This window comes from Massilia eurypsychrophila, from assembly GCF_002760655.1.
Taxonomy (GTDB): domain Bacteria; phylum Pseudomonadota; class Gammaproteobacteria; order Burkholderiales; family Burkholderiaceae_D; genus JAFCUW01.
Genome location: NZ_PDOC01000001.1, coordinates 1 through 57,409 on the forward strand (window position 1 = coordinate 1; position 57,409 = coordinate 57,409).

General features: G+C 62.8%; 53 protein-coding genes, 1 rRNA gene and 1 pseudogene (1 of these 55 cut by a window edge). 36 read left to right on the forward strand and 19 right to left on the reverse strand.

The features are described 5' to 3' along the window. Positions 1–100: ribosomal RNA gene (locus CR105_RS00005) — 16S ribosomal RNA — on the reverse strand; the annotation flags it as partial. Positions 101–578: 478 nt separating this feature from the next. Between CR105_RS00005 and CR105_RS00010 the strand changes: the two genes are divergently transcribed. The 11 genes from CR105_RS00010 to CR105_RS00060 all read left to right on the forward strand — a co-directional run bounded on the left by CR105_RS00010 (position 579) and on the right by CR105_RS00060 (position 10,511). Beyond that, a complete protein-coding gene (locus tag CR105_RS00010) occupies positions 579–2,048 on the forward strand; it encodes a B12-binding domain-containing radical SAM protein (RefSeq protein ID WP_099786387.1) in 1,470 nt (489 codons plus the stop codon). Between the two features lie 54 nt (positions 2,049–2,102). Further along, complete coding sequence (locus tag CR105_RS00015) at positions 2,103–3,239, forward strand: MlaE family ABC transporter permease (RefSeq protein WP_099786388.1); 1,137 nt, start codon at positions 2,103–2,105, stop codon at positions 3,237–3,239. 71 nt (positions 3,240–3,310) lie between these two features. Further along, on the forward strand, positions 3,311–4,144 hold the full coding sequence (locus tag CR105_RS00020; RefSeq protein ID WP_099786880.1) for an ABC transporter ATP-binding protein: 834 nt from the start codon (positions 3,311–3,313) through the stop codon (positions 4,142–4,144). A 2-nt stretch (positions 4,145–4,146) separates the two neighbouring features. Further along, positions 4,147–5,106, forward strand: coding sequence for an MlaD family protein (locus CR105_RS00025; RefSeq protein ID WP_099786389.1), 960 nt, complete (start codon positions 4,147–4,149; stop codon positions 5,104–5,106). Between the two features lie 9 nt (positions 5,107–5,115). Then, positions 5,116–5,766, forward strand: a complete 651-nt coding sequence (locus CR105_RS00030) for an ABC-type transport auxiliary lipoprotein family protein (RefSeq protein ID WP_099786390.1) — start codon at positions 5,116–5,118, stop codon at positions 5,764–5,766. Further along, on the forward strand, positions 5,763–6,893 hold the full coding sequence (locus CR105_RS00035; RefSeq protein WP_099786391.1) for a VanZ family protein: 1,131 nt from the start codon (positions 5,763–5,765) through the stop codon (positions 6,891–6,893). Before CR105_RS00030 ends, CR105_RS00035 begins: the two co-directional genes overlap by 4 nt. 43 nt (positions 6,894–6,936) lie before the next feature. Then, complete coding sequence (locus CR105_RS00040) at positions 6,937–7,254, forward strand: (2Fe-2S) ferredoxin domain-containing protein (protein ID WP_099786392.1); 318 nt, start codon at positions 6,937–6,939, stop codon at positions 7,252–7,254. 12 nt (positions 7,255–7,266) lie between these two features. Continuing rightward, positions 7,267–7,908, forward strand: a complete 642-nt coding sequence (locus CR105_RS00045) for an alpha/beta hydrolase (RefSeq protein ID WP_099786393.1) — start codon at positions 7,267–7,269, stop codon at positions 7,906–7,908. 74 nt (positions 7,909–7,982) lie between these two features. Further along, on the forward strand, positions 7,983–9,131 hold the full coding sequence (locus CR105_RS00050; protein ID WP_099786394.1) for a D-alanyl-D-alanine carboxypeptidase family protein: 1,149 nt from the start codon (positions 7,983–7,985) through the stop codon (positions 9,129–9,131). A gap of 135 nt (positions 9,132–9,266) precedes the next feature. Further along, positions 9,267–10,187 (forward strand): aldo/keto reductase, encoded by a 921-nt coding sequence (locus CR105_RS00055; RefSeq protein ID WP_099786395.1) that lies wholly within the window; start codon positions 9,267–9,269, stop codon positions 10,185–10,187. A 12-nt stretch (positions 10,188–10,199) separates the two neighbouring features. Next, positions 10,200–10,511, forward strand: coding sequence for a metal-sensitive transcriptional regulator (locus CR105_RS00060; RefSeq protein ID WP_099786396.1), 312 nt, complete (start codon positions 10,200–10,202; stop codon positions 10,509–10,511). Between the two features lie 21 nt (positions 10,512–10,532). Here the strand turns inward: CR105_RS00060 and pssA are convergent, their stop codons facing one another. Beyond that, complete coding sequence (pssA, locus tag CR105_RS00065) at positions 10,533–11,288, reverse strand: CDP-diacylglycerol--serine O-phosphatidyltransferase (protein ID WP_099786397.1); 756 nt, start codon at positions 11,286–11,288, stop codon at positions 10,533–10,535. 170 nt (positions 11,289–11,458) lie between these two features. On the opposite strand from pssA, the gene CR105_RS00070 reads away from it, so the two are divergent. Both CR105_RS00070 and CR105_RS00075 read left to right on the forward strand, forming a co-directional pair. Then, positions 11,459–12,454, forward strand: a complete 996-nt coding sequence (locus CR105_RS00070; protein ID WP_099786398.1) for a CAP domain-containing protein — start codon at positions 11,459–11,461, stop codon at positions 12,452–12,454. A gap of 24 nt (positions 12,455–12,478) precedes the next feature. Further along, on the forward strand, positions 12,479–13,108 hold the full coding sequence (locus CR105_RS00075; RefSeq protein WP_099786399.1) for an Hpt domain-containing protein: 630 nt from the start codon (positions 12,479–12,481) through the stop codon (positions 13,106–13,108). Positions 13,109–13,117: 9 nt separating this feature from the next. Here the strand turns inward: CR105_RS00075 and CR105_RS00080 are convergent, their stop codons facing one another. The 7 genes from CR105_RS00080 to rpmH form a co-directional block, all read right to left on the reverse strand. Then, positions 13,118–13,324, reverse strand: coding sequence for a hypothetical protein (locus CR105_RS00080; protein ID WP_099786400.1), 207 nt, complete (start codon positions 13,322–13,324; stop codon positions 13,118–13,120). A gap of 281 nt (positions 13,325–13,605) precedes the next feature. Continuing rightward, on the reverse strand, positions 13,606–14,109 hold the full coding sequence (locus CR105_RS00085) for a YceB family lipoprotein (protein ID WP_099786401.1): 504 nt from the start codon (positions 14,107–14,109) through the stop codon (positions 13,606–13,608). A 250-nt stretch (positions 14,110–14,359) separates the two neighbouring features. Next, positions 14,360–15,739 (reverse strand): tRNA uridine-5-carboxymethylaminomethyl(34) synthesis GTPase MnmE, encoded by a 1,380-nt coding sequence (gene mnmE, locus CR105_RS00090; protein ID WP_099786402.1) that lies wholly within the window; start codon positions 15,737–15,739, stop codon positions 14,360–14,362. A 152-nt stretch (positions 15,740–15,891) separates the two neighbouring features. Then, positions 15,892–17,610, reverse strand: a complete 1,719-nt coding sequence (gene yidC / locus CR105_RS00095) for a membrane protein insertase YidC (RefSeq protein ID WP_099786403.1) — start codon at positions 17,608–17,610, stop codon at positions 15,892–15,894. 24 nt (positions 17,611–17,634) lie between these two features. After that, positions 17,635–17,922, reverse strand: coding sequence for a membrane protein insertion efficiency factor YidD (gene yidD / locus CR105_RS00100; protein WP_099786404.1), 288 nt, complete (start codon positions 17,920–17,922; stop codon positions 17,635–17,637). Beyond that, entirely contained in the window at positions 17,919–18,314 is a 396-nt protein-coding gene (gene rnpA, locus CR105_RS00105; protein ID WP_099786405.1) for a ribonuclease P protein component, read from the reverse strand. Before rnpA ends, yidD begins: the two co-directional genes overlap by 4 nt. A gap of 8 nt (positions 18,315–18,322) precedes the next feature. Continuing rightward, positions 18,323–18,457, reverse strand: a complete 135-nt coding sequence (gene rpmH, locus CR105_RS00110; protein ID WP_010401996.1) for a 50S ribosomal protein L34 — start codon at positions 18,455–18,457, stop codon at positions 18,323–18,325. A gap of 457 nt (positions 18,458–18,914) precedes the next feature. On the opposite strand from rpmH, the gene dnaA reads away from it, so the two are divergent. From dnaA to CR105_RS00135, 5 genes are all read left to right on the forward strand, one after another. Continuing rightward, complete coding sequence (gene dnaA / locus CR105_RS00115; protein ID WP_099786406.1) at positions 18,915–20,306, forward strand: chromosomal replication initiator protein DnaA; 1,392 nt, start codon at positions 18,915–18,917, stop codon at positions 20,304–20,306. 155 nt (positions 20,307–20,461) lie between these two features. Continuing rightward, positions 20,462–21,568, forward strand: a complete 1,107-nt coding sequence (dnaN, locus tag CR105_RS00120; protein WP_099786407.1) for a DNA polymerase III subunit beta — start codon at positions 20,462–20,464, stop codon at positions 21,566–21,568. Positions 21,569–21,725: 157 nt separating this feature from the next. Next, positions 21,726–24,221: a DNA topoisomerase (ATP-hydrolyzing) subunit B gene (gyrB, locus tag CR105_RS00125; RefSeq protein ID WP_099786408.1), complete on the forward strand. Its 2,496-nt coding sequence runs from the start codon at positions 21,726–21,728 to the stop codon at positions 24,219–24,221. 432 nt (positions 24,222–24,653) lie between these two features. Further along, the gene (locus CR105_RS00130) at positions 24,654–26,321 is read left to right on the forward strand and encodes a hypothetical protein (protein ID WP_131021614.1); all 1,668 of its coding nucleotides are present in this window, start codon (positions 24,654–24,656) and stop codon (positions 26,319–26,321) included. A 388-nt stretch (positions 26,322–26,709) separates the two neighbouring features. Then, the gene (locus CR105_RS00135; protein WP_099786410.1) at positions 26,710–27,123 is read left to right on the forward strand and encodes a BLUF domain-containing protein; all 414 of its coding nucleotides are present in this window, start codon (positions 26,710–26,712) and stop codon (positions 27,121–27,123) included. 172 nt (positions 27,124–27,295) lie between these two features. Here CR105_RS00135 and CR105_RS00140 read toward each other — a convergent pair whose 3' ends face one another. After that, positions 27,296–27,622, reverse strand: coding sequence for a type II toxin-antitoxin system RelE/ParE family toxin (locus tag CR105_RS00140; protein WP_099786411.1), 327 nt, complete (start codon positions 27,620–27,622; stop codon positions 27,296–27,298). 94 nt (positions 27,623–27,716) lie between these two features. On the opposite strand from CR105_RS00140, the gene CR105_RS00145 reads away from it, so the two are divergent. The 5 genes from CR105_RS00145 (at position 27,717) to CR105_RS00165 (ending at position 34,367) form a co-directional block, all read left to right on the forward strand. After that, positions 27,717–28,811, forward strand: a complete 1,095-nt coding sequence (locus CR105_RS00145) for a hypothetical protein (RefSeq protein WP_099786412.1) — start codon at positions 27,717–27,719, stop codon at positions 28,809–28,811. An 81-nt stretch (positions 28,812–28,892) separates the two neighbouring features. Beyond that, positions 28,893–30,137, forward strand: a complete 1,245-nt coding sequence (locus CR105_RS00150) for an MksB family condensin complex protein (protein ID WP_099786413.1) — start codon at positions 28,893–28,895, stop codon at positions 30,135–30,137. Beyond that, positions 30,134–30,727 carry a condensin complex protein MksE gene (locus CR105_RS00155; protein ID WP_099786414.1) on the forward strand — a complete coding sequence of 198 codons (594 nt, stop codon included), beginning with the start codon at positions 30,134–30,136 and terminating at the stop codon, positions 30,725–30,727. The genes CR105_RS00150 and CR105_RS00155 overlap by 4 nt, the downstream gene beginning before the upstream one ends. After that, positions 30,724–33,501, forward strand: coding sequence for an Mks condensin complex protein MksF (locus CR105_RS00160; protein ID WP_229413514.1), 2,778 nt, complete (start codon positions 30,724–30,726; stop codon positions 33,499–33,501). The genes CR105_RS00155 and CR105_RS00160 overlap by 4 nt, the downstream gene beginning before the upstream one ends. Continuing rightward, entirely contained in the window at positions 33,498–34,367 is an 870-nt protein-coding gene (locus CR105_RS00165) for a hypothetical protein (protein WP_099786415.1), read from the forward strand. Before CR105_RS00160 ends, CR105_RS00165 begins: the two co-directional genes overlap by 4 nt. Before the next feature lie 23 nt (positions 34,368–34,390). On the opposite strand, the pseudogene CR105_RS00170 reads toward CR105_RS00165, so the two are convergent. Together CR105_RS00170 and CR105_RS00175 are read right to left on the reverse strand one after the other, a co-directional pair. Next, positions 34,391–34,513 (reverse strand): annotated as a pseudogene (locus CR105_RS00170) (nicotinate phosphoribosyltransferase); the annotation flags it as partial. Positions 34,514–34,619: 106 nt separating this feature from the next. After that, the gene (locus tag CR105_RS00175; RefSeq protein WP_099786416.1) at positions 34,620–35,768 is read right to left on the reverse strand and encodes a DUF3616 domain-containing protein; all 1,149 of its coding nucleotides are present in this window, start codon (positions 35,766–35,768) and stop codon (positions 34,620–34,622) included. A gap of 247 nt (positions 35,769–36,015) precedes the next feature. Between CR105_RS00175 and CR105_RS00185 the strand changes: the two genes are divergently transcribed. Then, on the forward strand, positions 36,016–37,788 hold the full coding sequence (locus tag CR105_RS00185; RefSeq protein ID WP_131021616.1) for a TonB C-terminal domain-containing protein: 1,773 nt from the start codon (positions 36,016–36,018) through the stop codon (positions 37,786–37,788). Positions 37,789–38,055: 267 nt separating this feature from the next. Then, complete coding sequence (locus CR105_RS00190) at positions 38,056–38,280, forward strand: hypothetical protein (RefSeq protein WP_099786419.1); 225 nt, start codon at positions 38,056–38,058, stop codon at positions 38,278–38,280. A gap of 66 nt (positions 38,281–38,346) precedes the next feature. On the opposite strand, the gene CR105_RS00195 is transcribed toward CR105_RS00190, so the two are convergent. Then, positions 38,347–38,880: a hypothetical protein gene (locus CR105_RS00195; protein WP_099786420.1), complete on the reverse strand. Its 534-nt coding sequence runs from the start codon at positions 38,878–38,880 to the stop codon at positions 38,347–38,349. 117 nt (positions 38,881–38,997) lie between these two features. Here CR105_RS00195 and CR105_RS00200 point away from each other — a divergent pair, with 117 nt between their 5' ends. The 4 genes from CR105_RS00200 to CR105_RS00215 all read left to right on the forward strand — a co-directional run bounded on the left by CR105_RS00200 (position 38,998) and on the right by CR105_RS00215 (position 44,549). Beyond that, on the forward strand, positions 38,998–40,074 hold the full coding sequence (locus CR105_RS00200) for an ankyrin repeat domain-containing protein (RefSeq protein WP_099786421.1): 1,077 nt from the start codon (positions 38,998–39,000) through the stop codon (positions 40,072–40,074). Positions 40,075–40,092: 18 nt separating this feature from the next. Next, on the forward strand, positions 40,093–40,587 hold the full coding sequence (locus tag CR105_RS00205; protein ID WP_099786422.1) for a hypothetical protein: 495 nt from the start codon (positions 40,093–40,095) through the stop codon (positions 40,585–40,587). Positions 40,588–40,616: 29 nt separating this feature from the next. Continuing rightward, on the forward strand, positions 40,617–41,012 hold the full coding sequence (locus tag CR105_RS00210; RefSeq protein ID WP_099786423.1) for a hypothetical protein: 396 nt from the start codon (positions 40,617–40,619) through the stop codon (positions 41,010–41,012). Positions 41,013–41,126: 114 nt separating this feature from the next. Next, the gene (locus tag CR105_RS00215) at positions 41,127–44,549 is read left to right on the forward strand and encodes a TM0106 family RecB-like putative nuclease (protein WP_099786424.1); all 3,423 of its coding nucleotides are present in this window, start codon (positions 41,127–41,129) and stop codon (positions 44,547–44,549) included. Here CR105_RS00215 and CR105_RS00220 read toward each other — a convergent pair. From CR105_RS00220 to CR105_RS00230, 3 genes are all read right to left on the reverse strand, one after another. After that, positions 44,536–45,147, reverse strand: coding sequence for a hypothetical protein (locus tag CR105_RS00220; protein ID WP_131021617.1), 612 nt, complete (start codon positions 45,145–45,147; stop codon positions 44,536–44,538). The two genes, CR105_RS00215 and CR105_RS00220, sit on opposite strands and share 14 nt — an antisense overlap. A 105-nt stretch (positions 45,148–45,252) precedes the next feature. Beyond that, positions 45,253–45,756 (reverse strand): tetratricopeptide repeat protein, encoded by a 504-nt coding sequence (locus CR105_RS00225; RefSeq protein WP_180288043.1) that lies wholly within the window; start codon positions 45,754–45,756, stop codon positions 45,253–45,255. Continuing rightward, on the reverse strand, positions 45,743–45,988 hold the full coding sequence (locus CR105_RS00230) for a hypothetical protein (RefSeq protein WP_099786427.1): 246 nt from the start codon (positions 45,986–45,988) through the stop codon (positions 45,743–45,745). The genes CR105_RS00225 and CR105_RS00230 overlap by 14 nt, the downstream gene beginning before the upstream one ends. A gap of 124 nt (positions 45,989–46,112) precedes the next feature. Between CR105_RS00230 and CR105_RS00235 the strand changes: the two genes are divergently transcribed. The 3 genes from CR105_RS00235 (at position 46,113) to CR105_RS00245 (ending at position 50,292) form a co-directional block, all read left to right on the forward strand. Further along, positions 46,113–47,129, forward strand: coding sequence for a helix-turn-helix transcriptional regulator (locus CR105_RS00235; RefSeq protein ID WP_099786428.1), 1,017 nt, complete (start codon positions 46,113–46,115; stop codon positions 47,127–47,129). 76 nt (positions 47,130–47,205) lie between these two features. Beyond that, entirely contained in the window at positions 47,206–48,075 is an 870-nt protein-coding gene (locus tag CR105_RS00240; RefSeq protein ID WP_131021618.1) for a hypothetical protein, read from the forward strand. Positions 48,076–48,126: 51 nt separating this feature from the next. After that, positions 48,127–50,292, forward strand: coding sequence for an AAA family ATPase (locus tag CR105_RS00245; protein ID WP_180288044.1), 2,166 nt, complete (start codon positions 48,127–48,129; stop codon positions 50,290–50,292). Here the strand turns inward: CR105_RS00245 and CR105_RS00250 are convergent. From CR105_RS00250 to CR105_RS00260, 3 genes are all read right to left on the reverse strand, one after another. Further along, entirely contained in the window at positions 50,287–51,807 is a 1,521-nt protein-coding gene (locus CR105_RS00250; RefSeq protein WP_099786431.1) for a L,D-transpeptidase family protein, read from the reverse strand. The two genes, CR105_RS00245 and CR105_RS00250, sit on opposite strands and share 6 nt — an antisense overlap. A gap of 339 nt (positions 51,808–52,146) precedes the next feature. Next, positions 52,147–52,629, reverse strand: a complete 483-nt coding sequence (locus CR105_RS00255) for a T6SS effector amidase Tae4 family protein (RefSeq protein ID WP_099786432.1) — start codon at positions 52,627–52,629, stop codon at positions 52,147–52,149. A 7-nt stretch (positions 52,630–52,636) separates the two neighbouring features. Beyond that, complete coding sequence (locus CR105_RS00260; RefSeq protein ID WP_131021619.1) at positions 52,637–53,023, reverse strand: Rap1a/Tai family immunity protein; 387 nt, start codon at positions 53,021–53,023, stop codon at positions 52,637–52,639. An 867-nt stretch (positions 53,024–53,890) separates the two neighbouring features. Between CR105_RS00260 and CR105_RS00265 the strand changes: the two genes are divergently transcribed. The 4 genes from CR105_RS00265 to CR105_RS00280 all read left to right on the forward strand — a co-directional run. Then, positions 53,891–55,180, forward strand: a complete 1,290-nt coding sequence (locus tag CR105_RS00265) for an ATP-dependent nuclease (RefSeq protein WP_099786434.1) — start codon at positions 53,891–53,893, stop codon at positions 55,178–55,180. Then, on the forward strand, positions 55,144–55,656 hold the full coding sequence (locus CR105_RS27655; protein ID WP_131021620.1) for a hypothetical protein: 513 nt from the start codon (positions 55,144–55,146) through the stop codon (positions 55,654–55,656). The genes CR105_RS00265 and CR105_RS27655 overlap by 37 nt, the downstream gene beginning before the upstream one ends. A gap of 421 nt (positions 55,657–56,077) precedes the next feature. Next, positions 56,078–56,302: a hypothetical protein gene (locus CR105_RS00275; RefSeq protein ID WP_218968639.1), complete on the forward strand. Its 225-nt coding sequence runs from the start codon at positions 56,078–56,080 to the stop codon at positions 56,300–56,302. 11 nt (positions 56,303–56,313) lie between these two features. After that, positions 56,314–57,409, forward strand: the 5' portion of a protein-coding gene (locus CR105_RS00280) for a hypothetical protein (RefSeq protein ID WP_131021621.1). 710 nt of this gene lie beyond the right edge of the window; only the first 1,096 of its 1,806 coding nucleotides appear in the window; the start codon lies at positions 56,314–56,316; its stop codon lies beyond the right edge, outside the window.

Consider the following 57,409-nt stretch of genomic DNA (forward strand, 5'->3'; position numbering starts at 1 on the left):
TCGCCACTCGCCGCCAGGTTGCCCCGCGCTGCCGTTCGACTTGCATGTGTAAGGCATGCCGCCAGCGTTCAATCTGAGCCAGGATCAAACTCTTCAGTTCAATCTTGTTTGTTGCCATTTCTGGCACCGCTATTGCTAGCGGGTCGCTCACTCAAAATACTGACAGGCCACTTCTTGCGAAGCGCCTATATTTCTTCTTTGTGAACATTTGATAATTTAAGTTTTCAGTGACCGAAGTCACTGGCACTTTCATCAAACGCCCACACTTATCGACTGTTAATTGTTAAAGAACTTGTTCGGTACTGCTTGCAGCTTGTTGACAAAGCGTTTTGTTTGTCAGCCGCGAAGAAGAAAGAGTATGAAGCGTTTAGCTCGATTCGTCAACTTCTTTTTTACTGCTTGCCGTTAAGGCAATTCCTATGAATCCGCCGCAACCTGTTGATTCGGTGCGTCTTTTTCGTCGGGAGGCAAACTATAGCAAACCGCCTCCAGCCTTGGCAAGAGGGTTTGTGACATTTCGCGAGAAATAGTCGCCGCGGGCGTAAAATGGCTGCTTTTTCGCGACAGCTACCGCCCCGATGACGATCATTCTCTCTACCCTCAACGCTCGTTACGCGCATGCGTCGCTAGGCCTGCGCTATCTGATGGCGAACATGGGGCCGCTGCAGCAGCAAACCCGCATCCAGGAGTTCGTGATCGGTGCGAAGACGACCGAGATCGTCGAGAAGCTGCTGGCCGGGCAGCCGCGGGTGATCGGTTTCGGTGTCTATATATGGAACGTCGAAGAAACCACGCGGGTGGTGGCGATGCTCAAGCGGGTGGCGCCGCAGGTGGCGATCGTGCTGGGAGGGCCGGAAGTGTCGCACGAGAGCGCCGAGCAGCAGATCGTTCAGCTGGCCGACTACCTCGTCACCGGCTGGGGCGACGTGACGTTTCCCAAGCTGTGCGGCGATATCCTGTTTGGGCCGAAGCCGCTGATGAAGCTCCACGCCGGCGTGCAACCGCCGATGGCGGAGATCGCGATGCCCTACTCGCTGTACTCGGATCACGACATCGCGCACCGCACCTTGTATGTAGAGGCGTCGCGTGGCTGCCCGTTCAAGTGCGAGTTCTGCCTGTCGGCGCTGGACAAGACGGCCTGGCCGTTCGCCCTCGACACCTTCCTGTCGGAGCTGGAAGCGCTGCATGCGCGCGGCGCCCGGCTCTTCAAGTTCGTCGACCGCACCTTCAACCTCAATATCAAGACCAGCCTGAAGATCATGCAGTTCTTCCTCGATAAGCTGGAAGCCAATCCGGACGACCCGGTCTACGCGCACTTCGAGCTGGTGCCGGACCACCTGCCGGACGCACTCAAGGAAGGCATCGCCAAGTTCCCGCCGGGCGCGCTGCAGTTCGAGATCGGCATCCAGAGCTTCAATCCCGAGGTGCAAGCGCTGGTGAGCCGGCGGCAGGACAATGCCAAGGCTGCGGAGAACATCCGCTGGCTGTGCGAGCACTCGCACGCGCACCTGCACGTCGACCTGATCGCCGGGCTGCCGGGCGAGGATGTGGCCAGCTTCGCGCGCGGCTTCAACCAACTAGTAGCGCTCAAGCCGCACGAGATCCAGTTCGGCATCCTGAAGCGGCTGCGCGGCACGCCGATCATCCGCCACACCGAGGGGTACGGCCTGGTGTTCGATCCCTACCCGCCCTACACGATCCTGGCGACCAAGGACATCGACTTCGGCACCATGCTGCGGCTGGTGCGCTTCGCCCGCTACTGGGACCTGGTGGCCAACTCGGGCCGCTTCGTCAATACGATCGAGACGATGCTGGGCGAGGCGCCGTTCGAGAACTTCATGGCGTTCTCCGACTGGATCTATAGTAAAACCGACGCCACCCACCGCATCGCGCTCGACCGCCTGGCCGCCCTGGTGACGCAGTGGCTGCAGGTGCGCGGCATGGGCAAGGACGCCGCGCAGGCGCTGGTCGGCAGCGACTATGCGGGCGAGCGGCCGAAGCAGGTAGCGGCCGCGCCGCAGCGCCAGGCCCGTCACCTGGCCGCTTGAGTACGCTAGCGAACAGCGGTAGCGGACAGGGCCAAACTCTTTTACACTGGCGCAATGCCACTTGAGAATGCGCCAACTTTAACCCTCCACCATGCCGACAGCAGCAATTCGGGCGCTGTCGTGGCCACTGGTATCTGGCAGGTGCACGCGCTGGCGGACCGCGACGCGATCAAGACCATCATCAAGACACTGGCGTCGCTGAAGGACAATCCGAAGCTGGCGTGGGACCTGTCGGGCATCGTCAGCCTCGATCACATCGGCGCGCAGATGTTCTGGAACTGCTGGGGCAAGCAGCGTCCCGCCCAGCTGACACTGGCGCCGAAGCAGGAGGAGCTGTTCAAGCGCATCGAGCAAGCCTGCGTGGCGCAGGTGGTCAAGCCGCGCCGCAGCCGCCTGACCGCGGTGATGATTCTCGGCTTCGGCATCATGTCGTTTTTCGAGCACCTGCGCGGCTTCATCGGGCTGATCGGCCAGGTGGTGCAGGACCTGCTGCGCTTCGCGCGCCATCCCATCACCGGGCCGTGGCGCGAGATCTCGGCCAACATCTTCCATGCCGGCTTCCAGGCGCTCGGCATCACTGCGCTGGTCGGCTTTCTGATCGGCGTGGTGCTGTCGTTCCTGTCGGCGCAGCAGCTGCGCACCTTCGGCGGCGACATGTACCTGGTGAACATCCTCGGCATGAGCATAATCCGCGAACTGGGGCCGCTGCTGGCAGCGATCCTGGTGGCGGGCCGCTCCGGCTCGTCGATCACCGCTCAGCTGGGCGTGATGCGGGTGACCGAGGAACTCGACGCGATGCTGGTGATGGGGATCTCGCACGGCTACCGCCTGATCATGCCGAAGGTGGTCGCGCTGGCGATCTCGATGCCACTGCTGGTGGTGTGGACCGACGCGATGGCGCTGATCGGCGGGATGGTGTCGGCGAAGATGGAACTGAACCTGTCGGCGCGCTACTTCCTGCAGAAGCTGCCGGATGCGGTGCCGCTGGCGAACTACGTCATCGGCCTGCTCAAGGGCGTCGTGTTCGGCACGCTGATCGCGCTGGTGTCGTGCCACTTCGGCCTGCGCATCAAACCCAATACCGAGAGCCTCGGGCATGGCACCACCACCGCGGTGGTCACCGCGATCACGGTGGTGATCCTGGCCGACGCCGTGTTCGCGATTATCTTTTCAGATGTGGGGTTCGACTGATGGAAGAGACCAAACCGGAAGACGATAAGCGGGAGGAGACCAAACCGAAACGCGCCGAGCCGCGCCTGACGATGAAGCCCGACGAGGATGTCGGGCCGCCGGTGGTGCAGATCGAACGCCTGTGGACCAAGTTCGGCCGCACCGTTGTGCACCAGGACCTGAACCTGGAAATCTACGCCGGCGAAATCCTGTCGATCGTCGGCGGCTCGGGCACCGGCAAGACGGTGCTGCTGCGCCAGATGCTGGGCCTGGAGACGCCGGCGCGCGGCAGCGTGCGGGTGTTCGGCGAAGACATCAGCGAGGCCGACGCCGACCAGCTGCAGCGCATGCGCAATCACTGGGGCATGCTGTTCCAGCAGGGTGCGCTGTATTCGGCGCTGACCGTGTTCGACAACATCGCCCAGCCGATGCGCGAACTGCGCGCGCTGCCCGAAGACGTCATTTATGATGCCGTGCTGGTCAAGATGAACATGGTCGGCCTCGGCGTCGAACATGCCAACAAGATGCCGTCCGACCTGTCGGGCGGGATGGTCAAGCGCGCCTCGCTGGCGCGCGCGCTGGCGCTCGAGCCGCGGCTGCTGTTCCTGGACGAACCGACCGCCGGGCTGGACCCCGACCTGTCGGACGCCTTTGTCGCCCTGATCCAGTCGCTGCACCGCGAACTGGGGCTGACGGTGGTGATGGTCACGCACGATCTGGACACGCTGTTCGCGCTGTCGACGCGGATCGCGGTGCTGGCCGAAAAACACGTGATCGCGATCGGCCCGACGCGCGACATCCTCGCGGTGGACCATCCGTTCATCAAACAATTTTTCCTGGGTGCGCGCGGCAAGCGCGCCCTCGAGGTGCTCGACGAGCACGAGGAGCAGGGCGATCGCGAGCACGCGAAAGAACCGGAGAACTGAATATGGAAAATAGATCACATGCCCTGATGACCGGCTTCTTCACCATCGCCCTGCTGATCGCGGCGGTGCTGGCGGGGATCTGGTTCAACCGCGACCGCGTCGAGCGGGTGCCCTACATGATCACCACCACCGAATCGATCCCGGGCCTGAACCCGCAGGCGGCGGTGCGCTACCGCGGCCTTGAAATCGGCCGCGTCGACGACATCAGCTTCAACCCCGCCGTCGCCGGCCAGATCGTCATTCGCCTGTCGGTCGACCCGGAAGCGCCGGTCACCAAGACCACCTTCGCCAAGCTGGGCTACCAGGGCGTGACCGGGATCGCCTTCATCCAGCTCGACGACGACAAAACCGGCTCGCCCCTGCTCGCCAGCGACAAGGAGCACGTCGCCGCAATCCCGCTGCGCCAGGGCTTCCTCGACCAGCTGGAGAAGCGCGGCGAAATCATCCTCAAACAAACCGAGCAGATTACCGCGCGCATCAATGAACTGGTGGCGCCGGAAAACCAGAAGATCATGCTGGGCGCCTTCGAGAGCATCGGCAAGACGGCCGACGCATACGCGGCCATTCCAAAGCAGCTCGAACCGACCTTGAAGCGGCTGCCGGAACTGACCGCCAAGGCCGAGCAGAGCATGGCGTCGTTTAACGAACTGGCCGCCAGCGCCAGCAAGACGGTGAAGAACTACGATAACCTGGCCACCACGCTGCAGGCGCCGGACGGACCGATCACGCGCCTGACCGCTACGGTCGACCGGGTCGGCGGCTCGCTCGAAGGCGTCACCAGCGAACTCGAACTGCAAACGCTGCCGCACCTGACGTCGATGACGGACCAGGCGCGCACCTCGCTGCGGGCCGTCAAGCGCACCGCCGATTCGATCTCGGACCGGCCGCAAGGCCTGCTGTTCGGGAACGCCGGCGCCACGCCGGGACCGGGCGAACCCGGTTTTGTCGCACCGACCAAATAAGGAAAACCGATGAACCAGTCCTTCGCCAACCACCTTCCCCGCCGCGCCCTGCTCGCGCTGGCCGCCTGCGCCGTGCTGGCCGGCTGCGCCAGCTCGAAGGGCCCGGCCACCAATGCCATCTACGATTTCGGCCCGGCCGCCGCGGCAGCGGTTGCACCGGCCGGGCGCGCCAACCTGGCCGCGGTGGTGATCACCGACGTCACCGGCAACGCCGCCTACGACAGCGAGCGCATGTTCTACCGGCTTAATTACGCCGATCCGCTGCAGGCGCGCTCGTATGCCCACAGCCGCTGGAATGCGACGCCGCTGCAGCTGCTGACGCAGCGCTTCAAGACGCGCGTGGCGCAGTCGGGCGTGAAGGTGCTGTCGACCACCGACGCCTCGACCGGGGTGCCGCTGCTGCGCATCGACCTGGACGACTTCACCCACAGTTTCGACAGCACCGCCAGCAGCTACGGCGAAGTGGCGGTGCGCGTTTCGCTGTTCGACAAGCACACGCTGGTGGACCAGCGCACCTTCCGCCACAAGGTTGGCGCGCAAAGCGCGGACGCACCGGGCGGCGCGCGCGCGCTGGCGCAGGCGGCCGACGCGGTGGCAAGCGAGATGATCGTATGGCTGGCGAGCGACCCGCGCACCGCGCTGACAACGCGCAAGCAATGATCGCTGGCGAGATCCGGCCGGAGCGGCGCAAAGGCTCGCCGATGGTGCGCGCCGCGCTGCTGGTGTACCTGCTGCTGATCGTCTACGCCAGCTGGTTCCCGTTCACCGGCTGGCGCAGCACCGGGCTGGAACCGTGGGCGTTCCTGAACCTGACGCCGCAGCGCTACTGGACCGCGTTCGACGTCATCGTCAACGTCATCGGCTACATCCCGCTCGGCATGCTGATGGTGCCGTCGCTGTACCCGCGCATCCGCGGCTTCTGGGCGCTGTTGCTCACGGCGGTGCTGGGCATGCTGGTGTCGGGCGGGATGGAAGCGGTGCAGACCTACCTGCCAAGCCGCGTGCCGTCGAACCTCGATTTCCTGACCAATTCGGTCGGCTGCTTCGTCGGCGCCCTGATCGGCGCGGCCGGCGCGCGCTCCTACCTCAACCAGAGCCGCCTGTACCAGGTGCGCCAGCGCTGGTTCGCCTCGCACGGCAGCCAGGGCCTGGTGCTGCTGGCGCTGTGGCCACTGGCGCAAATCTACCCGCAGGGCTACCTGTTCGGCCACGGCCAGGTGCTGCCGATCTTTTCGGAGTGGCTGTCGAAATGGTTCGCCACCAGCATCGACCTGGTGGCGATGCTGCGCCCCGGCGCGGCGATGAGCGTGGAGCAGTACTGGCTGTCGGAGACCATCATCACCGCCTGCGGCATGACCGGCGCGGTGCTGACGATGCTGTGCCTGACGCGCCGCGGCGCCCCGCGCACCCGCTTGATCATCGCCATGCTGGCGGTGGCGCTGGCGTTCAAGACGCTGGCGTCGTCGCTGCTGTTTACGCCCGACAACGCGTGGGTATGGATCACACCGGGCGCGCAGGGCGGTTTCCTGATTGGCCTGATCATGCTGTCCGGCCTGGCGTTCGCGCCGCAGGTGGCGCAGCGGCGCCTGGCCGTCGTGACATTATTGCTGAGCCTGGTGGTGGTCAACACGATCCCGGCCAATCCGTACTTCGTGTCCACACTGCAAGGGTGGGTGCAGGGCAAGTTCCTCAACTTCAATGGCGCAGCGCAATTTCTGTCGCTGGCGTGGCCCTTCTTCGCGATCTGGTTCCTGGTCATTCCCTCGCATAAACTGAACAGGCAGTGAGAGCGTATCATTGCGCTGTGATCCTATTTAGCGGAAGAATTCGATGAGCGACAAACCGTATTTTGAGAAACATGTGTTCTTTTGCGTCAACCAGCGCGACGACGGCCGCTCCTCGTGCGGCGAGCGCGGCGCGCTGGCGGCGCAAAAACACGCCAAGGGCCGCATCAAGCAGCTGGGCCTGAACGGCCATGAAAAGATCCGCATCAATCAGGCCGGCTGTCTCGACCGCTGCGAAGAAGGCCCGGTGCTGGTGGTCTACCCCGAAGGCGTGTGGTACACCTACGTCGACCACAGCGACATCGACGAGATCGTCGACAGCCACCTGGTCGGCGGCAAGGTCGTCGATCGCCTGAAGATCTGATCACCGCAGGCCATGAACAAACAGTCGGAAAAATTCACTCTCGCCGGCGGCGCCGGCAACATCGAATGCGTGCTCGACATGCCGGCGCAGTCGCCGCGCGGCGTCGCCCTGGTGGCGCACCCGCACCCGCTGTACGGCGGCACGATGGACAACAAGGTGGCGCAGACGCTGGCGCGCAGTTTCGTCGGCCTCGGCTACGTCGCGGTGCGCTTTAATTTCCGCGGCGTCGGCGCCTCGGAGGGCATGCATGACGAAGGCCGCGGCGAGGCCGACGACATGGCCATCGTGCTCGAGCAGATGCGCGCGCGCTTCCCGAGCCTGCCGGTGGCGCTGGCCGGCTTCTCGTTCGGCACCTTTGTCGCCAGCCAGTTGCAGCAGCGCCTGATCGCCGCCGGCGAGCCGGCCGAACGCCTGGTGCTGGTCGGCAGCGCGGCCGGCAAATGGGCGATGCCGGAGGTGCCGACCGATTCGATCCTGATCCACGGCGAGCTCGACGACACCATTCCGCTGGCGGCGGTGCTCGACTGGGCGCGGCCGCAGGACATCCCGGTGATCGTCATCCCGGGCGCCGACCACTTCTTCCACCGCAAGCTCGGCCATATCAAGAATCTTGTAACACAACTGTGGCGGCGGACCGATCAATCCTCGTTATAATTGGACCCTCTTCTTTATCGGCAATACTTTACGGCATTGTCGAAGCACCTCACCTTTTTAAGACCTTGATTCCCATGAAAAAAATGTTCGCGGCCCTCGCCGTCAGTGTCGCCTTGATGAGCGCCGCTGTCGCGCAAACCCTGCCGGCCCCCACCATCGCCGCCAAATCCTGGCTCCTGCTCGACGCCACCAGTGGCCAGGTGATCGCCGCGCAAGATCAGAACGCGCGCATCGAACCGGCTTCGCTGACCAAGATCATGACCGCCTACGTCACGTTCCAGGCGCTGAAAGACAAGAAGATCGACATCAACCAGATGGTCAACGTGTCGGTGCGCGCGTGGAAGGTCGATCCGAGCAGCTCGAAGATGTTCATCGACCCGGCCACGCCGGTGAAGATCGACGACCTGCTGCACGGCCTGATGGTGCAGTCGGGCAATGATGCCGCGGTGGCGCTGGCCGAGGCGGTGGCCGGCGACGAAGGCACGTTCGTTGCGCTGATGAACCGCGAAGCCGAACGGATGGGACTGAAGAACACCAAGTTCGGCAATCCGCACGGCCTGCCGAGCGCGGAAAACTATTCGACCGCGCAAGACCTGTCGACGCTGGCAGCGCGCGTGATCGTTGACTTCCCCGAGTTCTACAAGATCGACTCGGTGAAGAGTTTTACGTACAACAAGATCACCCAGCCGAACCGCAACCGCCTGCTGTGGCTCGATCCGACCGTCGACGGCATGAAGACCGGCCACACCGAGAACGCCGGCTACGGCATGATCGCGTCGGCGCGGCGCCCGAACGGCACGGCCGGCCAGCGCCGCCTGATCAGCGTGGTGCTGGGCACCACGTCCGACTCGTCGCGCACCCAGGAAAGCCAGAAGCTGCTGAACTGGGGCTTCCAGAATTTCGACACCATCAAGCTGTACAGCAAAGGCCAGGCGATTGCCACGCCGGAAGTGTGGAAGGGATCGCAAGCGTCGGTCAAGATCGGCTTTGCCAACGACGTCCTGGTGACGGTGCCGAAGGGCGTCGCTGCCAAGCTCAAGCCTGTGCTCGAGCGCAAGGACCCGCTGGTGGCGCCGCTCGCGCGCAACGGCCAGGTCGGCACCCTGAAGATGATGGTCGATGGCAAGCCGCTGCTGCAACTGCCGGTTGTCGCGCTGGAAGACGTTTCGCAGGCGAGCATCTTCGGCCGCGCGTGGGATTCGATGCGCCTCTGGCTGAAATAAGCCGCCACCAAAATTTCTTTAAAACCAGGGTCAGACCCGTTTGATCTTCGCTCGCCAGGCGACTTGGCCATCAAACAAACGGGTCTGACCCCATTTAATTTTACGAAGTTTTAGAAGAACAAATCTGGGCCGAGAATGCCGATACCTGCCGACCTCCACTGCCCGCGCGTTTCCACCAGCGCGACTGGCCCGCAACTGTCGCGCATCGTCGCCGGCATGTGGCGAATGACGGAGTGGGGCATGACGGTGGCGCAGCGGATCGACTTCATCGAGCAGTGCATCGCGCTCGGCGTGACCAGCTTCGACCACGCCGACATCTACGGCAGCTACGGCGTCGAGGGCCTGTTCGGCGAAGCGCTGCGAGCCCAGCCGTCGCTGCGCGACCGCATCGAACTGGTCAGCAAATGCGGCATCAAGCTGGTGGCGCCACAGCGCCCGGCCCATGCGATCCAGCATTACGACACCGGCGCGGCGCACATCGTCGCCTCGGCCGAAGAGTCCCTGCGCCAGCTGCACACGGACCGCCTCGACCTGCTGCTGATCCACCGCCCCGATCCGCTGATGGACTTCGACGAAATCGCCGAGGCCTTCGGCGCCCTGCGGGCGGCCGGCAAGGTGCTGCACTTCGGCGTGTCCAATTTCAGCCGCCACCAGTTCGAGGCGCTGAACCGCCGCATCGCCTTGTCGACCAACCAGGTCGAGTTTTCGCCAATGCACGTGGCGCCCATGTTCGACCAGACCTTCGACGGCCTGCAGGACGTGGGCGTGGCGCCGATGGTGTGGTCGCCGCTGGCCGGCGGGCGCCTGTTCAACGGCACCGACGGCCACGCCGAAAACCTGCGCCTGGTGATCAAGCAAATTGCCGACCGCATCGAGCAGCCGTTCGCCAGCGTCGTGTTCGCGTGGATTATGCAATTGCCAAGCCGGCCGATTCCGCTGACCGGCAGCGGCCGCATCGAGGCGATCCGGGTCGCCGTGGCCGGCACCGCCTTTGTGCTCAGCCGTACGGATTGGTTTACAATTCTACGTGCGGCCCGGTCCCACGAGGTGGCTTAACTTGGAGCTTGCATGTCTGACAGCGCGCTGAAGATAGTCGACGGCACGGCGCTGAGCGCGGTGCAAAAGAAGGACCTGCTGAACCGGTTGGCCCGCATCGAAGGCCAGTTGCGCGGCGTACAGAAATTGATTGCCCAGGCGGCGCAGCCGTCCGACTGCGATGCGGTGGCCCAGCAAATGACGGCCGCGCGCAAGGCGCTGGACCGTTCCTTCGTCCAGCTGCTGACGAACAGCATCGTCAACCAGAGCGAGAACGCGCAGGACTTGGCACAAGCGCAGGCCAGCGCCAGCAGGCTGGCGGCGATGCTCGACAAGTTTGCCTGAACAACGCGACGCTTGCAGAAGTTAGTCTTCGTACACGACCGGCGCCGGCACCCTGCGCCAGCCTTGCTGCCAAGCGATATTGAGCAGTAGCGTCACACTCACATACACAACAAAAAAGAACGCGAAGTAGCGCGTCTGCAGCCAGGCCAGCAATGCGAGATTGACGGCCAGCGCCACCCACAGCAAGGTGCTTTTCGGCTGCTTGGAACTGGGAAAGCGCACCGTCGACACCATCAGCGTGCCGACCGCAACCATCAGCGCCATCAGCAGGTAGGCCTGCAGGTTGGTCGTCAGCGGCGCCGGCCAGGCGATCACTACCGAGGCGACGCAGGCAGCGCCGGCGGTGATCGGCATGCCGACGAAGTAGCGCGGGTCGGTGCGGCCGACACTGACATTGAAGCGCGCCAAGCGCAGCGCGCCGCAGGCGAGGAAAATAAAACAGGCAACGCCACCCATGCGCAGCAGCGTGGGCTGGCCCTGGCCCAGCTGGACGAAGCCGTAGCAGTACAGCAGCAAGCCGGGCGCGCAGCCGAAATTCATGACGTCGGCGATCGAATCGAGCTGCATGCCGAACTCGGACGAGGTGCCGGTGGCGCGCGCGACAAAGCCGTCGAGGGCGTCGAAGATGCCGGCCAGCACCAGCAGGATCGCCGCCATCCGGAAGCCGGCCGGGTCGCCGATGTGGGCGTTATCGACCGACAGCACGATGCTGCCGAAGCCGCAGGCGATCGACAGCAAGGTTACCGAACTGGGCAGTGCGAACTTGGCGCGCGCCATGCGCTGTTGGCGGGTAGGTTTCAAATGCTCGCTCGCTGGAAGATGAATTGCCTATTTTACAGCGCAGCCCGGAAATGGCGGCGCGGCCTGCTTTCAAGCAAATCTCACCAATTCTCAATTTCACCTAGAATCTGACGATCACAAGGAATAACGTGCTAGCGAAACCCACCATGACTACTCCGAACCGTTCCACCACCCTCCTGGCCGCCCTGGCAACCGCATGGGCGCTGGCTGCCTGCGGCGGCGGCTCGAGCAGCACGCCGGCGCCAGCCGCGCCGGCACCGGTCGTCGCCTCGCCGGCGCCGATCGTGCTGCCGCCGACGGCGCCGACGCCGGCGCCGCCGCAAGCGGGCGCCCCCGCGTCGGTCGGCAACGTGGCGATCGACGGGCGCAACTGGATCAACTTCCGGCGTGGCCAGATCGGCATGCCGGCCATGACGCAGAACACGCTGATCGACCGCGCCGCCCAGGCGCACTCCGATTACCAGCGCCTGAACGACGAGATCACTCACGACGAGGTGGCCGGCAAGCTAGGCTTCACGGGCGTAAAGATCCTCGACCGCCTGACCACGGCCGAATACAGGTTCAACCCAGCCAACAGTTACGCGTATGGCGAGGTGATTTCGGCGACCACCAACAATTCGGGCTTCTACATGGTGGACGAACTGATCACGGCGATTTACCACCGCTTCGTCATCTTCGAGCCGTCGTTCAAGGAAGTCGGCACCGGTTCCGGCACCACCGCGCGCAACTACACCTACTTCACCGCCAACTTTACCGCCAACAACGGCTACGGCGCCGGCATTGGCAACGGCAAGCTGGTCACCTGGCCGTTCGCCGAGCAGACCGGCGTGACGACCAACTTCTTCAGTGACTACGAGCAGCCCGATCCGGTGCCGAGCAAGAACGAAGTGGGCTATCCGATCAGCGTGCACGCCGACATCACGGCCAAGGTGACGGTGACCAGTTTCACGGTGCGTCCGCGCGGCGGCGCCGTGCTTGCCACGCGCCTGCTGCAGAGCGACGTCGATGCGCAAACGGCCGCGTCCGCCGCCGCCATCGTGCCGCTCGACCCGCTCAAGGCGGCGACGACATACGACGTCAGCTTTATCGGCGCCGTCAATGGCAGCGCGGCGACGAAAAACTGGTCATTCACGACCAAGTAACAGTGATCTGCTATTGTTAGCGTCATGACAATAGCAGACTCGCTCCCGCCGCAACTCCACCATGACGCCAGCGTGCTCGACGTTGCCGACGGCCTCGCCCGCGTGATGGGCGACCGCGCGCTGTTCGCCCGCATGCTGCGCCGTTTCGCCGCCGACTACGGCGCCGGCGTGACGCCGATCGCCGGCGCCCTCGCCAGCGGCGACCTGCGCCTGGCGCATCGCCTGGCCCACACCCTGAAAGGCGCCGCCGGCATGATCAGCGCGCACGCGCTGCACCACCATGCGGGCCTGCTGGAACTGGCGCTGCGCAAGGGCGACCGCGCCGCTGCCGCCGAGCTCGATGCGGTCGGCGCCGCGCTGGCCGCATTGCTGCCGACGATCGACCGGCTGCTGGGCGGCAAAGCGGTGCAGGCCGTGCCCGCGGCGGCGGCGGCACTGCCGTCGGACCACTTGCTGGTGGCGCAACTGGCCGAACTGCTGGCCAACGGCGACGGCGCGGCGGTCGACTTGCTGGAGCAGTCAGGGACGGCACTGGCGGCGGCGCTCGGCCACGCGCGCTTTTGCGAGGTGGCGCTGGCGGCCAACGAGTTCGACTTCGAGGGCGCGCTGGAGACGCTCAGGCAGGGTAATGGCGCAGGGACGGCGGGAGGATAGGACGGCCGGTCAGCCGGTGAATGCGGCTTCTTCGTCGAAACCGTCGGCGCACTCCTTGCCGCAGAAACGGCGCACGCTGTCGAGCGGCTTCTCGCAGTACCAGCACGATCCCTTCGGCGGCAGGCTCTGGCGCGAGCGGACCGGCAACAGCGGCGGCGCTGCGGGCGCCTCGGCGCTCGCATCCTTTTCCGGCAAACTCTCTTGTACGGTTCCCAAGATTTCCCCTTAGCAAGCAGCAGGCCCTACGTGGTGTACAGCAAGATTACTTCAGTGGAATTTCACCAAGCATGAGATTGCTCAAGCAGGCGGTTCAACCGACCTTGACGCGGCAAGAGCTCCGTAAAAATACAAGTTACGCCGATTACACGGCCTCTGCAATGATGCGCTCCACCTGGTTTCATGCGCTGTCGCAATGCGCCAACAGCGACCAGGCCGGCTGCAAAATCGCTTTACAAACCGTAATGAATCCATCTCGCAAATCATAGCAGGATTGCGCATCAGCGCCGCGGCTCCAGCGTCACCACCAGCGCGCGCGGCGTGGTGGTGATCCGGGTCGGCACGAACTGCACGCCGGCGTAGCGCAGGTCTTCCAGCCGGAACGTGTAGACCGGCACGTCGCGCACCACTTTGCCAACCAGCACGCCGGCCACCCTGGCAAGCTGGCGCTGGCGCGCCTCGTCCATGCCGTCGATGACGAAGCGGTCCACGCGCGTCTCGTCCATCAGCACGGCGCCGCGCTGGGCGTCGAGAAACAGCCGGCCCGACAGCGCCAGGCTGCCGGGCCACGCCTGGCTGGTGAACGGCGGCGCGACATACGCCTCCACGCCGAGCGCGACGCGGTCGCCGCCAGGCAGCGACAGTTGCGGCCGGCTGAGCCGGATGTCGAGCAATTCGAGCACCCGGTTGTTCAGGGGGAAGCGCCGCTCAATGCCGTCCTGCAGCTTTTGCAGCGGGATTTCGACTTCGCGCGGGCCGATCAGGCTGGCGCACGAGGCCAGCATCAGGCACAGCGCCGATGCTGCAGCGCCGCCCCCATCCACCGTGTTGAAAGTCAGTCATCGTGTCGTCCTCGCTGCGCGCGTTTGTGTCGTGGAAAAATCGTAGCACATCAGTCCGCTTACGCGACGCCGCGCTCCATTCTGGTCACAAAGTTGTTTGCGTTAGCAGAAAAAATGATCGATTCCCTTGTTGACGCCTTGTGAGGTCGGCTCCAGCACCGCGGTGTACGCGGAGCGTAGTAAGGCGGCGCCATCACTTCCCGATACAAAACCGCCCGAAGATCACTCCAAGCAGGTCGTCCGACGAAAACGCGCCGGTGATGCTCGACAGCTGCGCCTGCGCCAGCCGCAGCTCCTCGGCGAACAGGTCGAGCGACTGGTCGCTCTGCGCCGCGTGCGCCGCCGCCATGTCCAGATGCTGGCGCGCCGCGCGCAACGCGATCAGGTGCCGTTCGCGCGCCAGATACAGCGATTCGCCGGTCTGCTGCCAGCCGGCGATGCGCAGCAGCTCGGCGCGCAGCAGGTCGATGCCGTCATGCTCGTGCGCCGACAAGTACACATTGACCGCGTCCGGCGCCTCGTCGACGGCCGGCTTGTGACCGGACAGGTCGATCTTGTTCCAGATCCGCAGCACCGGCACACCGTCCGGGAAGGCCGCCACGATATGCTCGTCGGCGCCGGTCGGCCCGTAGCTCGCGTCAAGCAGGTGCAAAATCACGTCGGCCTTGCCGACTTCACCCCAGGTGCGCTCGATGCCGATGCGCTCGACCTGGTCGACCGCGTCGTCGATGGTGCGGATGCCGGCCGTGTCGATGATATGCAGCGGGATGCCTTCGATCTGGATCGTCTCGCTGACCTTGTCGCGCGTGGTGCCGGCGATCGGCGTGACGATCGCCACGTCGGCGCCGGCCAGCGCGTTCAGCAGCGACGACTTGCCGACGTTCGGCTGCCCGACCAGCACCACGTTGAGGCCCTCGCGCAGCAGCGCGCCTTGCGCCGCCTGCCGGAACACCGTGTCGAGCGAATCGACGATGACGGCCAGCTGGCCGCGCGCGTCCGATTTTTCGAGGAAGTCGATTTCTTCTTCCGGGAAGTCGAGCGTGGCTTCGACCAGCATGCGCAGGTTGATGGTCTGGTCGACCAGCGTGTGGATGGTTTTCGAAAACGCGCCCGACAGCGACTGCGAAGCCGACTTCGCGGCCGCTTCGGTGGAGGCGTCGATCAGGTCGGCCACCGCTTCGGCCTGGGCCAGGTCGAGCTTGTCGTTGAGGTAGGCGCGACGAGTGAACTCACCCGGCTCGGCCAGGCGCACGCCGGCCGCGGCGCCGGCTTCGAGCACGCGCGCGAGCAGCATCTGCAGCACCACCGGGCCGCCATGGCCTTGCAGTTCGAGGACGTCTTCGCCGGTGTACGAGTGCGGGCCGTTGAAAAGTATCGCCAGCCCCTGGTCGATGACGGCGCCGTCGGCGGCCTTGAAGTCGATGTAGGTGGCGTGGCGCGGTTTGAGAGCTGTGTGCGGGAACAGCGCGGCGAGCAGCGGAGCGAGATCTTTGCCGGAGGCGCGCACCACGCCGATGCCGCCGCGGCCCGGTGCGGTGGCGATGGCGGCGATGGGGGAAGAGTCAAGGTTCATGGGTGGGATTGTAATTTAGATTGGCTAGTGGCGACGCCGGGCAAACACCGGGGTCTGAGCCCAGACGTGCCGACGATCAGTGACGCCCTCGCACAGCGGACGAAAAAAAGCCCGTGAACTCACGGGCTTTTTTTGCTTCGCAGCGGCGGCGCTTACTTCTTCGCCGCGTCCGCGTCAGCGAACTTCTTGGTGATGACCCACTGCTGGCCGATCGACAGGATGTTGTTGACCACCCAGTACAGCACCAGGCCGGACGGGAAGATGAAGAACATCACCGAGAATATCAGCGGCATCCACATCATCATCTTCGCCTGCATCGGGTCGGCCGGCGCCGGATTGAGCTTGGTGGTGATGTACATCGAGATCGCGTACAGCACCGGCAGGATCACCCAAGGGTCATGCTGCGACAAGTCCTGGATCCAACCAATCCACGGCGCGCCGCGGAATTCGACCGACGACTGCAGCACCCAGTACAGCGCAATAAACACCGGCATCTGCACCAGGATCGGCAGGCAGCCGCCGAGCGGGTTGATCTTCTCGGTCTTGTACAGCTCCATCGTGGCCTGGTTCATCTTGGCCGGGTCACCCTTGTAGCGCTCGCGGATGGCCTGCATCTTCGGCGTCACCAGCTTGACCTTGGCCATGCTCTTGTAGCCGGCCGCCGACAGCGGGAAGAACGCCAGCTTGATCAGGATCGTGAAGGCGACGATCGTCCAGCCCCAGTTGCCCAGCACATTGTGGATCTGCGTGATGACCCAGAAAATCGGCTTGGCGATGATCGTCAGGAAGCCGTAGTCCTTGACCAGGTCGAGGCCTGGCGCCACGCTCTCGAGCAGGCGCTCGTCCTGCGGACCCGAATACAGGCGCGCCGAGTTGCTGACCATCGAGCCAGGCGGAATCGTCGGCAGCGCGATCTTGGTGCCGATCGCGTAGCGGTTGGTGTCGACCTTGCTGGTGTAGATCTCGCGCGGCGTGTTCGGCTGCGGCACGAAGGCGGACACGAAGAAGTGCTGCGAAATGGCGACCCAGCCGTCGTTCGACTTGGTGGCGTGTTCGGCCTTGCCCTTCTTTTCGATGGTGGCAAAATCGAGCTTCTGGTACTTCTCTTCCGGCGTGTACAGCGTCGGGCCGGTGAAGCTGGCGTTGAAGAACGAGTCGCCTTCCGGCGTGTTGCCGTCGTGCTGAAGCTGCAGGTACAAGGTCGGCTTGACCGGCGCGGCGCCGATGTTGGCGACGTCGTGGCGCAGGTCGATGACGTACGAACCCTTGTGGAAGGTGTAGGTCTTGGTCAGCTTGACGCCGCCGGCTTCGGCTTCGAGCACCAGCTGGACGTCGCCGTTGGCCATCGTGGTGGCCGGCCGAGCGGTGTACACCGTATTGTGGTTCGGCAGATCGACGCCGTCGATCAGGCCAGTCTGCGCCAGGTAGGCGTGATTGATGCCTTCGTCGAACAGCACTTCGTTCTTGTTCTTGTCGACGCGCGGCTTGCACACTTCGAACAGGCCGAAGCAGCCGCCGAACCAGCCAGGATTGCCGGCCTGCTTGAACTTGAGCAGCTCGAGGCGGCGCAGCACGCCGCCGACGGTGTCGATGTCGGCCTTGACGACGTCGGTGGTGACGGTGACGACTTCGCGCTTGGCGGCCACTGCCGCGTTGGGCACGGCGCCAGGGACGGCGGCGCCCGCTGGCGTGGCGCTGGTGGCCGGCAGGCCGGTGGCGGCGCTGGTGCCGGAAGGAGCGGTGGCCACTTTGGCCGGCGGCGTCGGCGCGAACATCGACTGCTTGCCGTTCGAGACCATCCAGTCATTCCAGAGAATCACCAGCGATACGGCGAACACGATCCACAAGATGGTACGTTTATTGATATCCATTGAGGTATTGGGCAGGAGTTAAAGTCAGGAGTGGTTGCAACCGCGGGCGGTTGAAGACGAATTCGTCGGAGATGAATTCTTGTCGCGGGCGGGCGGCACCACGGGCGGCACCAGGTCGACGCCGCCGTCGTGCCACGGATGGCATTTGCAGACGCGGCGCGTGGACAGCCACGCGCCACGCGCGGCGCCGTGCGTGCGGATCGCTTCGATCGCATAGTTCGAGCACGTTGGGTAAAAGCGGCAGCTCTGCCCCAGCATCGGGGACAGCAGCAGCTGATACGCGCGCAACAACCAGACGAGCAGCTTGTTCATGGCGAAACCACCTTCGGCGCGCGCGGCGCCTGCGAGGCGAACAGGCGCGCAATTTCCACGCGCAGTTCCGCCTTCAGCGCCGCCGTGGTGGCCGGGCCGGTCTTGGCGTTGACGGGACGCGCCAGGCGCACGATGCAGTCCAGCGCCGGCAGCTGCGCGACGCGAAACAGCTCGCGCGTGACGCGCTTGATCGTGTTGCGCGTGACCGCGCGCGGCGCGAAGCGCTTCGCCACCACGACGCCGAGCCGCGCATGCGGCAATTCGTTGGAGCGGGTGTAGAGCACGAAATGCGCCGTTTTTTGCGCTGGTCGCAAACGAAAAACGGATGAAAATTCATCCGTTTTAACGATACGCCGAACGCGCGCGAAGTCGTGTGAACCTTCGCTAGTCATTCGTAGCCTTATACTGCCAGGCGTTTGCGGCCCTTGGCGCGGCGAGCGTTCAGGACATCGCGGCCGCCACGGGTAGCCATACGAGCGCGGAAGCCGTGCGTGCGCTTGCGACGAACGACGGAAGGTTGGTAAGTACGTTTCATGGTGGTCTCGCTTAAAGCAAAATAAAATGCAAAATCGGGTCTGACGTCGCGTCAGCGTTCGGCGCCAATGACATTTCGCAGATGGTTAAGCCAGCGACACGCCAACAGCAAATACTCTTTTTTGCCCGCTAGCGCACACAGCCAACATGCTGCGTATTGACTGTTCTGCACAAAATACGGGCGGGGAACCCTGAATTAGACTCCATTTCGGCTCGGCTTGTCAAGGTCGGCATTACTTTCGACCCTGCGCCGTGTCGCGCCGCAGCATTGCGCGCCGTGCTTTTATCGTGCCTGCGGCGCTGGCAGCCGGCAACGAAAATGACCGGCGTGCCTGTGGATAACTTAGCTCTTTACGGGTAGAATAGCGTGTTACGTGTGGCGAACCCACGGCGCGACGGACGCGCAGCGGGAAGCAATCGAACCGCCCCTCGACACCTTATTTATCACAAGACGATTCATGGAAAACTTTTGGCAGTCCTGTTCCGCGCAGTTGGAACTGGAACTGACGCCGCAACAATTTAGCGCGTGGATCAAGCCGCTCGTGGCCCTCGACTACGAGGATGGCCGCCTGCGCATCGCCGCGCCGAACCGCTTCAAGCTCGACTGGGTCAAGACGCAGTTCGCCAACCGCATCACCGCGCTGGCGCACCAGTACTGGGAAGCGCCGATCGAAGTGCAGTTCGTGCTCGACCCGAAAAACAACCTGCCGAAAAAAGAGGCGCCGCGGGTGCCGGCGCCGCAGGACGGCACGCCCGGCATGGCGCGCCAGGCCAACGAAGCGGCGCCTGCGCCGGAGATGTTCAACATCGGCAATTCGCCGCGCCGCGAACAGAGCCGCATCAACACCGATTTGACGTTCGACAGTTTCGTCACCGGCAAGGCCAACCAGCTGGCGCGCGCCGCCGCCATCCAGGTGGCCAACAATCCGGGCGTGTCGTACAACCCGCTGTTCTTCTACGGCGGCGTGGGCCTGGGCAAGACCCACCTGATCCACGCGATCGGCAACCAGGTGCTGGCCGACCAGCCTGGCGCCAAGATCCGCTACATCCATGCCGAGCAATATGTGCGCGACGTGGTCACGGCGTACCAGCGCAAGGGCTTCGACGACTTCAAGCATTACTATCATTCGCTCGACATGCTGCTGATCGACGATATCCAGTTTTTTGGCGGCAAGAGCCGCACGCAGGAAGAGTTTTTCTATGCGTTCGAGGCGCTGATCGCGGCGAAGAAACAGATCATCATCACCAGCGATACGTATCCGAAAGAGATTACTGGCATGGACGACCGCCTGATCTCGCGCTTCGATTCCGGCCTGACGGTGGCGATCGAGCCGCCGGAGCTGGAGATGCGGGTGGCGATTCTGCTCAAGAAGGCCAATTCGGAAGGCGTCAATTTCTCCGACGACGTGGCGTTTTTCGTCGCCAAGCATTTGCGCTCGAACGTGCGCGAGCTCGAAGGCGCGCTGCGCAAGATCCTGGCGTACTCGCGCTTTCACGGCAAGGACATCACGATCGACGTGGTCAAGGAAGCGCTGAAGGATTTGCTGTCGGTGCAGAACCGCCAGATTTCGGTGGAAAACATCCAGAAGACGGTGGCGGACTTCTTCAACATCAAGGTTGCCGACATGTACTCGAAGCGCCGGCCAGCGAACATTGCGCGGCCGCGCCAGATTGCGATGTACCTGGCCAAGGAACTGACACAGAAGAGTTTGCCGGAAATCGGCGAGCTGTTCGGCGGGCGCGACCATACTACGGTGCTGCATGCGGTGCGCAAGATCGCGCTGGACCGCACCAAGAATGCCGAGTGCAACCATGAGTTGCACGTGCTGGAGCAGACGCTGAAGGGCTAGCGGTCAGACCCCGGGTTTTCAGTCCGGGAGCTGCCCCCTTGGCCCTTAGTATGTTGCCGCAGCAATTTCTGGCAAAATAGCAGTGTTTGAAGCAACCGGCATCAGTATCAAAATAGCAACACCAGCTTTTACGATAAACCCTACCGAGGATTACTATGCAATTGGTCAAAACCACCCGAGATACCCTTCTCCGGCCTCTGCAGATCGTGAGCGGTATTGTCGAGCGTCGGCACACTATGCCGATTCTGGCCAATATCCTCATCCGCAAGGACGGCGAAAACGTCTCGTTCCTGTCGACCGACACCGAAGTGCAGATCACCACGCACGCGGCCATCGGCTCGGGCGCCGACGTCATCGGCACCACCGTCGCGGCGCGCAAGCTGCTCGACATCTTGCGCGCGCTGCCTGAGTCGGGCGACGTCACGATGACGTTGCTGAACAAGCGCCTCACCGTGCAGACCGGCAAGTCGCGCTTCGCCTTGCAGACCTTGGCCGCCGAAGAGTTCCCGACCGTCAACGTCGCCGACACCTTCAGCGCCACCGTCACCTTGCCGCAAAAGACCTTGAAGCACCTGTTCCAGATGGTGCACTTCTCGATGGCGCAGCAAGATATCCGCTACTATCTGAACGGCCTGCTGCTGGTGCTCGACGGGCGCAACGTCATCGCCGTGGCCACCGACGGCCACCGCCTGGCGTTCTGCCAGGTCGAGACGGAGCAGGAATTTACCCGCCAGGAAGTGATCATTCCGCGCAAGACCATCATCGAACTGCAGCGCCTGCTCGAAGAAAGCGACGAGACGGTTCAGCTCGACATCGCCGCCAGCCAGGTCAAGCTGACGTTTGCCGACATCGAGCTGGTGTCGAAGCTGGTCGAGGGCAAATTCCCCGACTACACGCGGGTGATCCCGAAGGGCTACAAGAACGACTTCACGATCGGCCGCGACGAATTGCTGCGTTCGCTGCAGCGCGCCGCGATCATGACGAGCGACAAGTTCAAGGGCGTGCGCTGCATCATCACGCCGGGCAGCATGAAGATCAGCTCGACCAATGCCGACCAGGAAGAAGCGGTCGAAGAACTCGAGATCGACTACGGCGGCGATTCGGTCGACATCGGCTTCAACGTCACCTACCTGCTCGACGTGCTGAACAACTTGAAATGCGACCAGATCAACATCGCGCTGGGCGACTCGAATTCGTCGGCGCTCATTTCGATTCCGGACAACGCCGACTTCAAGTACGTCGTCATGCCAATGCGGATTTAGTAACGCATAGTTTCATTCGTCATCCTCGCGCAGCGGGGACCCATGCACAACATGCACTCGCCGCACCGCTCGCCGGTGCAGCAGCGTGGCATGGGTTCCCGCTTCGCGAGGATGAAGAAATACGCAGATTCAGTATCGTTTTTTGAGAAAGCAGTCCATGTCCGAGAACACACCACCAATCATCCCCGCAAAGGTCGAAGAGTACGGCGCCGCACAGATCCAGATTCTGGAAGGCCTGGAAGCGGTGCGCAAGCGCCCGGGCATGTACATCGGCGACACCTCGGACGGCACCGGCCTGCACCACCTGGTGTTCGAGGTGCTGGACAACTCGATCGACGAATCGCTGGCCGGGCACTGCACCGAAATCCACGTCACGATCCACTCCGATAACTCGATCTCGATCACCGACAACGGCCGCGGCGTGCCGACCGGCCTGAAGATGGACGACAAGCACGAGCCGAAGCGCTCGGCCGCCGAAATCGTCATGACCGAGCTGCACGCCGGCGGCAAGTTCGACCAGAACTCGTACAAGGTCTCCGGCGGCCTGCACGGCGTCGGCGTCTCGTGCGTCAACGGCCTGTCGAAGCTGCTCAAGCTGACCATCCGCCGCGACGGCAAAGTGCACTACATGGAGTTCGTCCGCGGCGTGCCGCAGAACCGCGAAATCGAGATGGTCAACGGCTTCGCCGTGTCCCCGATCAAGGTCATCGGCGACACCGACAAGCGCGGCACCGACGTCCACTTCTGGGCCGACGAAGAGATCTTCACGCACGTCGAATTCCACTACGAAATCCTGGCCAAGCGCATCCGCGAGCTGTCGTTCCTGAATAACGGCGTGAAGATCAAGCTGACCGACCAGCGCACCGGCAAGGAAGAGCTGTTCGCGTTCGAAGGCGGCACCCGCGGCTTCGTTGAATACATCAACACCTCCAAGACGGTGCTGCACCCGACTGTGTTCCAGGCCACCGGCGAGCGCATGTCGGACCAGCACACCAACATCACCGTGGACGTGTCGATGCAGTGGAACGACACCTACAACGAGCAGGTACTGTGCTTTACCAACAATATCCCGCAGCGCGACGGCGGCACCCACCTGACCGGCCTGCGCGCGGCGATGACGCGTGTGATCAACAAGTACATCGATGAACACGAGTACGCCAAAAAAGCGAAAGTTGAAATCACCGGCGACGACATGCGCGAAGGCCTGACCTGCGTGTTGTCCGTCAAGGTACCGGAGCCGAAGTTCAGCTCCCAGACCAAGGACAAGCTGGTATCCTCCGAAGTGCGCGGCCCGGTCGAAGAAATCGTCGCCAAGACGCTGACCGACTACCTGGCCGAAAAGCCGAACGACGCCAAGATCATCTGCGCCAAGATCGTCGAAGCTGCGCGTGCGCGCGAAGCGTCGCGCAAGGCGCGCGACCTGACGCGCCGCAAAGGCATCATGGACGGCCTGGGCCTGTCGGCCAAGCTGGCCGACTGCCAGGAAAAGGATCCGGCGCTGTGCGAACTGTACATCGTCGAGGGTGATTCGGCGGGCGGCTCGGCCAAGCAAGGGCGCGACCGCAAGTTCCAGGCGATCCTGCCGCTGCGCGGCAAGGTGCTCAACGTGGAAAAGGCGCGCTTCGAGAAGATGCTCTCGTCCGAGCAGATCACGACCCTCATCGCCACGCTCGGCACCTCGATCGGGCCGGACGAATTCAACGTCGACAAGCTGCGCTACCACCGCATCATCATCATGACCGACGCCGACGTCGACGGCGCCCACATCCGCACGCTGCTGCTCACGCTGTTCTACCGCCAGATGCCGCAGCTGGTCGAGCGCGGCCACATCTACATCGCGCAGCCGCCGCTGTACAAGGTCAAGGCCGGCCGCGACGAGCGTTACCTGAAGGACGACGTCGAAGAAGCGAGCTACATGATGACGGTGGCGCTCAACACCGCCGCCCTGATTCCGCGCGACGGCGCCGATGCCATCACCGGCGATCCGCTGGCCGAGCTGGTACGCCAGTTCAACTTGGCCAACGCCATCATGATGCGCCTGACGCGCGTGATCGACCGCGCCGCGCTGACCGCCATCATGACCGGCGTGACGCTCGACATGACGTCGGCCGACAGCGCCGACGCCTCGGCCAAGGCGCTCGAAGCTGCCATCAACGAGCGCGCCGTGAAGGTCTCGGTGCGCATCGATGAACTGAGCGAGAAGCCGTCGCTGCGCATCGAGCGCATGCATCACGGTAACGTGAAGGTCAGCTCGATCGACGCCGACTTTGCCGACGGCGCCGACTACCGCGTGCTGGAAGCGGCGGCGGCCACGTTCAAGGGCCTGATCGGCGACGGCGCCTTCATCCGCCGCGGCGAAGGCGAGCGCGTGAAGGAATCGGCGGTGCACGACTTCCACCAGGCGATGCAGTGGCTGCGCGACGAAGCCGAGCGCACCGTCTCGAAGCAGCGCTACAAGGGGCTGGGCGAGATGAACCCGGAGCAGCTGTGGGAAACGACGATGGACCCGGCCGTGCGCCGCCTGCTGAAGGTGCAGATCGAAGACGCGATTGCCGCCGACCAGATCTTCACCACGCTGATGGGCGACGACGTCGAGCCGCGCCGCGCCTTCATTGAGTCGAACGCGCTGCGCGCCGATAACATCGACGTGTAAAGCGCTGTAGCTGGACCCACATGCCGGCAAGCTGGGAAGCATAAACTGGCAGAGGGATGAATTTCCTTCTGCCACAGCACATACCCAGGCCGCCAGATGAAAAATAGCCCAAGCATGCTTGGGCTTTTTCATTTCCGCACCGCCGAGCCGCGACTTGTGCAGCACGGACCCCGACGAGGCTTGTCGTTTTCTGCAGCGGCTCGCAGCCGATCGGGTTAGCAGTTCCGCCGCCAGCTCATCGTTGGATCCTGCGGCACCAGTTCGCCGCGAAATGCCTTTGCCGGCGATGCTGCAGTGAGGCGCGCGCCGGCCTTTGAGGATAGACGGCGGTGACGGGCTGTGCTTTAATCTACAACCCCCTATCCGGCACCTCCTATTTTGCACTCCGCGATAACTCCCCTGATTCAATTCATTTTTCGGACTCTGCTTTCGTTGTTACTCATCGCGCTGATTCTGGCCGGTGGGCAGTTCCTGCTGCAACAGGGGCGGATGCTCATATCCTCGCAGGGCGAGTTAGACGCACTGACAAGTGTAAGCGCGAACATCTCAGCTTATAAACGGCAACTTATCTCTCAGCTGCAGGCCAGCGCACTCCAAGCTGAGAACGATTCACTGCATGCGATTGATGACCGCATTATCGTCGTCAGGCTGACGCTGCAGGAAAATACGACTGAGGGACGGACTTCGCTGGTTCCTTTCCCACTGGCTTCGCCAAAGGAATATGTCGGGCACCTGGTCGACAACTACAAAAGAAAGCTGGCAACGGAACTCGGGAGGCAGGAGCTAACTTACCTCCAGAAACTACGTGCCTATCTCATTGCTGCGGCTGGTCGGGCGGCGGCCGACCGCGAACTGGCACGACTTGCGATCGCTAGTAATCTAGCCAGGACCACATTGCTGCAGCTTCGAGCTGCCAGAGACAAGCTCAACACAGTTGATGCCTTCCGCATGGAACACTCGCTGATTTTGGACAAGAAATTACGGCTACTACAAAAGCAACTAAGGGACGCCGATTCCACATACACAACGGCGCGAACGGCTTACGACGGCCAGGCGAAGGCCGTCGCGCAATTCGGTGCTATCGATCAACGTCCGAGAATCTCATTGGATCAGGCTGCAATCGAACGTGTCACCCAAGACATGGTCGAGCGTTTGGATCAGAACCGCGCCGCAGTCACTGGTAACTTGGTCGCGCGATTTGCCGGTCCGGTGGTTGCAGTGATGCCCATGGCTTTCATGGTGCTGCTTTTATCGTTCGCCGGGCATTTCATGGTGAAGGCGTTTTTCTATTACTTCCTCGCACCCCTTGCGGCGCGTTGCAGACCCATTCAGCTTGAAGCGCCACCCCATCCTCATCGGACGACGCGTCAGGGCGTGATCGGCGATAGCGCGCGTCCTGGCGTTTCATCGGTGTCCCTCGATGTGCGCCTCGGACCGGACGAAGAACTGCTGATCCTGCCCGAATTTCTCCAGAGCTCGCCGACCAGCTCTGTGAAGGACACGAAATTCCTGCTCGACCGTTCCTGTATTTGGACCAGCTTGGTCTCCGGTATGTATATGCTGACCCGTGTTCGGGCGAAGAGCGGTGATGATCGAATCGTGATCTCCTCCGACGCCGATCCGATGAGCGAAATCGCCTTGGTGACCATTCCCTCGGGTTCATCAATGGTGTTCCAGCCTCGCGGCATGGTGGGCGTCATTTACCAGTCATCGGAACCGCTGAAAATAGCGCGCCGCTGGCGCATTTTCAGCGCGCATGCCTGGCTTACTCTGCAGCTGCGTTACCTGATCTTTCGTGGTCCGGTGACATTGATTGTACGAGGGTCGCGCGGCGTGCGCGTTGAGCCGGCAGGGCAGGCACGGACGATAAGCCAATACGCGACCTTGGGTTTTTCTTCCCACCTGGAATACGCAACCGTTCGCAGCGAAACCTTCTGGCCCTATTTTCAAAACAGGGCCGCGCTACTGCAAGACAAATTTGACGGCGAGAATGGCTACTACGTCTATGACGAAACGCCTCGGTTTGGAAAAAGCGGAGGCTTCTTCACCCGATGCCTCGAGGGCATCACGGATACCGTACTGAGAGTGTTTGGTATTTGAGTGCAGACTGAAACGACAGACTGTTGGCGCGGACGCCAAATTGACCCATAGCGCCGATTGTTTCTGACCTTGGCTTTGCCGCCGGGAGCCTTATAGCGCCTGCGCCTGCGCGAATAAGACTGGGTCAACGAATTTCGACCGGCTTGGGCCGCGCGACGACGCCAAAGGCACCGAAGCAGCGCCACATCGTCGTGCGCCATCGCCTCCGGATGGCAATTTGGCGTCGGCGCTAACACGAGTTGCCACAAACACCATTGTCGCTCGTCGACGCAATTGTCAAATGTTTCTTTGCATCATGTCTTGCCTTGCTGTACTATTTGTCCAGGACAACATCACGACAACCTGACTCCTATCAAATCAGTTTTCACGCAAAAATGAGGATGATGCAATGCCAATTAATCAACTTGTGTACATAAGCCAAGCAGTCCGTAAGATGTCTCCAGCCGATCTTTCCGCGATCCAAGAAAAGGCAAAGACCAACAATGGACCACTCGACGTAACCGGTAGCTTGTTTTACAACGGCGGTTGGTTCTTGCAAGTATTGGAAGGTCCAGCGTCGACTCTCGACAAGCTCTACAAGAAAATCGAACTCGATCCGCGGCACAAAAATTCGCGGATACTCTACAACGAGCCGGCAAACTTCCGGACGTTTCCGCGGTGGAGCATGAATATGACTAACTTGAACGATCGACAAGCCGATAAGTACGATGAACTTGTTGAAGTCCTCGAGGCGGCCCAAACAAACCGAAGGATCGGATCTGCCTCCCCGGCAGTGGCGTTACTGAAGATTTTCGCCAACTGATACCATGACCTCTGCTGAGACCCCACTCCGGCTCTCACCGTCGCCCTTTCAGGCACAAGGCGGAGTGTCCCCAGGTAAGGGCCGCACTCCTTCATCACACAACCGCTGCATCTACGCAGCCTCTCCTTGACCACAAGAACTTCGCGGATCGACTTCCAGCCCATCACAGCCCCTATACGCTAAACAGCCGCCGCATTAACTGGGCTCGGAAGTCTCGTTTGGTATGAATGAACATGTGGACCAAAACTTCCTTGTCGTCGTATTCGTAGACTATTCTGGTCTGCCTCACCAGGCTTGTTCTGAAGTTCCCTTGTCCTAACTCCTTCAGCTCCTCGGCTTCTTTGCCAGCTTCGGCGTTCAAAGCAATGCTGTCGATCGTGGCCTTCAATTCCTGATTGACCTCGTTCCAGACTGCGTCGCCGAAATGAGACTTCACATGTGTCCTGATTTCTCGGAAGTCGGCCTTGGCGACGTTCAGAATGATGACTTGTCGGATCATTCCTCTTTGTCCATTTCATCAAAGAAGGACCGCGCATCGGTGTAGTTTCGCTCCCCGCAACGAATGGGAGCAATCGATCGGTCCGATCAAGGCGATGGCCTGGCCGCTGCTGATGCAAGCCGGTGGGCTGGCGCAGCCAACCGGCACCAAGCTGGGCCTGACGGCGGCCGGCCTGAAGGCGGTGCATGCCGCGCCAGCCGACGTCGTGCGTGACATCTGGCGCACATGGCTGACATCCACGCTGTTCGATGAATTCAGCCGCATCGATGAGATCAAGGGACAAAAGGGCAAGGGCCGCATGAGCGCGACCGCGCCACGCCGCGCCATCGTCGGCGCTGCGTTGCGGGGCTGCCCGGTCGACACCTGGATCAGCGTCGACGAGTGGTCACGCCATATGCGCGCAGAAGGCATTCCCCTCAAGATCAGCGACGACATCTGGAATCTCTACGTCTGCGACCCGAACTATGGCCCCCTGGCCTACGCCGGCGCCTACAGCTGGGACGCATTGCAGCTGCGCTACCTGCTGTGTGTGCTGTTCGAATATTGCGCCACGCTCGGCATGATCGACGTTGCCTACCGCACCCCGCGCAACGCCCGCGGTTGTGGCCACTTGTGGGGCACCGAGGACATGACTTTCTTGTCGCGTTACGACGGCCTGATGTATTTCCGCCTGACCCCGCTCGGCGCGTATTGCCTGGGGGCCAGCGCCAGCTATACGCCGGTGGCCGCGGCAGCGAGCTGCACGCTGGCGGTGCAGGCGAGCCTGCAAATCAAGGTTACGCAGGGCGCCTTGTCGGCCGACGACCGCCTCATGCTCGACAACTGGGCGCTCGAACAGGACGCCCTCAACTGGCGCCTCGACCGCGAGACAGCCATCGCGGCGATCGAACGCGGTCACGACGTGGCGCAGCTCGCCGCCTTCCTGCGAGCGCGCGACAGCCAGCCGCTGCCGGCGCAGGTGGAAGCTTTCATGCGCACCTGCGACAAGCGCGGCAAGGCGATGAAAGTGCTGGCGCCAAGCTTGCTGATCGAATGCGTCGACGCCGACACCGCCGACCTGCTCGCCGCGCACAAGGACACCGCCCGCCTGTGCATGCGCGCCGGCCAGCGCCACCTCGTCGTCCGCCTCGATCAGGAAGCGAAATTTCGCACGGCGGCGCGTCTGCTGGGCTACGGCATCCTGGCATAGGCGCGGCCAGCGCAACTGCCGTATACTGCGCACAGTCGCCCCACCCTCTCCGTCAGCCCGACGATCAACCCGAGCACATAATTGGCTACTCCCAAATCGCTGGTGTCCGCTCTGTACGACCACTGGGACACCGTCGAGTGGCTGGCCCAACTGTCGCGCGAGATGCCGAGCTTTGAAGCGGAGCACGTGCTGGCGGTCGTCGCGCGCCTGGCGCCCGCCGCCTCGCCCGACCAGCAGCAGCAGACGCTGCGCCATCTGGTCAATGCCGACATCCTCCAGGCCCAGCCGCGCGGCCAGTCGTACCAGCTCAACACCTATGTGCTCGAATTCGTCCGCGGGCTGACGCGCGAGCACGAGCTTGGCTTGTCGGCGGTGCTCGGTTCGCGCATCAACGCCATCACCGACGCCACCCGCAAGCTCAACGAAGGCGTGCAGGGACGCGACATGGACTTGCTGCGCCAGTCGGCCAACAAGTTGTCCGAGCTGTTCCGCCAGATCAGCCAGCAGCTCGACGGCGACCGCCACGCGATCCTCGAGCTGGCCGAGCGCGCCAAGGCGCAGCAGACCGACATGCCGATCGCGCGCCGCTACCGCGAAGTGCTCGACGCCTACGACAACTACGTCGCGCCGATGGCGGCGATGATGGACAGCGGCCCCGGCGGCACCTTCTACCGTCACCTCGAACAGGCCGAGCATGCGCTCGACAACGCCGTCGATGTGCTGACGGTGCAAGGCGCGCTGTACACCCAGCGGCTGGCGTTGCGCCATGTCGCTTACCAGGCCAAGGAATTGCGCCGGCTCGGCCGCGAGGTGCTCAAGCACTGCAGCGATACGCTGTTGCCGCTGCGCGAGGAAGTGCGCCAGCACAACGTGCTGTCGGCGGCCATCAGCGCATTGCTCGGCCGGGTGCGCAAGCGTGGCCTGAACCGCAGCTTGCCGGTGTCCGACCTTCCCTTGTGGCGGCGCGAGATGTCGCGCAGCGTATCGGTCGGCGCCGAGGTGCTGACCATCATGAGCGAAGCGCGCGCCTACGCGCCCGTGCTGGTGGGCTTCCCCGAAGAGCGCGCGGCCGGCGCCATGCCGGCGCTCGATCTGGTCGACGAGCAAGCCCTGACGGCCAACCTGCGCGCCGCCATGCCGGTCGCCAACCTGCTCGACTGGCTGCGCGCCCATTACCCGCACCTGAACGACGCCACCTTGCTGCGCCTGTACCACGAACTGATCGCGCGCAATGACTGGCAGGCCGTCCAGAGCGGCGTCGCCAGCAGCGTTCCCCTCAACACCGTGCGGGTCACCCTGTATCCGCACGCCATCGAAGCCGCATGAATCCTAACTCGCCCCCTGCTCCGATCGCCCTCGACAAGCTGACCCGCCTCAAGGATCTGTTCGCCATGCTCAACGCCGGACGCCACGTCAACCGCCTGGCCGAGCCGGTCCTGTGGGCCGAACTCGAGCGCGAGGCAGCCCAGTACGAACGGGTGTTCGGCGCGCTCGGCTACGAACTGCGCATCGACGGCCGCGGCTACGCCTGGTTCCAGACCGCCGAAGCGAGCGGCACCGTATCGAAGGCGACGCGCCAGCTGGCGCTGTTGTTCATGCTCATTTTCGAACAGCAGGCCGATGCCGGCCAGCACCTCGGCCGTTTCGTCGAGTGGCGCATCGACCGCCCATTGCTCGCGGCGCTGCTCGACAAGAATCGCGCGCTGCTCGACGCCGAGGGCCTCGCCGAGCTCGACGCATTGCAGCAATTGCTCGACACGGCGGTGCGCTACGGCTTTGCCGACGCCGCCAACGGCGCCTGGCGCCTGCTGCCGGCGGTGTTTCGCTATCTCGACCGGTTCGAAGAACTGGCCGGCAACGCCGATCTCGCCGGCGAATCGATCGCGCTGGCCGCGCCGCAAGGGGAAGCGCCATGATGCAATACGGCTTCCAGCGCCTGGTCATGCTCGGCAGCGCCGGCTATCAACGCGCCGAACTGCCGCTCGACGCGGCCGTGTCGCTGATCGCGCCGAACAACACCGGCAAGACCAGCCTGATCAACGCGCTGCAATTTTTGCTCATCGTCGACAAGCGGCGCATGGATTTCGGCGCCCACGACATCGAAAAGAGCCGCCGCTTCTATTTCCCCAACAACAGCGCCTACATCCTGCTGGAAGTGGCCCTGCCGACCACTGGCACGGTCGTGCTCGGCTGCGTGGGCAAGGGAGTCAGCCACGATTACGACTACTTCGCCTACAAGGGCCAGCTCGACATGGAGGACTTTCGGCTGCCCAACGGCAGCGTCGTGACCCAGCCGCAGCTGAAAGCGCACCTGGCCACCCGCAACAAACTGGTGTTCAGCTATTCGTCCGGCGAATTCTCCGACGCCATCTACGGCAGCCGCAAGAAGCGCCAGGACCACGAGCCGGACTTCACCATCTTCAAGCTCGAGCATGCCAGCCTGGCCGAGGCATTCCAGCGCGTGCTCACGCGCACCTTGCGGCTCGACCGGCTGCGTTCGGGCGAGGTCAAGGATTACCTGTTGAGCATCTTCCGGCGCGACCTGCCCGACGCCAACATCGATTTCAAGGCCGAGTGGGACAAGGCGTTTGCCGACGTCAATGCCGACCGCGCGCAGTACCAGGCAGCGCTGGCGCACCAGGGCGACATCGCCGCGCTGGAGCGCGATGCCGGCGAGCGGCTCGTCCTGCGCGGCAAGCTGGTCCACAACCGGCCGCTGATCGACGCCGCGCTGGCCGACTGGGACCGCCACGTCGCAGACAGTGAAGCGCGCCTGCAGGAAAGCATCGCCGGCTGCGCGCGCGAACAGCAGCGCCTGCGCGCGCGCGAACTGGAACTGACCGAGCAACGCTTGCTGAAGCGCCAGCGCCGGCAGGAATTGCAACAGGTCGCCGCCCGGCACGCCGAACTGGCGCAGCAGTTCGCCTTGCTGCCCGAGCGCCGCACGCTCGAAGCGCGCCACGCCGAAGCGCGCCAGGCGCTCGAGTCGCAGATCGCGCTGGTGCAACAGGCCAGCACGCGCAGCGTGGACGCGATCGAGCGCGAGCGCCGCAGCGCCGAGCAGGAACGGGCCGGCTTGCAGCGCGAACAGGCGAGCCTGGCCGACAACCTGTACCTGCGCCTGCAGGCAACCGTCAGCGCCGACCAGCTCGCCGCGCTCAACGTGCTGCTGGCGCGCCAGGTCATGACCTTGGGGGCGGACCAGTTCGCGATCGATGCGCAGCAAATGCCCGCCTTGCGCGCCGGGCTCGACCGCCTGATCGACGGCGGCCGCATCGCCCTGCCCGGCATCGCCCTGGCGCTCGGCACGCTCGACGCGCAGCACAGCCAGCGCACGCCCGCCGACATCGCCTTGCGCATCGGCGAACTCGATCAGCAGATCGACGACCTGCTACGGCAGGGCGAGGCGGCGCGCGCGCTGGACGCCGCCCGCGCCCGCAAGCAGCAGTTCGAGCAAGCGGTTCGGCAAATCGAACGCGAGCTCGACCTGTTCGACGAACTGGGCGCACTGACGCTGTCGGCGGCGCAGCGCGCAGCGCAGCTGGCCGAGGTGTCGGCGGACATCGACGCGATCGAGGCCGAACAGGCACAGGCGAACAACGCCGTCCAGCACCAGCGCGAGCTGGAAGCGCAGAGCCTGCGTCAGCTCGCCAGCCTGCGCACCGCCCATAAGGAAATCGTCCAACGGCGCGAGCGCCGCGGCGACACTGCATCGGTGTTTTCCTACCTGGCCGAGCTGCCGCAGCAAGCATGGACCGGCGCGCCGGGATTCGCCCTCGAGCAACTGCCCGAGCAGTTGGAAAGCTACAGCAACGATTGTCGCCGGCTGCTGCAGCTTAACGACCAGTTGCCGCACCAGGTCGCCCAACTGCACGCCGGCGGCCTGACCAAGTTCAGTTACATGGGTGGCGAGGAGCTGGAAATCGACCGCATGATCGCCTTCGCCGCCCACCTGCCGCAAGAGGCCGAAGCGCTCGAGCGCAAGGCGCGCAGCGCTGTGGTCAACGTCACCGCGTGCCTGCGCGAACTGCGCGACGGCTTGCTCACCTTCAAGAGCCGCATGCGCGACTTCAACCGCCTCATCAGCCGGCGCCAGCTGTCCGACCTGGCCGTCTTCAAGATCGAACCGGTTGACGAACTGGTGCTGGTCGACGCCATCGAACTGTTGATCGGCAAGGCCGAGCAGGTCGACGACGGCGAATCGTTCTCCCTGTTCAATCACGCCAGCGTGCTCGACGACGACGCCCTGAACCGCGCCAAGCAGGTGCTGATCGGCGAGGGCGAAGCGCGCGGCTGCCTGCGCGTGGAACACCTGTTCCGCCTCGAGTTCATTGTCGGCAAGGCCGGCCGCGCCACCGAATCGTTTACCGACATCGACAGCGCCGCCTCGAACGGCACCGTGCTCATGGCCAAGCTGATCACCGGGCTGGCGCTGCTGCACCTGATGCAGGACAAGCGCCACCGCGTGCAGGCGGTGTGTTACCTCGACGAGGCGTCGGCGCTCGACCAGAAAAACCAGCGCAGCCTGATCGAAACAGCCGACGACTTCGGCTTCGCGCTGATCTTCGCCTCGCCGGCGCCGCTGGTGACGGCCCGCTATTGCGTGCCGATCAGCAGCCAGGACGGGTACAACCACATCAGCCGCCAGCACTGGCAATTGCTCGAGCCGCTGGGCGAGCCGGCACCATGAGCCGCGCGCTGGCCGACGCGCTCGACAAGCTGCTGAACGTTGCGGCGCCGTGCGCGGCGAGCCTGTTCACGGTGGCGCAGCGCCGCGAGCTGGACCGCTTTGCGCGCCAAACCGGCACCGTGCGCCTGATCACGCAAGGGCGCGGCGCCAGCTACCTGGTGACCGACGCGGCGCTGGCGCGCGTGCACCTGACCGCGCTGCGGCCGACGGCGATCGCCGCGCTCGACGCCAGCTTGCCGGCGCGCGCCAACAACATCGCCAGGATGCGCGACAGCAAAGGGCGCGGCCACACCCACCGCGCCGGCTACCTGCTGCTGAAAGCAATCGGGCCGGGCGTGACGTGGCAGCGCGGCGACGGCGCCATTGCCGACATTTCGGCCGGCACGTCGCTATGCGGCGCCGCCGCCATCGCCATCGAGGTGGAGGACGGCTGGCACAGCGACGCGCCCATCTGGCTGGTGGAAAACCAGGCCTTGTTCGATCGCCTGGACTGGCTGCCGGCCGATGCGCATGGCTCGATCGTGTACTACGGCGGGCAGTTGAGCCGGCTGCTGCTGGAATGGACGGCGCAGCGCGCGCGCGGCGAGCGCTTCGTGTTCTTTCCCGACTACGACGGTGTCGGCTTGCTCAACTACGCGCGCTTGCGCGAGAAGTCGCTGGCGCCGGTGGAATTCTGGCTCATGCCGGACTGGGCGGATCGCCTGCGGCAATACGGCAGCAACCGGGTGTGGCAAAACACGCACAAGGATTACGCCGCCGCCATTGCCCGGCTCGCTACCCTCGGCATGCCGCCCGCCGTGGAGGCGCTGTGCCAGGCGATGTCCGGGCAAGGCCTGGCGCTGGAGCATGAAGCGGTGTGGTTGTGATCGCGTGCTGCCCGGTTTGTGTGTCAGATTGAGGGCAGGCTGAACACCTGCCTCAGGTACGCCAGGTACGTCGTTTCCGTCGACACCGTCTTGCCAGGCGAATCCGACAGCTTGGCCACCGGCTGCCCATTACAGCGCATCAGTTTCCAAGCAGGCTTCGTACGATGGGTTGCATGGTTCATGTCCGCAAGGACTGGCGCTAGGCGTTCACCTTAACCGAATTTTCTGGGCGCGAGGCCGCCGGAGGAGGGATCAGACGCCTCCGCGCTTCTTGCGCACTGGCAGCGAGAAAACGTCAGCCAAGACTGTGCTGTCACCGATCTGCCGGGCAGGCGAAGCTGCATCGTATACCACCAACAATTCATCACCGGCGCCGGCCTTATCGCAGAACAGCGAGATTCCTTCAGGATGGTCGACGCCCTGACCGTAAGGCAGTACCAAGACCCGTTCCAGACAGTCTGAAGGCACGACCGTATCTTTGGTCGGTGTGGCGCCACCCACCCAGCGATAAATATACACCGGGCCATCCAGATCCATCGTCGGGCCGGCAAGGATCAGTATGTCCTCACCTTGCACGCACAGGTCACGAACGCCAAGCCCATCCAAATTCAAGAAATGCTTGCGCATCATCTTGCCGTCATCGCTCACCGGCGCCAGCCGCATCCAGCCGGGTTCTGTATCGTCGACCAGCGCCACTTCAATAATTGCCGCCCATCCCCGCAAGACCGGACCACGCAGTCCCAGAAGTAAATGCTTTCCCACGACAGCGATACCTTCGATGTCAAAGCCGTTGTCCTTGCCTGGGATTGACAAGAAAGGACCAAAATGCTCGTCAGCCCGAAGGAGCGCCGTCAAGTCGTTACCGTGTTCGTCTGTGCGAAGCATTGCTGCTGTCCGCATCTTGGCTTTCTTTCCTTCTTCCTTTACGAGGGTGTATTCGCCATCCTGCTCGATGACGGGAATGCGCGCTAACAGATATCGATTGCCGTCCGCGCTAACGGAGCATAGCCGCTTGTGTGCCTTTTTCACGCCGTCGTCCGGTCGGGGCTGTTTACGTTTAAGGCTATGCGAGCCGGTTAGCCACAGGTAATTGCCGTCGAAGGCCAAGCCCTCAATATCGGCCTCGTTGATTTCATCCGGCGTAGCGCCGTGGGGCGGTAGCGGCAGCGGCAAAAAGTCGTGCAAGGCGAACTGCTTGTGCCCATGCGTTGAACTGCTTCGACCGGTGCTGTCCTTGTCCATCAGGGTCAAGCGTTCGAGGCTGACGGTCTCATCGTTTGCAAGCCACAGGTTGCGGCCCATTTGCAAGACTACGGAAAGGCCGTCGCGCAGTTCCTTGTTTGGCGCGAGGTTATCGTGCTCCTGATGAAATTCGAGCAAGACAATGTTTGTTGGATGCATGTGTTCTCCCGGGTTTTACGTAGAGCATACCGCGACCGCTCGCCGGCGTGTGCTAGATGAAAATACGCGAACGAGTGACCGGGGAGCAGGCCCCGGCCCAAGGAAAACGCTGACTGCCGATCAGACCGCTGTATGATCTTAGAATAGTGATAATCGTAAACATGGCCAAACGGCAGACCCGATGGATTGGCAGATGTTGGTAGATATGTAGTCGCACAGAAATCGGACCAGCAGCCTGCACGCACACATGACTTTTCTAACTTATCAGCCACCGATTCACTCGTTCGTCCCATCGTTCCTTCAGCGGGTTCCCTTGCGGTTCAACGCTGCGCTGGTCGTCTCCTTGCTGGTTCACGCGCTGCTGTTGAGCGTCGTTATCGGCGGCCAGTCGTTCGGGATGCCGGGTCTGAACTTACCGTGGAAAGAACGGCGCCTGACGGCAAATGACTTGCAAATTCGCCTGGCAGCGACGCAGCCCATTGTGACGCCATCGGCGCCAACGGATACTGCGCCGGCAACGATGGCCACGCCGGCGACCGCGGCAGTGACCCCGCCCGTAGCCGCGAGCAGTCTGCCGGCATTGCCCGAGCCAACACCTGTCGCCAGCCAGAGCGACGTGATCGCGTTGACGCCGGCAACGATAACCGCGCCGCCCGCGGAACCGGCAATCACGGCGCCGAAACGCACCAGCGTGATCGTGCCCACTGCGCCAGAAACGCCGCCGGCGAAAGCAGTCACAGCCGCACCTGCGCCAACCCTGCCAACCCAGGTCATCGAAATGCCCGCAGCCAGCGACAAGGAAGCCGCGGCACGCAAGCAGATCGACCAGGAGACACAGGCGCGCGCGCTCGATCAGACCAGGATCGAGCAGGAGAAGCAGACCGCGGAGCGGGCACGACAGACGGCACTAGCTGCCGCCACGCAGCGGGAAGCGGCACGGCAGGAACAGCTACGGCAAGACACCGCACGCGCCGAGCAAACCGCCAGAAGCGAAGCGGCGCGAGTTGAGAGCGAGCGCCAGGAGCTGGGCCGGCAAGCGGCTCTGCGTCAGGAGGCACTACGACAGGAGCGGGCAAAGCAGGACGAAAAGACTCAGCAGGCAGCCGCCGCGCGACAGGAACTGGAACGCGCTGACACCGCACGGCATGAAGCCAGTCAGAAAGAAGCCGCACGACAAGAACAGGCAAAGCTGGCTCAGCTAGAAGCGGCTCGGCAGACCCAGCTGGAAACCGCGCGACAAGACACCATCAAACAAGAAGCGGCTCGGCGCGACGCAGCAAAGCAGGCGGCGACACGGCAAGAGGCCATTGCGCAGGAAGCGGCGCGCCAGGACGCAGCGAAACAAGAAGCAGCGCGACAGGAGCGCACACGACAAGACGCAATAGCTCAGGCAACGGCGCGGCAGGAAGCGTCAAAACAGGAAGCTGCGCGACAAGAGCGGGCACGGCAAGACACGGTCGCGCAGGAGGCGGCGCGCCAAGACGCAGCTAAGCAAGAAGCAGCGCGACAAGAGCGGGCGCGCCAGGACTTGGCCCAGCGCGAACGGACCGAGCAGGAAGCAAGCCGCGCGGAGCGGCTGCGGGCGATCGGCAAGCAGCTCAACGCGGAATCGGCCCAGCGCAACGCCGCGGCGGATCCCACGCGCTCGCTGCTGCCGACGATAAGCGGCCTGCGCCGCGGATGGCTGCTGGGGCGCGCCGATCCGAACAACGATCTGGTCCTGTACGCCGAAGCGATGAGCCGCAAGATCGAGCTCAATCAGACATTCGACATCGTGCGCGACGTTGTGAAACAGCCGCACGCGCGGCCGATGGTGACGGTGGCCGTGCGCGCCGACGGTTCTGTCGAGAAAGTGACGTTCGACGTGTCGAGCGGGGTGCCCGCCATCGACGCGGCGATTCGGAGGGTGGTGGCCAGCCAGGCGCCCTATCCTGCCTTCACGCCAGCCATTTCTCGCCATTACGACGTGATCGAAATCCGCCGCACCTGGGCATTCGACACCGCCATCCGCCTTCAGTGACGTCGTAGTCCGTGAGCGCAGGCGCGGGACTTTCAGCTCAATCCAATGCTGTCGAGCAAACCTGTGCTGTCGCCACCTCAACGGCATATGTTCTCTGGCATGTAAGCAAATTCACCGCCGTGTAAGGGGTTGTAAGACTTCAATTGTGCGTAGGGCAAGCGCAATTAAAGTGGCGCCTGTTCGCTTTTCTAATTTCGCCGAAAAGTGGAATAGCCCGCTCACACGCAACTGTTGAGCTAACTTATGACCAATTGCCCGGAGTAGTCGATGGACGGAAAAGAGTTTGTTGTTCTTGCTGAGCGCGACGCGATCCTTATTGCGGCTGTCCGGAATGCGTTACGCGCCATGGAGCTGACCAATGGAAACATCGTCAGGATGGAAGGCGTGCGCGGAATATTGCACTTCGAATCCGAGATTCAAAAGCTCAAGATGGCCCTGCACTTGTTGGGGGTGACCGCCACGGACCATGCGGATGCCTTGATTAGAGGATAGGCGCAAGACTGCGCGCCGCATAGTCGCCACTACATGCCGTCCGGCCCTGCCCGACGGCATTGCCTCTTAAATCGGCGCGGTCGCCTGCAGGTGAACTAGGGGAATGCCCGCCTGTTCATGCCTGATCCAGATGTTTTGCCATGGGTAGACTTCATGGCCTTCAGGCATCCTGTCTTCATAGCCGCGGAGCGCCTGGTTTTCTTCCTGCGCTATGTAAGTGCGCCTCGCTGTGGACAGCAAGATCTCGTGCACCTTCGGCACCAGCGCGTCCATGTCGCCATTTGCCGCCTTGCACTGGCGATCAATCAGTTCCCGCATGATGCAGGCGACCGGCACTGCATGCTCCTTGACGAGCCGTTCTTTCCTCGCCTTCGCCGCCAGCGCTTTCGGTGTGTACTGGGCTGGCGCAATGCGTCGTTCAACTTCCAGCCGGTCATGATATTCCCGAATCAGCCGGTTGATGACGAGGTGGCAATCATTGCGGGTGCCGTACTTGTGATTGTCCGGCACGCCCCGTTCCCACAGCAAAATCGCATTGACGATCTGGCAGGCGATGCCATTGAGCGTCAGCCCGCGGCGGCTTTTTAGTTGTGGGACCATATTACGTTTTCCTGGCGAACAAAACATAGGGAAGAGTATTTCCTGACGCCAATATATACTATGGTTAGCGGCCGTCGCCAGGCTTTTCACTTTCACCTTTTACCCCTGAACCGAACCATGGACAACCTGCTGTGGCATCTTCCGCTCCAACGATGCACTACCCTGGACGAGATCCGCCAGCAATGGCAGGGGCTGCTCGAACAGCACCACATGACGCCGATGCACAACATGCCCCGCTATCAGGACGCCATGCTTTGCTTCCTCGCCACATCCACGCTGGCGCCGCACCTGAAGCTCGCCGCCGTGCTGGCCAACGGGTCCGCCTTCGATTTTGATTTCCGACTCGCCGTCGGACTGCTGAGCGAACACATCGACGAATTCGACACCGCATGGCCGGACGCGGTCGCCGACGCCGTCATGGCCAACGGCCCGCGCTTGCCGGTCACGACCAGCGACGCCTGGCTGGGCGCCTTCGTTGCCGGACGCATGGCAGGTCTGCGCGAAACGTTCAGCCATGATGGCACCCGCCCGGACGACTGGCGCGCCGCGTTCTGGAACAAATTCCTCGAGACGGCCTGCCGGAATGCGCAAGATGACGGCGTACGCCTGGCGTTGCGGCACGGCGCCGATCCACGCGCGGACGAGTATGCCGCGTTGCGCACGCCCGCAATGGGTGTGCACACGCGTTTCCTGCACGAGGCCGGCCACCTGACACCCGAGCGCACCGATGCCGACTACCAGCGCATCCTGCTGGCGTTGCTGGATGGCGGCCTTGACCGCGCCGAGATGCTGACTGCGGCGCTGCCGTCAGCCGCGGCGGCCGATAACACGGCCATGCTCGAGTTTCTGCTGGCCGAGGGCGCGAACATCCGCGCCGATGGCGCCGCGGCGTTGGCAGCCGCCGCCAGGGACATGGCCGTCGACGCCCTCGGCTGGTTGCTCGCGCATGGCGCAAACTTGCATGCAGACGACGACACGGCATTGATTGCCGGCGTCGCCTCGCTCGACGCGGCAACCGTCGAGATGCTGCTGGCGGCCGGCGCCGACCTGCAAGGCGCCGGCGAACTGGCCTTGCGTACTGCACGGACGTCGCGCCCGTATGACCTCTACTCGGACGAATCCGACCTGGTCGCCCAACGCGCCGAGATGGTTGCGCTTCTGCTGCGACACGGCGTGCCGCGGCCAGATGCCTGACAACTGGAGCGAAGCGCCATGACCATGGATTCTGCCGAACCGCTGCACGTTGGCGGTACGCGCTTTTCGATCGATTGCTTTCCGCTCGATGCCTACCTGGCGTCGCTGCCGTCGCGCCCATTCCTTCGTGGCTGGCCGAGCTGTTCGAACGGCTATTACGCCGAGTGGGAGATCCAGCACCGCGGGCATGACCGCGTCCTGTGCCTGGCAAGGCTCAGCGCGCAGGCGGCCGACGCTCTCGCGCTGTTTCCGCACGCCCAGCACCCGATCGACGCGACGTGGTTCAGCGGAATACTACGCGCCTCGCGCGGCCGCCGGCGCTACACCGGCTACCCGCCGCAGCCATTCTGGGACGACGAACTCTGTCTCGACATAGCAGCCGGCAAAGTCGTGCGCGAGTGGGCGCTGGACCTGCGCGCCGTGCCGGACCAGACCGACGATGAAGTGCGCCAGTCGCTGCCGAGCTTCCTGTGGCCGGCGCGGCTGCGCGAGCAAGCCGGTCCAGCGGAGTAGGCAGCCCGCCGCTTGCTCGCGATTCGCCATTGCGACACAGCCTGTCGGACGGCGCGCTACAGTGGTCGACCCACCACGAGCGCAAGGACGCGATGACCATCTTTCTGCATGCGCTGCTTTACCTCGGCGCCTGGCTGCTGACCTTTGGATTGTTCACGCTTATCGCCTGGTACGCGCGCTACGCCGTCGCCGTCATCGTTGCCTTGTTTCCCGCACTTGCCGTCTTCTGGTTCCTGTGGACCTGGCTCGTCGCGCTGCCGATGGCGTTGCTGTTCGACGGCTCCGCGGCCGAGAAAAGGATCGTGATCATCAGCCACTGGCTCAGTGACCGCACCGGCGACCTGCTGCTGTTTTTTCTCACCCTGCCTTTCCAGATTTTCATCCGTGTCAGCCAAATTGCCGACTGGCTGGTCGGCAGGCTGTAATGAATACTAGAGAAGGCAGGGGCCGCCTTGCGCCGAAAAATTGCCCATGAGATACTTTAACAAACCGACCGCACGGGCTACGCCTACAGCCGGACTCCCGACCAGGAAAACAACATGCAGAAAAATGGCGCCGCCATTGTGTATTCCCCGACCGACCTGACGACCTTTGTCGACAGCCCGTTTGCCAGCTGGATGGCGCGCTTTGCGCTCGAGCACCGCGACCGCGTGCCGGCGGCGGACGCGCCGGATGGCCTGATGACCTTGCTGGCCGAGCGCGGCCTGGCGCACGAGACGGCCAGGCTGGCACTGTTTCGCGCCGCCGGAAAAAGCGTCCACGTCATCCCGGCCGGCGGGTCGCGCGAGGAACGCGCCGCCGCCACCCGCGCCGCCCTGCATGCAGGCGCCGACATCATCTACCAGGCTTATCTTGAGCTGGCGCCGTTTGCCGGCGTCGCCGATTTCCTCGTCAAGGTGGCGGGCGAGTCGGCGCTGGGCGACTGGCATTACGTCGTATGGGACACCAAGCTGTCGTCCGCCGTCAAGCCGGCCTACCTGCTGCAGATGTGCTGCTACGCCGACATGCTGGCGCCGATGCAGCAGCGCCTGCCGGAGACGCTGACCGTGGCGCTCGGCAATGGCGACGACCAGCCGTTCAAGACCAGCGACTACCTGTCCTATTATCAGTGCATCAAGGCCGAGTTCCTGCAATCGCAGGCGCGCTTCGACAGCGCTGCACAGCCCGACCCGGCCGATTCCAATGCGTGGGGACGCTGGTCCGATTATGCCAACGGCCTGCTGCTCGAGCGCGACCACCTGATCCAGGTGGCGAATATCCGCAAGAGCCAGATCGGCAAGCTCAACGCCGCCGGGATCGCCACGATGCGGCAACTGGCCGCTCTGCCGCTGGGCTCGGCCATCAAGGGCATCAATCCGCCGGTGCTCGCCAGGCTGCGCGCGCAGGCCGCGATCCAGTGCTCCAGCGCCAATCTGGAGCGGCCGCGGTTCGACATATTGCGCGCCCCCGGCCAGGGACTCGAACTGCTGCCGCCGCCGTCGGCGCTGGATATCTTCTTTGATATCGAAGGCTTCCCGCTGGAAAAGGGTGGTCTCGAATACCTGTGGGGCAGCACCTATTTCGACGACGACGGCCAGCGCCGGTTCATTGATTTCTGGGCGCACGACGCCGCGCAGGAAAAGCAGTGTTTCGCCGATTTCATCGCGTGGGCCTACGCGCGCTGGCTGCGCGATCCGGCCATGCACATCTACCACTACGCCAGCTACGAAATCACCGCCTGCCGAAAGCTGATGGGCCGGCACGGCATCTGCGAAATGGAAGTCGACCAGCTGCTGCGCAACGAGGTGTTCGTCGACCTGTACAAGGTCGTCAAGGGCTGCCTGCTGCTGGGCGAGCCGCGCTATTCGATCAAGAACGTCGAGCACCTGTACCGGCCCAAGCGCAACACGGAGGTGGCCAACGGCGGCGATTCGGTCGTCGTCTACGACGCCTGGCGCAGCCAGTTCGCGCTCGACAACGCCGGCCGCACGCCGCCGCCGGACGCGTGGAAACAGGACAAGAGCCTGTCCGACATCCGCGACTACAACAAGGACGATTGCGACTCGACCCAGGAGCTGGTCGACTGGCTGCGCGAACAGCAGCAGGCCAACGGCATCGCTTACGAGCCGACCGCCGCACATGAGGAAGACGCCGCGCCGAAAGCGCACATCGAGCCGCCGCCGCTGCACGCCGACCTGCTGGCGATGGCCGCGCGCGAACGCGATGCCGGCGCTGCCGGCGTACCGCTGGCGGAAACCCTGGCCTGGCTGCTCGAATTTCACCGGCGCGAAAACAAGCCGATGTTCTGGCGCCTGTTCGACCGGCTGGGCAACACCGAGAGCGAACTGTTCGACGACCTCGACTGCATCGCCGGCTGCCGGCGCACCGACCGCGCGCCGTTCAAGTCCAAGCCGGGCGAGCGCAACTTCACCTACGAATACCGTTTCGATCCGAACCAGGAGTGCAAAGGGCTGTCGGGCAATTACTACGTCCTGGAGGCACCCGACGCCCAGGTCACGGTGGTGTCGATCGACTCGACCGCCGGCCAGGTGCTGCTCAAGACCAGGACCGAGCCGACGGCGCACATCACGCTCATTCCCAACGAATTCGTCAACCCCGTTCCGATTCCCGGCGCCATCGAGCGCGTGGCGCAAGCCTGGCTCGACGGCGGCGCCGGCACGTCGGCGATCGTCGACTTCCTGCAGCGCCGGGCGCCACGCATTGCCGGCATCGCGCCCGGCCAGCCGATCGTCACCGGCCGCAGCAGCGCCGAGCGCCTGGCCGGCATCATTGCAGCCGTGTCCGGGCTGCAGCAAACCTGCTTGACGATCCAGGGGCCTCCCGGCACCGGCAAGACCTACACCGCCTCGCACGTCATCGCCGAGCTGATGCGACAAGGGAAGAAGGTAGGGATCAGCAGCAACAGCCACAAGGCGATCAACAACCTGCTGATCCGCACGGCCGAGGTGTGCCGCAAGCAAGGCATCGCCGCCGCGTTCGCCTGCACGAAGCATACCGACGCCGTCCTCGACGAACTGGGCGTGGCCGTGCTCGACAATAAATCGCTGGCCGAATGGCTCCAGCCCGGCTGCGTGGCCGGCACCACCGCGTGGGGATTTTGCCGCGCCGAGCTGGAGAAGCAGTTCGACTACCTGTTCGTCGATGAAGCCGGCCAGGTCAGCGTCGCCAACCTGGTGGGCATGAGCCATGCCGCCGACAATATCGTCCTGATCGGCGACCAGATGCAGCTGGGCCAGCCGACCCAGGGCACCCACCCCGGCGAAAGCGGCATGTCGACGCTCGATTATTTCATGGGCGAACAGGCCACCATCGCCGAAGACGCCGGCGTGTTCCTCGACACGACGTCGCGCATGCACCCGGCCGTGAACCGCTTCATTTCCGACGCCATCTACGAGGGCCGCCTGCGCGCCGCCGACGGCAACGAACGCCAGGTGGTGCGCGTGCCCGACGGCTATGCCGGCGCCCTGGACCGCGAGGCCGGCATCGTCATCGTGCCGGTGCGCCACGATGGCAACAGCCAGGCCAGCGACGAAGAAGCAGACGCAATCGCCGCGCTCGCCGCCGAACTGCTGACGCGCACACTGGTCGACAAGCACGGCAACGAGCGCCAGGTGGGCTGGGACGACATGCTGTTCGTCGCGCCGTACAATTTTCAGGTCAACAAGCTGAGGTCACGGCTCGCGCTGCTGGCCGGCGGCGACGCCGCCAAGGTCGGCACGGTGGACCGCTTCCAGGGCCAGGAAGCGGCGATCGTGTTCGTGTCGATGTGCAGCAGCGACGCCAACGACTCGCCGCGCGGCATGGAGTTCCTGTTCGACGAGCATCGCCTGAATGTTGCCGTATCGCGCGCGCAAAGCCTGGCGGTGGTGGTGATGCATCCGGGGCTGGTGACGACCAGGGTCAGCACCCCGGAGCAGATGCGCAAGGTGAACTTGCTGTCGCGCCTGTTCACATACCGGTAGGCGAGGCGGACGGGATTTTTGAGCGTTTGCCGCGACGGTTCTTGGGTTCCTTGATCGATCTCACCGGCGTGCCGAATGCAAGCGAAAAACCTTCTTCGGCAAGTCGGCGCAAGGGCTCGGAAGATCCTTCCATTGGGAAAACGACAACGGTCCACTTGCCCGTGGTGTACGGCACGCTTGTAATGTCGATGCCGCCATCGCCGACTCCTTCCGCGATCTTGATGAATCCGCCCCACGGCTTCTTGCTCGGTATGGCATCGCACATCGCCATGTAGGCGGTGTTCGTGAGGTGGCTCATGATGCGATCGCCGACGTTCGACGAGTGGCCGCGGTAGATCGCCTTGACATCGCTGTCGCGGACAGCGAAGGTGCAAACGTCGCGGCCAGGAATATCGCAAGTGGTCATGATGACGTACAGGCCCGGGCCGCGCGGCAGCAGGCGGATGCGCGCCAAAACGTCGTCGGCGCTGCAGCCTGGTGAGGCAATTTCGATGGCGACAACGCCATTGCCGCCCGGTGCGGGACCGCTGGCGCCGACCGGCGGCACGACGGCCGCCCGAAAATACTCCTTGAACCTATTCTCGATTTCGTTGGCCATTGCTTCTTGCCGTTCGATGAATTCGCCCAGAAGATCTTTCACGCTCGTTCCTTTTTTCGTTTGTTCAAAAAGCCATATTAACTGACAAGTTGCCGTGTGGAAAGGTCAATTGTTCAGGGAGGCGGCTATGGCATCGACCCACGCTTGCGCTTCGCCGTTGCCCTGCTGCGCCGACGCGCAATACAGCGCCAGCGCCCTCGCGTGATCCTGCCCGACGCCGCGGCCGTGCAAGTACATTGCCGCCAGGTTGCATTGCGCTTCCGCGTTGCCCTGTGCGGCCGCCAGCCGGTACCACTCGGCCGCGCGCACCAGGTGGCCGGCGCCCGGCTCGCCATGCTCGACCATGACGCCAAGGTTGTTCTGCGCCGATGCGTTGCCCTGCAGCGCGGCGCAATAGAACCAGCGCGCGGCCCGCGTGGCATCCTGCTCGACCCCGCGGCCCAGGTCATACATCACGCCCAGATTGAATTGCGCCATGTCGTTGCCGCGCGCCGCCGCCAGGCGGTAGCAGCGCAAGGCTTCGGCCAGGTCGAACTGGCCCGCATCAGGGTCGTCGTGCAGCGCGCCCAGGTTAAACAGTGCCGCCGATTCGCCATCACTCATCGGCATTGCCCTTCGCCGCATCGGCGGCATTCCAGTCGTCCTGCTGCACCCACACCTCGCCAAGATCGACCGCCTGGCTTCCGCAGTGCGCCTCGGCGCTGTTGCCGTACGGGCCGCCGAACCAGATGTGGATTGAATAGCCGGGCGGCTCGCAGCCCTCGTCGAAATGCGCCGCGGTGACTGGCGCCACCAGCGCGCGCACGCGCTCGACCTGCTCGGGTGAAATCGTGATCAGCATGGGTTCCTCCTGTTTTGTACAGGCTTCCATCATGGGGACCAATGCGACAAACCACGTCGCAAATGCCCCGGGCATGCCGGATGTTTGCTACATTGTCGCTTGGCAACCAAATCGGACACAGCGCATGGCGACGAATCAGCACACCCTCCTTTGGCAATGGCACATGCTGCACATGATTCCGCGCGCGCCGCGAAAAATCACGGTGCAGGACATCCGCGACCGCCTGGCGATCGAAGAATTCATCGTCACCGGGCGCACCGTGCAGCGCGACCTGCAGGAGCTGCTGCAGGTGTTCCCGCTGGTGGTCGACGACCGCGACAAGCCGTTCGGCTGGAGCTGGCACCATGACTCGCCCAACTTCGACCTGCCCGGCCTGTCGGTGCCGGAGGCGCTCACCTTCACGCTGGTCGAACAGCACCTGGCCAATGCGCTGCCGCCTGCCACGCTGGACGCCCTGCAGCCGTATTTCAAGTCGGCCGGGCAGGCGCTGCGCGCCATCGAGACCGATGCGCAAACCAACACGTGGCTCGACAAGGTGCGCACCATCAGCCCGATGCAGCCGCTGATTGCGCCGCAAGTGGACCAGCAATGCCAGCGCGTGGTGTACGACGCGCTGATGCGCGACCGGCAGCTCAGGCTGGCCTACAAGAAGCGCGACGCCGCCACTGCCGTCGTCTACGAAGCGGTCCACCCGCTGGCGGTGATCCAGCGCGGCCCGCTGATCTACCTGGTCTGCCTGTTCGCCGACTACGACGACGTGCGCACGCTCGCCATGCACCGCGTGCAATCGGCCGAGATGCTGTACCTGGCCAGCCGCAAGCAGGCCGGCTTCTCGATCGATGCCTACATCGAGTCGGGTAACCTGGGCGTGCGCAGCGGCGATCCGGTGGAGCTCAAGGCAGTGTTCTCGCGGCGCGCGGGCGAGCACCTTCAGGAGACGGCGTTGTCGAGGAACCAGCGGCTGGTGGAGCTTGACGACGGCCGGCTCGAGCTGACCGCCACGGTGCCCAATACCAGGGAACTGCAGTGGTGGCTGCTGGGGATGGGGGACGGCGTCGAGGTGCTGGCGCCGGCATCACTGCGCGCGCAGATCAGGGAGATGGTCGGCAAGATGTCGCATATCTATAGCGCCGACGACTGACGCAGGCCCCTGCGACGTGGATTGTCGGCTCAAGGCGTAAGGTGTGCGTCGACAGCAAGCATTCCGACGGAGCGCCATGATCAATCCAGAACTCGATGACTTCATACAGCAGGAACTAGCCCAGTCAAGCGGTTGGGCACAGCAATCGATGCCGGGCGACGCGCCGGTGCCACGACGTCTTTTTCACGCTGCCGATGCGGCCGGCGTCGAAACCGTCGTGCGCAGACGGGCCCTGCGCGCACTCGACTGGCGCCTCGGATGGGACGGGCCGCTGGTTCGCTACGGCGTGGAACTGGTCGAGACCTTCCTCCATCAGCGGGCAGACGCGACGGCCGATCCGCTGCGCGAACAATTCCGGCGCGCGACGCTGCTCAACTTCAATCCCTGCGGCAGCCACTTCGACGGCTTCGTCGCGCGCCTGTTCGAATGCGCCGAGCCGCAGTCGCTTCCCGGCTATGCCATCGGCTTTTCAGCCGCGCATGCGGGGGCCAGCATGCAGCTGCTCCCGGCCATCTACTCGCATGAACAGCAGCTCGCTATCGTGCAAATGCTGTATCAGTGTTGCGAAGATTATTTTGTCAGCGCCGTCCATCGCTTCGGCGAACAGCATCGCACCGAGCTGCTGACGCCATGCTGGGACAAATTCCGCCAATGCATCGGCACCTGCCTGATGCGCTTTCGTGCTCCGGCCGCATGCCACGAGCGCGAATGGATAGCGCTCGCCCTGGGTGCGGCCGCGCAAGCCGACGATGCGATCGGCTTCGTCGTCGTCGACAATCGCCTGGTGCCGGTCGTTGCGATCGATATCGGCGCGCTGCCGCTCGACGTCATTGCGATTGGCGCGGCGCTGCCGTTTGAATCGACGCGGGAAGCGCTGTCGGCGTTCCTGCGCCGCCAGCGGACGCATGGCGTGGCGATTGTGCGCGCATCATCCTTAGCGACATAGATTGTCGCTACCCGCGCCAATAATGCATGCATGTTCAACGACACTGCCCCTATGCCAAACCACACCTCCCGCGATGCCCGCGAGCGTGAAGACGACGCCAACCTGCACGTCCTGATTGCCGCCGTCCGAATTTCGCTCGCCGAGCAGGACAGTGTCAACGGCCAATTCCACGATGAGCTGGGACGTGCGTTGCAGCCGGCTGCCATGGCGGCGCGCGCCGATTTCGACGCCCTGCCCGCGGTGGAATACGGACCGGAATGGATCGCACTGTTCGACTCCGCCGCCGCCGGCACGGCGCATGATTTGCACCTATGGCTGAGCAAGAAGCTGTCGAGCACGCCGGCAGCGCTGGAGCCGATGTACCGCGCCGTTCTCGCATTGCTCGAAGCTGGCCGCGGCGCTGCCGGTTTCGGCATTGGCGACAACCTGCGCCAGGTGCGCGCGTTGTTCGACCTGGACGACACCGAGTACCTGCTGCTGGAACTGGCCGCCGCCTGCGCTCTGTCGGCCAGCGGATTGTCGTGCCTCGACATCGGCAGCCTGGTGCAGCGGGTCTACCGCGCGCTCGCCGCCGCGACAGGGTCCACCGCGGAGCAGGTACGGAGCGCACTCGCTCCCGGCGGACGCCTGTGCCAGGCCGGCCTGCTGCCGCCGTCGCTGGCGGACGATCGTTCGCTCGGCCAGGTGCTGCAGCTGTCCGCGTTCGGCCGGCGCCTTTTCGAGCAGCCGCGCGCCAGCGCCGAAGCGCTCCTGCTGGCGATGGTGGAACCAGTTGCCAGGCCTGCCAAAGCGCCCCTGCAATGGCCCGGCCTTGAAGAAGAGGAACGCATGGTGCATGCGATCCTGGAAACCGCGCTCGCGCAGCGCAGTGCCGGCATCCACATCCTGCTGGTAGGCGCCGCGGGCACCGGCAAGAGCGCATTTGCCCGCCACCTCGCCGGCCGGCTCGCGTGCCCGGCATACGAGGTGCCAGGCAAGGACCACGAAGGCAACAGCGCCTCGCGCATCCAACGACTGACCGCGCTGCACGCGGCAGGCCGATTGCTCGGCGCCGCGGCGCCGGCGCTGCTGGTGGTCGACGAGGCCGATGGCGTGTTCCCGGATGCAGCCGGCGGATCGCGGCGCATCACCGCGCCGGGCGCGATTGGCAGCCAGGCCTGGTTCGACCGCGCGATGCCAACCAGCGTCCACCCGACGGTATGGATCGTCGCCGAGGCAGATGGCCTCGACCTGGCCCCGTTCACGTTCTGCCTGCGCTTCGACGCACAGCACATCCAGGTGCGGCGCCAGATTGCACGGCGCCTGCTGGCGCCGGCCGGCGTTTCCGATGCGGCCATCGGCGCGGTGGCGCAGCGGCGCGACTTTTCACCGCAGCTCATTGCGCAGTGTGCGCGGGCGGTCGACCTTGCGGACGGCAAGGCCGGCGCGCACGACCGCGTGGTGATGACCCATCTGAACAGTCACGCCCGGGTCCTGCAGGTTTCCACCGGCGGCGCTTTGCCGCAGCCGGTAACGCACTTCGATACCGGCTACCTGCACCTTGAAGGCGCCTTCACCGCTGCCCAGGTAATCGATGCCATCGCGCGCAATGGCGCCGGCACGGTGCTGATGAACGGACCGCCCGGCACCGGCAAGACGCAGCTGGCGCGCCAGATCGCCGACAGCCTGGGGCGCGAGCTGCTGTACCTGACGGCGTCCGACATCAACGTGAAATGGTTTGGCGAATCGGAGCGCAACGTCGCCCGCCTGTTCAGCGAATGCGATCCGAAGTCGCAAGTGATTTTCCTCGACGAGGCCGAGACCGTGCTTGGCGCGCGCGACGCGGCGGCGCATCGCGGCACCGAAACGGTCACCGCCGAATTCCTGCGTCAGCTCGAACCGTTCGCCGGCGTCTTCCTGTGCGCGACGAATCATGCAAGTCGTCTGGATAGTGCGTTGATCCGCCGCTTTACGTTTCGGCTGGAGTTCAAGCCGCTCACCCTCGCGCAACGGGCGCGCATGCTGGGCGACCTGCTTAATGAGCCGGCGCTGTCGCAGCCATGCCGGCAAGCGCTGGAAGGGATGGACGGCTTGACGCCGGGTGACTTTGCCAATGTGCGCAAGCGCTTTGCGCTGCTCGGGTGCAACGCCGGCGCCGATGAATGGCTAGCCGAACTGGCGTCCGAGTGGCGGGCCAAGCCCGACTGCGGATCTGGGCGGCGTATAGGCTTTTTATAGCGACCGGGCGGAACGGGCCGCAAGGCTGCGCTCAAGCGCGCCGTCGAGCCGGTAGACGTCGTCCGGAAACAGCGGCCGCCCATCGACATCGATGATGGCCGTGGCGTAGAAGATCACCACCGGCATCGATGCCTTGAGTTGCACCGTGCGATTCGGGCCGGGCGCCATCGCCGTGGCGACCACCTCCGGCGTCCAGCCGGCCTGGTCGCCCAAGACGAAGTTGGCCAGCGTAACCGTATCCTCCACGCGGATGCAGCCATGGCTGAAGTCGCGCCGTGAACGGGCGAACAAGGCGCGCGCCGGCGTCGAGTGAAGATAAATGTTCATCGTATTTGGCAAGCCGAACTTGATACCGCCGAGCGCGTTCTTCGGTCCGGGCCGCTGGCGCACCCGCATCTTGCCGGCGCGTAGCGCGGCAAGTGTGGCCGCATCGACCGTCTGCGCGCCCGAGCCGGCCACTTCCATGTCGTGCTTGACCAGATAGTTCGGGTCCTTCAGCACGGCCGGCAATATTTCGCCACGCAGGATACTGGGCGGAACGTTCCAGTACGGATTGAACTCGATATAGCGCAGCGTGCCGATGAACAATGGGGTCTGCGTGCGCACCGCCTTGCCAACGATGACGCGCGTTGCCAGCACCGGCGCAGCGCCGGCCGCCTTGAACGCCCACAGCCGAAACGACGGCAGGTTGACCGCGATGAACGGCCCGCCCGACAGGTCCGGCAGCCAGCGCAGCCGTTCCATCGACAGCTCAATCTGGCGCACGCGCGCCGACAATGGCACGTTCAACGCCGCCACCGTCTGCCGGCCCAGCTTGCCGTCGGGGTCGAGACCATGCCGCTCCTGGAAGCGCTTGACCGCCTGCGCCAGTTCCGCGCTGTAGGTGCTGCCCGGCGCGACAGCCTCCGGGGCCAGGTCGCCGAGCAGCGCCAGGCGCGCCGCCAGCTCAGGCGCGCCGGCGTACGCGGCGCCGGCCTCGATCGCGCGGGGCGACGGAATCGCGGGCACGGCCGCGCTCGGCAGTGCAGCGAGCTTGCGATATTCTGCCAGCGCGGCCTTCAGCCGCTGATAGACCGCCAGGCGCGGCTCGGCCGCCTCGACCGACGCTGCCAGATTGCGATCGGCCAGCCCTTGCTGCAGCAACTTGACCGGATCGACCACGCGCGCCGCCGCAAAGTCCGAGCGCACGCGCCCGGCGTGCAAGTCGGCCAGGTAGCGCAGCAGCGCCAGCGTCAGCGCGGCGTCCTGGTCGGCGGCCTCGTCTGCCGCTACTGTACCGTGTGCGCGCATGCGCACAGCCAACGCCCGCGGATCGTAATCCTGTGCCGCCAGACCGTGTTCCTCGGCTTTGCTCAACAACGAGTACGCTTGCGCCGCATCAGTACCTGTCCAGGCCGGTGCATAGTCGCGCGCGCCGTAGAAGCGTTCGAGCCAAACGCGTTCGTCGTAAGGCGACGCGGCGGTGCGGCTGGCCTGCGCGTATTCGCTGGCCAGTGAACGAATGCGATCTGGCACCGACCCGGCCCAGGCACACTGCGCTGCCAACAGGAGTGCCGCGAGCGCGCAGCAACGGCGTAGCAAGGCGTTGCCGCCTCGGAGTACTGACGGGCGCGATCGGTATATTTCGGTCTTCATCGGCAATCGCTTTGGTCTATATCAATGCGCTGTAGTTTTCCACAAGCAACGCGGAAAAATTGTGACCTGCATCAAATTTCGACGAGGATGCCTAAATGCAATGCTTTCCCATTCAACGTGAGCGCGACGAGACCGGCTTGCCACGAGCCAATCGACCCAATCAGCCAGATGGCTCGACCACTAATGCAAGTCGGCGCGCCTGCCCATCTGAAAGCAATGTCATCGCAGCGGCCAAAACCAAATCTCCGCTGCGCCAAAATAGCAGTGATTTTTGCAAGTCAGGAAGCTATACTCGTTTGGCGAGACCACGTCGATATGCCCTTGATTGTCGCCGACACGCGTCGGATAAATGCGCCAAAACGATACGATCCCGCACCGCATCCCTATTCCCCTTTCGGCGGCAGGCGAGCCTTTGAATTTCTCTGGTGCCCCGAGCATATTCCGGCGTGCGAGAATCATCGACAGACGCGCTTGACCAGGCTCGATCAATCGACCCTTCAGCGTCCCCTTCCTGATACTCATTCGCCCTGGAATTCGGACGCCTGCACTGGCAAGCGCGATGCTGACCCGAATAGCGCAGGTGTTTTCATAATTTCCATTGGTAACCAAGTCCTCCCATCCGATCATGCGAAAAAGTGCCGCGGTATCGTGGGGAGGGCTTGTCGGATAGGCAGCGGCGACCGCCGCAAATCTAGGTTTCATTGCAGTCTCACTGATTGGGGTTGGGAGAGGTGTGACAGGGGTACTTCTTGATGAGAAATTCGAGCACCAGCGGCGCTGCGTTGCCTTTGAGGGTAGCTGCCGGCAACTTCGACAGTTCCAGGATCAGCGCGCTGTCTCGCTCGTGCGGCTTCCAACGGCCCGTGTAACACCAGAGCTTTCCTTCGGTCGCGTCGTTGATGCCGTCCAGGTATCCCTGCGCGAGCTGGTGGTACGTGTATGTGCGCCCGCTCATTTTCCCGTACTCTTCCGGCGGCCCCAAGAACTGGTCGACAAGCTGTTGGCCTGTCATGCGGGGCGCAACTTTGGCAGGTTGCGCAGCACACATTGGACTAAGCAGACTCAGGAAAAACAGTATGCAAACGGTCGATTTCATTCGGCTCTCCGGTCGGCCTGACTCAGCATCATGCTGCTGTCGGGAAACCCCAACTTGAGCTGACGCAATGACCGACGTGAGCTGGCCCGCCGCTATTTTTGCGCCGGCGACAATGCGTTCGTCTCCAGCGTCGCCGTACGCCAATAGGCCAATAACGACGGCAAGGCCGTGCGATCGGGCATCGCCACCACCGAAGTAAGGAAAATCCTGGCGCGTGACAAAGATTGATTTACAAATGCGAGGGCAGAGTATCCCGGTGAGCGCCGGGGGGGCGCCGGGGGGCGCCGGCCCCTCAGCCCAATCCAGCTGATCGAGATGGCCGCCGAGCAGCCTTGATATTGGCTCGCAAATGCCCAGCTTTCTGCGACTACTGCGTCTTCGGCGTACTTCTTATTTAGCTGCGCAAGCTCTCTGTCAGTTCCTTTGCGCGACCGCCTTATTGCATCCTCTAAACCCGTTCACATGCCGCCTATAAGGACCCGGATTTCGCCTCAAAATGATTCCAGCTCTCTCGCTTGATGATGATTTCAGCAACGTCCTTGGGCAGCGCCGCCCCTGCGAAAAGGTAGCATCAGAACCAGGAAACCGCTGCCGAACGCAGTGCGTATAAACCTGACTTTAGGCTGTACACTCGAAGGGCCGGCCCCATGCGTGGCATTGGGCGCTAGTCACTTTCAATGAAATCAAAAAAGCGAGCGCCCTACCGTCCTCAAGCGCGGTACCTGACTAATCCTGCTTTGCGTCATAAAAAAAGCCCCGTCAATGCGCCTTCTTTATTAGAATGCTACTCCACTGCGCATAAATGCTGGCTACGCCCGCTTTAAGCACTATCTCCGAAGCTCTGGAATATAGCCCTTGAGGATTTCAATGTACATTAGTCGAGTGAAGATTAAAAACTTCCGATCATTGGTAGAGGTGAATGTGAAGCTGGGTAACTATGTTGCGCTTGTAGGCCTAAACGACTCCGGGAAAAGTAACTTCCTCCGGGCCCTAAATGTATTTTTTACTGGGCAGACGGATCCAGGTGAACCATTAAACTTTGGCATGGACTTTAGTCAGTTGGCAAAAGTGGTAAGCCGCAAAGCAAAAGAAATAATAATCGAGATAGAACTGGAGCCACCCAGTCATTACATGGACAGCGGCACCATAATCTGGAAGAAAGTTTATCGAGAGGATTCGCGCGAGCCATTTATCGACCAGATCGTCCGAAAGGATCGCCAACAGTTCTCGAGGAACTCGCGAATAGATTATTGGGCTCGTCACATAGCATTCGAATATGTTCCGGCAATACGAGGGAAACATTTCTTTGTTGTGCTGAAACGACGACTTTACAACACGCTTGCCGAAACTGTAAGCGGGAAACTAAATAGCGCATCGAAAGGGTTTTTGGCGGGTTTACGTGCGGAGGTGAAGAGTATTGAGTCCGAGTCGCATCGTTTGTTGCAGCTTAGGACCGAGTTTTCGTTGCCAAGCGATCTCGGCTCGCTCTTCGAAGTATTGGATTTTCAGGCGTCCGATAGTCATACAAGCACGCCTTTACAATTCCGCGGGGATGGAATCCAGGGTAGGCACATCCCTGTGATACTGAAATTCCTGGCGGATCAGCGAAAAAAGAATTCTGTCCGGGGAAAAACGACCCCTGAGACGATCTGGGCGTTTGAAGAACCCGAGAACAATTTGGAGCTACTAAAGCAAATCGAGGTCGCAGATGAATTTGCTACATATAGCAAATCTATACAAATACTAGTAAGTACTCATTCGCCGGCGTTTTACGCCGAGGCAAAACGTGACGAGAATATACTCATCGCGACCCGAGCTGACGGGCAGACAAGCCTAAAATCGGAAAGCTCATCCATTATCGTTGACGCTCAACTTGGACTAATGCCTTTCGTTGAACCGTATTTAAAGCAAGCAGTTGATGAACGCGACAAATTTATGGCACAACTGGCCTCGGTGGAGGCGTCCACGCTTTTGACAGGTAGACCGGCGCTTTATGTGGAGGGCGCTACGGATAAAATTATCATCCGCGCCGCGCTTGCCGTACAGTGGCCGGATTTGGATCTCGAGATTATCACAAAAGATGGCTTGAACGCCGGTGCTAACTGGTCGTGGGATGCTGCGTGGCGCGCGCCGCCCTTACAGACTTCAAAGGCGTAACCGTAGCGCTTTTCGACGATGACGAAGCTGGACAGCAGGCGAAATTATCCGTGGTTAAGTCCTTAGAAGCGATTGGAAAAGAAGGCAAAGTGAAGTGTCTGATCGTCGGAAAAAAGAACGTCGCCGGCGACGAAATTCGAAAAATCAAAACCTCTGGCTTAGTTATCCCTTTCGGAATTGAAGAGGCTTGCGGTACGGAAGCATGGATCCATGCGAAAACAAAAAATTGGATTGAAGAAAGGGGAGGTGAACTATTAACGCTAAACTCCCATAGAATGGACAAAACACAATCTTTGATCGACCTTATCGAGGAAAAGATCACAAACGTCGATATCCGCATGATGGTGCTAAATAAAATAGCCGACTTTAATAAGGGCGCATTTGCGAAACATGTTTCCCGTCAGATCAGTATATCCCAGCAGGTCCCCGCGGCACTGGGAGCCCTCGTTGATGAAATTGCCGTTTGCTTCAGGTAGCAAGCGCTTACCTCAAGCTGCACCCTTGACTTGATCTTCCACTCGAGCCCGACCGCTAGACAATCGGGTTTTCACTGCGGCATCAGCTCTCTGATCATTTTTTTTGTGGCGCACTGCCGGGTGTCATTGATGTCGGGTGTCATTGATCGAACCCGAACGCCGCTTTGCCACATGTCGGCGCTGCGCCAGCGTTTAGGTGAAATCGCGTGGAAAACACAATCGCTTTGCACGCGGGCGAGCCCGGATCTACCTAGTGAACTATGGTTCCCACCCGCACACATGGCGTGCGCCGTTGAAGAACATAGTGAGGATTCACCGAGCGCATCCATCAGCGTGTTTGCCTTTGAGCAAAATAAGATGTTGACTTTGCGCCCTACATATTTAAAATGTAGCTTCTATTTTTGGTTTGTGTGCGGAGATCATGATGGCGGATAAGCGCGAGCGATTTGTAGCCCTGGCTGAAAAAAGAGTGTCTAGGGCAATTCACGAACTCCGACTCATCGGGAATTTGTCAAATACGCATAACTACACGTATACGCACGATGACGCCCACCGCATCGTCACTGCGTTGGAACAGGAAATAAAACTTCTCAAGGGGCGCTTTGCCGCTGGCGTGCTGAAGAATCAACCGAAGTTCAAGCTGTGAGGGAAATCTGGATGGATAAGCAAAGCTGGGTATTTGAACGAACGCCAGAAATGGGCGGCGCTACAGGTGGGGCGTTCACGAATCCATTGCTGGGCACAGGAATGGAGCCTGCAGCGGTGCTCGCCCGAGAGGCAATTCAAAACAGCGTTGATGCGGGCGTTAAGGGCGAAAAAGTCCGTGTAGAGTTTAGGCGCGTTACTCTAAAAGGGAAGGCAAAGGCCGAATTTGTTGCGGCGATGGGTCTTTCACCGGCCATCACAACGCATCGCGCGGACTTAAAGCTTCCGCGTGATACATGCTTAGACTCACTCAAAGATCCTAAGAAATCGCTTCAGTTACTCTTTATTGAGGACTATGGAACTTGCGGACTTCACGGCTCGCCTTCAAAGTCAAAGTCTCACTTCTTCCGGTTGCTCCTTTCTCTTGGCGATGATGCCAAGGTTAACGAAGCAGAAGGCTCCGGCGGGTCGTACGGTTTCGGGAAGTCTGTGTACTCCTCTAATAGTCGGATACACACTATCGTTGCATACAGTGTCTTTGACCCGGCGCTAAGCGGTGTTCCCGAAAAGAACCATGCGCGTTTGATGGGTTGCAGTTACTTTAACCAGCACGAGTACAAGGAAGAAGAATACAGTGGCCGCGCTTGGTTTGGTAAGCCCAAGAATAAGGGTGCGGCCGTTGACCCGTTGGTCGATGCTGACGCCCATGCTTTTGCTGAGCGTCTAGGATTTAAGAAACGCGAAGAAAATGACCGCGGCACGTCCTTGCTTTTGATTGACTGCGGTGTTGAATGTGAAATACTGCGCGATTCCATTGAAGAGTGGTGGTGGCCCCGCCTTTTGGATGACGAGCTCGGTCTTGACATAGCTCTGTATGAGCAAGATCAGCGTCTCGCCCCGCCGCGCCCCAGGAAGCGTGCCGACCTTCGTCCCTTTATCGAGTGCTTTGATCTCGCGATCGGTAGAAGCATGCCGGTGGATCAACATCACAAGACAGGGCCATTTAATAAAATGAACGATATGCCGCTTGGTAACTTTGGTTACACGGTGGTAAGCGATAATGGAATCCTAGACGAGCGCTTGCAGTCCAAACTAGGGTGTGTGGCCT

Bases quoted from the DNA above. Each gene is read 5' to 3' on its own strand.
- CR105_RS00010 (WP_099786387.1), top strand. From the start codon at position 579: ATGACGATCATTCTCTCTACCCTCAACGCTCGTTACGCGCATGCGTCG.
- CR105_RS00015 (WP_099786388.1), top strand. From the start codon at position 2,103: ATGCCACTTGAGAATGCGCCAACTTTAACCCTCCACCATGCCGACAGC.
- CR105_RS00020 (WP_099786880.1), top strand. From the start codon at position 3,311: ATGAAGCCCGACGAGGATGTCGGGCCGCCGGTGGTGCAGATCGAACGC.
- CR105_RS00025 (WP_099786389.1), top strand. From the start codon at position 4,147: ATGGAAAATAGATCACATGCCCTGATGACCGGCTTCTTCACCATCGCC.
- CR105_RS00030 (WP_099786390.1), top strand. From the start codon at position 5,116: ATGAACCAGTCCTTCGCCAACCACCTTCCCCGCCGCGCCCTGCTCGCG.
- CR105_RS00035 (WP_099786391.1), top strand. From the start codon at position 5,763: ATGATCGCTGGCGAGATCCGGCCGGAGCGGCGCAAAGGCTCGCCGATG.
- CR105_RS00040 (WP_099786392.1), top strand. From the start codon at position 6,937: ATGAGCGACAAACCGTATTTTGAGAAACATGTGTTCTTTTGCGTCAAC.
- CR105_RS00045 (WP_099786393.1), top strand. From the start codon at position 7,267: ATGAACAAACAGTCGGAAAAATTCACTCTCGCCGGCGGCGCCGGCAAC.
- CR105_RS00050 (WP_099786394.1), top strand. From the start codon at position 7,983: ATGAAAAAAATGTTCGCGGCCCTCGCCGTCAGTGTCGCCTTGATGAGC.
- CR105_RS00055 (WP_099786395.1), top strand. From the start codon at position 9,267: ATGCCGATACCTGCCGACCTCCACTGCCCGCGCGTTTCCACCAGCGCG.
- CR105_RS00060 (WP_099786396.1), top strand. From the start codon at position 10,200: ATGTCTGACAGCGCGCTGAAGATAGTCGACGGCACGGCGCTGAGCGCG.
- pssA (WP_099786397.1), bottom strand. From the start codon at position 11,288: ATGGCGCGCGCCAAGTTCGCACTGCCCAGTTCGGTAACCTTGCTGTCG.
- CR105_RS00070 (WP_099786398.1), top strand. From the start codon at position 11,459: ATGACTACTCCGAACCGTTCCACCACCCTCCTGGCCGCCCTGGCAACC.
- CR105_RS00075 (WP_099786399.1), top strand. From the start codon at position 12,479: ATGACAATAGCAGACTCGCTCCCGCCGCAACTCCACCATGACGCCAGC.
- CR105_RS00085 (WP_099786401.1), bottom strand. From the start codon at position 14,109: ATGCTGGCCTCGTGCGCCAGCCTGATCGGCCCGCGCGAAGTCGAAATC.
- mnmE (WP_099786402.1), bottom strand. From the start codon at position 15,739: ATGAACCTTGACTCTTCCCCCATCGCCGCCATCGCCACCGCACCGGGC.
- yidC (WP_099786403.1), bottom strand. From the start codon at position 17,610: ATGGATATCAATAAACGTACCATCTTGTGGATCGTGTTCGCCGTATCG.
- yidD (WP_099786404.1), bottom strand. From the start codon at position 17,922: ATGAACAAGCTGCTCGTCTGGTTGTTGCGCGCGTATCAGCTGCTGCTG.
- rnpA (WP_099786405.1), bottom strand. From the start codon at position 18,314: ATGACTAGCGAAGGTTCACACGACTTCGCGCGCGTTCGGCGTATCGTT.
- rpmH (WP_010401996.1), bottom strand. From the start codon at position 18,457: ATGAAACGTACTTACCAACCTTCCGTCGTTCGTCGCAAGCGCACGCAC.
- dnaA (WP_099786406.1), top strand. From the start codon at position 18,915: ATGGAAAACTTTTGGCAGTCCTGTTCCGCGCAGTTGGAACTGGAACTG.
- dnaN (WP_099786407.1), top strand. From the start codon at position 20,462: ATGCAATTGGTCAAAACCACCCGAGATACCCTTCTCCGGCCTCTGCAG.
- gyrB (WP_099786408.1), top strand. From the start codon at position 21,726: ATGTCCGAGAACACACCACCAATCATCCCCGCAAAGGTCGAAGAGTAC.
- CR105_RS00135 (WP_099786410.1), top strand. From the start codon at position 26,710: ATGCCAATTAATCAACTTGTGTACATAAGCCAAGCAGTCCGTAAGATG.
- CR105_RS00140 (WP_099786411.1), bottom strand. From the start codon at position 27,622: ATGATCCGACAAGTCATCATTCTGAACGTCGCCAAGGCCGACTTCCGA.
- CR105_RS00145 (WP_099786412.1), top strand. From the start codon at position 27,717: ATGGCCTGGCCGCTGCTGATGCAAGCCGGTGGGCTGGCGCAGCCAACC.
- CR105_RS00155 (WP_099786414.1), top strand. From the start codon at position 30,134: ATGAATCCTAACTCGCCCCCTGCTCCGATCGCCCTCGACAAGCTGACC.
- CR105_RS00160 (WP_229413514.1), top strand. From the start codon at position 30,724: ATGATGCAATACGGCTTCCAGCGCCTGGTCATGCTCGGCAGCGCCGGC.
- CR105_RS00165 (WP_099786415.1), top strand. From the start codon at position 33,498: ATGAGCCGCGCGCTGGCCGACGCGCTCGACAAGCTGCTGAACGTTGCG.
- CR105_RS00175 (WP_099786416.1), bottom strand. From the start codon at position 35,768: ATGCATCCAACAAACATTGTCTTGCTCGAATTTCATCAGGAGCACGAT.
- CR105_RS00185 (WP_131021616.1), top strand. From the start codon at position 36,016: ATGACTTTTCTAACTTATCAGCCACCGATTCACTCGTTCGTCCCATCG.
- CR105_RS00190 (WP_099786419.1), top strand. From the start codon at position 38,056: ATGGACGGAAAAGAGTTTGTTGTTCTTGCTGAGCGCGACGCGATCCTT.
- CR105_RS00195 (WP_099786420.1), bottom strand. From the start codon at position 38,880: ATGGTCCCACAACTAAAAAGCCGCCGCGGGCTGACGCTCAATGGCATC.
- CR105_RS00200 (WP_099786421.1), top strand. From the start codon at position 38,998: ATGGACAACCTGCTGTGGCATCTTCCGCTCCAACGATGCACTACCCTG.
- CR105_RS00205 (WP_099786422.1), top strand. From the start codon at position 40,093: ATGACCATGGATTCTGCCGAACCGCTGCACGTTGGCGGTACGCGCTTT.
- CR105_RS00215 (WP_099786424.1), top strand. From the start codon at position 41,127: ATGCAGAAAAATGGCGCCGCCATTGTGTATTCCCCGACCGACCTGACG.
- CR105_RS00220 (WP_131021617.1), bottom strand. From the start codon at position 45,147: ATGGCCAACGAAATCGAGAATAGGTTCAAGGAGTATTTTCGGGCGGCC.
- CR105_RS00225 (WP_180288043.1), bottom strand. From the start codon at position 45,756: ATGCCGATGAGTGATGGCGAATCGGCGGCACTGTTTAACCTGGGCGCG.
- CR105_RS00230 (WP_099786427.1), bottom strand. From the start codon at position 45,988: ATGCTGATCACGATTTCACCCGAGCAGGTCGAGCGCGTGCGCGCGCTG.
- CR105_RS00235 (WP_099786428.1), top strand. From the start codon at position 46,113: ATGGCGACGAATCAGCACACCCTCCTTTGGCAATGGCACATGCTGCAC.
- CR105_RS00240 (WP_131021618.1), top strand. From the start codon at position 47,206: ATGATCAATCCAGAACTCGATGACTTCATACAGCAGGAACTAGCCCAG.
- CR105_RS00245 (WP_180288044.1), top strand. From the start codon at position 48,127: ATGCCAAACCACACCTCCCGCGATGCCCGCGAGCGTGAAGACGACGCC.
- CR105_RS00255 (WP_099786432.1), bottom strand. From the start codon at position 52,629: ATGAAACCTAGATTTGCGGCGGTCGCCGCTGCCTATCCGACAAGCCCT.
- CR105_RS00260 (WP_131021619.1), bottom strand. From the start codon at position 53,023: ATGAAATCGACCGTTTGCATACTGTTTTTCCTGAGTCTGCTTAGTCCA.
- CR105_RS00265 (WP_099786434.1), top strand. From the start codon at position 53,891: ATGTACATTAGTCGAGTGAAGATTAAAAACTTCCGATCATTGGTAGAG.
- CR105_RS00275 (WP_218968639.1), top strand. From the start codon at position 56,078: ATGATGGCGGATAAGCGCGAGCGATTTGTAGCCCTGGCTGAAAAAAGA.